Below are 57,671 nucleotides of genomic sequence, written 5' to 3' on the forward strand. Positions count from 1 at the left end.
CTTTTGGGCGAGGTCCAGCGGATTAGGGTACATTCCGGCTTGACGCCGGAAAATCCTTTGGAATGGTTCCCATGGGCTGATGTCAGCATGGAACCCTCTGATTAATCCTTGTAATCCATCGATCAATCCCATGATAAATATTCCATTCGCAAAACCCTCTATAGGCGAAGGTGAAATCGCCGCAGTCATCGAAGTCTTAAAATCCGGCTGGGTCAGCCAAGGTCCGAAGGTCGCGGAATTCGAGCGTGCTTTTGCTGGATATGTCGGGGCGGAACATGCCTGTGCCGTATCCAATTGCACCGCAGCTTTGCACCTAGCTTTGCTAGCGTTGGGCGTAGGCGTGGACGACGAGGTTATTACCGTCAGTCATTCCTTTATCGCCACGGCCAACGCCATCCGTTATTGCAGTGCCAAACCCATTTTTGTGGATATAGACCCCGAGACCTATAACCTAGATGCGGCACGACTGGAATCGGCGATTTCCAACCGGACCAAGGCCATACTCTGTGTACATCAATTGGGTATGCCCTGCGACCTGCCGAGGATCGTCAAAATCGCGGCCCGTTATGGTCTACGGGTAGTCGAGGATGCCGCCTGCGGTATCGGCAGCGAAATCCGCATCAATGGTCGCTGGGATAAAATCGGCCAGCCCCATGGAGATATCGCTTGCTTTTCATTCCATCCGCGCAAGGTCATTACCACTGGTGAGGGTGGTATGTTGACCACCCGAGACCCAGAGTTGGATAATAATTTACGTAGGCTTAGGCAGCATTATATGAGCGTGCCGGATACCGCCCGCCATCAATCCACCCAGGTGATTTTCGAGGATTATCAAAAACTCGGCTTTAATTATCGCATGACCGATATCCAAGCTGCCATTGGCTTGGAACAATTGAAGCGTCTGCCGGACTTGGTGGGGCGCCGCCGTGAATTGGCCTCGCGCTACCGCGCCCTGCTTTCGGATATTCCAGGGGTAATACCGCCCATGGAACCCGAATGGGCACGCAGTACTTGGCAAAGTTATTCGGTCCGGTTGCCGGAAGGAAAGGACCAGCGCCGGGTCATGCAATATATGCTGGATATGGGGGTTTCCACCCGCCGTGGTGTCATGTGCGCCCACCGTGAATCCGCCCATCCACCCGGTACCTGGACCTGTGGCACGGCGTATCGGGGTCATATATGCGGACCGGGTCGCTGTCCTTCATTGTGGCACAGCGAGGCTGCCCAGGATCATACTATTATCTTACCATTATTTCCTCTACTAACCTTCGAGCAACAAAATCAAGTGGTAGCGGCTTTGGAAAGCGCCTTGGTGCATCGGTAACTAAGGCATACCATGAATGCCATCGGGGGAGGAATACTCGGACTATTGGTAGTACTGGTGGTGTTCGCACCGCGCCGCTGGGCCGCTTTGAGTTTGATGGCCGGAGTGCTATATCTGACCCAAGGGCAATCCATCGACCTGGGCGTACATATCTATCCGATGCGCCTACTGGGCCTAGTTGGATTTCTTCGGGCAATGGGGCGTGGGGAATTTTCCTGGTCCAGGTTCAATCGCCTAGATAAATCCGTGATCCTGGCTTATAGCTATATCACCCTGATATTCGTCACACGCTCTGGCTTGGGCTATGGTACGGGGTCTGGTATCACCCAAGTCAGCCTGATGGATAAACTCGGCTGTTGGATCGATACCCTGTTTTTTTATATCAGTTGCCGAGGATTATTGGTCGATCAAAGCGACTTCATAGCGCTGTTGAAGAATCTGGTTTTTATCACGGCTCCGTATTTGGTTTTGGTTTCAATCGAGCGTATCACCAGTCATAATCCGCTGGTCATCGTGGGCGCATATCCCGACCTTTGGATCGACGGCCAGCGCTTAAGGTGCCGGGGTAGTTTCACCCATCCTTCGCTTTTAGGCACGCTCGGGGCCAGTTTCCTCCCTTTATATATCGGTCTGGCATTGACCGGAAACCACCGTTTCCATGCCTTAGCTGGAATCGGCCTATGCCTGGGTATCGTATTCCTGGCGGGATCAGGCGGCCCCGTGAATTTTGTCATGTTGACCCTGCTTGCTTGGTCGCTATGGACCGTCCGCGGAAATATGGCCCTGGTCAGACGGATGATCGTTATCGTATTGATATTGCTTTCCTTGGTCATGAATTCCCCGATTTGGTATTTGCCCAGCCGATTGAGTTCGATTACCGGCGGCGATGGCTGGCATCGCTCCTATTTGATGGATGTAGCTTTTCGGAATATCGACCAATGGTGGTTGATCGGTATGCCTTTGGAGGGAACCCGGGATTGGTTTCCCTATTTGGTCAAAGGAGCGGTGGATATGACCAATCAATTCCTAGCCCATGGGATAGATGCCGGTTTATTGGCCATGCTGCTGTATATTGCCATGTTGGCCAAAGCGTTCAAAGGTTTGGGCGGTACCATGGCTTCAATCCGCCGGAACACGCGGACGCCGGGAGATTCCGAACTTTTGCTTTGGGGCTTGGGCGCGATGCTGGCTGGACATATCGCCAATTGGATTGGCATTACCTACTTCGATCAAATCTATATGGTATTTTTGATGCAGCTCGCAATCATTTCAAGCCTATCCCAGAAATATATGATGGGACTGGAATCCACCCAGACCATGGACATCAATGATGTATCTATGCACTCCGCAGCGAAGGGCATCGTATATAGCCGATATATCAATAATCCCAGCCATCTAAAATAGATTAGAGCATTTTCACCTTCCCTGTAGGCTGGGCATGACTACATGCCCAGCCTACGCCGGATATTCACTAAACTGAAAATGCTCTGAAATACCCACTAGGAGAATATTCATGGATGCACCCAAGGTAAGCTTCGTTGTACCCTGTTATCAATTGGCGGGCTATCTCAATGAATGCGTACAGTCAATACTTTCCCAGACCTTCACCGACTTCGAGTTACTCATCATGGATGATTGCTCCCCGGATCATACGGAGGAAATAGCAAAATCATTGATCGACTCCAGGATAAGATACATCCGCAATGAATCCAATCTTGGAGTACTTAGAAATTACAACAAAGGAATAACCCTAAGCAAAGGAGAATATATTTGGCTAATCTCCGCAGATGATTATTTACGGAGCCGCCATATTTTACAAAGATATATCAATGCTTTAGAAAAAAACCCACATATCGGCTACGCCTTTTGCCCTGGTATCAGTGTCGTCGATGGGCAAGAAACCGGGATCATAGAAGGCTCAGTCTATGGAACCCATGATGAAATCGTTAATGGGCATACTTTCCTGAAGACCATTGGCAAAAGCTGCTCGATCATTGCGGCCTCCGGCATGGTCAGACGGCAATGCTATGAAAACATTGGCTTATTCCCTTTGGACTTCAGCTTGGAAGGTACTAAGATCGATTTGACCTGGGCCGGGGATTGGTATTTATGGGCCGTTTTCGCTTTATTTTACGATGTCGTTTATTTTGCCGAACCCATGGTCTGTTACCGTCAGCACACGCTTAGCTGTACCCAATTGATTAATCAACAAAAGATCGAAAACTGCATATTGGCTGATATCGCGGTGCCATGGTTAATCAAACAAAAAGCGGAAACGGCCAGGATTCCTGGGGTGCATAAAATCTGCCTAGATGCCATCAGCATGGAATATTCCAGACATATCTTTGGGAAACAATATCGCTCCGGTACTTGGTCTATCACGCTAGAGCGATTCGAGCAATCCGTGTCGCGTAATACCGCCATCGAAGCGGAACGGCTATGGATTAAATCCCGGACCTACGCCTGGGTCGGCGACCGCTATTACCATCGTGGCGATAACGTATCGACTAGGAGATTTTATTGGGCCAGTCTGAAGCACGATGCCATGATGCCCAAGGTCTACCTGAAACTTGCACTGATGGCTTTGGGCAAACCCGGCAATGCCATGAGAAATATGCTGAAACGCTCGGTTTATAAACTACAGGCCTGGACCCGCTCGCTAGGCTCGCCGCTACGTCACCTATGCCGGTAGCAGGCTTCGATTATCATCGTAGACTTGAGTATTGAGCCAGTATTTTTATGAATCCTAGCTATACCCAAAAATACACTTTGGTCGTCGCCGTGAACGACGACAAAATCCTCGCCGAAAACCTCGCCAAATCGCCGTGCTATTCCGTACTCTCAGTCCGGCTCCTGCGGAATTGCCCATCGGCCTCGACCGCGTTCAACCAAGCTTTGGGCGGTATCGATAGCCGGTATTGCATCTTGGCCCATCAAGACGCTTATCTGCCCACGCCCTGGCTGGCCCGGATGGATGCGCTTATCGATAGGATCGAAGCTGCCGACGGAGCGGATTGGGCGGTGCTGGGCGTGGCCGGCACCAATTCCGGCGGCAGGGTGGTGGGAAAATTATGGTCGGAAGGTATTGCGGCGGAAATAGATAAGGGCGGCGATATCGAGGCGGTGGTTTCTTTGGACGAAGTGCTGTTGGTAATCAATATGGATTCTGGAATCCGGTTCGACGCCGGCCTTCCTGGTTTCCATCTATATGGCACCGATATTGTCCAAACCGCGCTCAAAATCGGCCAGAAATGCTATGCTGTCAGAAATCCGATCATCCATAACGACAGGCCCAAATATTTCCTCGACCGTGGTTTCAAAAAAGCGTTTGGGTATATGGTAGATAAATGGCATGAAGCCCTACCCATCCCGACCACGGTCGCGGTTTTGGAACGGAAATCCTGGTCGATCCATTGGCGGAACCTGCGCCAACTCAAATCCTATATTGTCAAAGGCCAGCGTGGAAAATCCGATCCACAAGCCCTGGCGGCTAGCCTCAAATATGAAAACGGCATCATAGCGACCCAAGCGCCATTTATAACTGGGGAATCCATCGCCGCTGTTTCCTCCGGTGTGATGAAATGAATAATGCCCCACTGGTATCGGTTGTTATCCCCACTTATAACAGGGAAAAATGGATATCGAACGCGCTTGATAGCGTTTTATTACAATCCTATGTCGGTTATGAAATCATCGTAGTCGATGATGGCTCGACCGACGCCACCCGGCGGATCGTCGCGCAATATGGCGCTCAAGTCCGCTATCTATATCAGGATAACGCCGGGGTAAGCGCGGCACGGAACAAAGGTATTTTGGAAGCCCGTGGGGAATGGGTCGCCTTCCTGGATTCCGACGATGAGTGGTTGCCGGAAAAGCTGGAGCGGCAATTGAATCTCATCGACCGCCACCCGGAATTAACCATGGTGGCTTCCAATGTCGAGATCGACGACGGCATCCATAAGCTGCGTTATTTCGATATTAGGGGAAAATCATTCAATAGCGGTCCCGAGCATATCATCCACCAACCGCTATCCGCTTTTTGTGAAATCAATTTCTTCCCCTCGTCGCTGCTGGTGAAAAGGGCGGCTTTATTACAAGCCGGCCTGTTCGACGAAAATCTCAGGCTATATGAAGACCGCGACCTCGGCTGCCGATTGGCCTTATGCGGCACCTTGGGAATCCTGGCCGAACCCTTGGCGAGAATCATCAGCCGGGGTGGCGGCGATATTAGTCTGTCCGCGTCGCAAGAGTGCGACCGGCGGCGGGGTTATCGGGCAGGAATCGCCACCTACGAGAAATTGCTAGGCGAATCCGGTTTGGACCTATCGGCGCGCGCCTTTATACGAAGACGCTTGGCCGGAGAGCGGTTTTATTATGGCGTGGACGTATTCAAGCGCGGCGATAAAAGGCTGGGTTTGGGTTTGATGTGGCGGTCCTGCCGGGATTATCCATCGGCGACCGCCTTAGCCCGGTGTTTGCTTTTCTTTATCCTGGGCCAGGGCGGCTTGGCGTTTATCCAAACACTGAAATATGGCCGGGGCTATATGCGCTCCGAACCGGGGAAACCTTTGGAAACCCCCGCGCCCGAAGGCCACGGCGACCCAACCCGCCACCGCGCCTAAGCCGTTGGGATGGAGCCGCCAACCCGCCCGGCCTCGTCCATCCACACATGCGGCAAACCCAGTTCCGCCAGCCAAGCGCTGCCCGCCAGGCCCATCAGCATGGCGATGGTGCAGGCGCTGCCCGCGATCAGGCATTGCGGCGCGGCCACGCTGACCGCGATCAAGCCCTGGACGGGCCAGCCGGTGCGGGGGTCGAGGATATGGCCGTAACGGCGGCCCCCGGCCACGATGGCGCGTTCGTAGTCGCCGCTGCTGGCGAGCGCCCCCAGGCCGACCTCCAGTTCCGCCAACACCGCGTCCTTGTCCCTGGGATGCTGCACCCCGATCCGCCAGGGACTGCCATCGGGATGCGGCCCGACCACCCGGATATCACCGCCGAAATCGACCAGGCCATGGCCGACGCCCTGTTCCAGGCACAGCGTGGCGGCGCGGTCGGCGGCGTATTCCTTGCCGATGCCGCCGAAGTCCAATTGCATCCCGGCCACGCCGAAACCGAGGCGCGGACGTTCCCACGTCAGTTTGTCCCAACCGATCCGGGGCAGGAGCGCGTCGATGGCGGCTTGTTCCGGCAAGCGTCCCGCTTGGAAATCCCAGGCCAGCCGCAAGGGGCCGGAGGTGATATCGAACAAGCCGCCGCTTTCCCGGTGGCAAGTCTCGGCGTAATCCAATAGGGCGGCGGTTTCCGCGTCCACTTCGAGGCTGCCGCCTTGCGCGGCCACCCGGTTGATGGCCGAAAGCAAACTGTCCGGGCGGTAGCGCGAATAACGCGCCTCGATACCCAGGGCGTCGGCGCGGACGAGTTCCGCCACCCGCCGGGCCGTTTCCGGGCGTTCGGCGTAGAGGTGCAATCGGCAGGGCGAACCCATGGCGCGGAATGGGAAGCGGAACAACCGCAAGCCTTCAGCCACCATGGACGCCATCGGCCTCCAAGCCGGGGAAGGCGGCGCGGGCTTCCCGCAGATAGCCAAGCGCCGCCAGGAAATCGAAATTCCGCATCGCCTCGCCAAAGGCCGGGGCGCATTCCCCGAGCAAACCGTCAAGTAAAGGACCGTTCTTCTCCCAGATCATATAAGCCTGGATATCGCCCCCGGCCAGGAACCCTATCAAGGGCACCAGGACCGGGCGGATTTGCTGTCCATCCAGGGAAGGCCGGGCGGCGGGCGGGTGGGCCGGCGGAACCGGGACCGGGGTTATGGCGGTGCCGGGTTCCAGCCGGGACGTGGTCCAGAACAGGCTGCCCCGGCCCGGTGTGCTGTGGACCCCGATCCCGCCGCCCATGAGTTCGGCCCATTGGCCGGCTATCGCCAAACCCAGCCCGGCCCCGCCATGGCGACGGGTCCGGGAGTTGTCGGCCTGCTCGAAGATATCGAAGATCGCCGCTTGCCGTTCGGCCTCGATGCCGATGCCCTGGTCCTCGACCTCGATCCGCAACAAGGGATCGCGCCCGGACCCGGCCTCCGCCCGCGCCCGCACCTGGATGCGGCCCTGTTCGGAGAACTTGACGGCGTTGCCCACCAGAATATCCAACACCTGGCCGAGCCGGGCCGGGTCGCCGCGCAGCCAGGCCGGAAGGGCGGGATCGAGCGTCCACTCCAGGGCCAGGCCCTTGGCGGCGGCGCGTTCGCGCCAGGGAACCAGGGTGGCTTCCAGCCAATCGGCGGGGGCGAAATCGACGCTGTCCAGTTCGATCCGGCCCGCCTCCAGGTCGGACATGGCGATGATATCGTCGATGACGCCCAGCAATTGCCGCCCGGCCGCCGCGATCTTCCCGGCCCGCTCGCGCCAGCCCGGTTCCCCGGTTTGGCGGGCCAGCAAGTCGGACAAGCCCAGGATGGCGTTCATCGGCGTGCGCAATTCGTGGTTGATATTGGCGAGGAAGCGGCTCTTGGCGCGGTGGGCGGATTCGGCCCGGACCAAGGCGTCGCGCAGATCGCGGGTGCGCTCCTCCACCCGCCGTTCCAACTCGGCGTTGATGGCCCTGAGTTCCCGTTCCCGCGCCTTGAGCGTGAGGTGCAGGCCGACCCTGGCGCGGACCACGTCGCGGTTGATGGGCTTGTGGATGAAATCCACCGCCCCGGCGGCGAGGGCGCGGGATTCGCTCTCGGCGTCGTTCTTGGCGGTCACGAAGATCACCGGCACCTCCTGCCCATGCGGGTCGCGCCGCAACCGGTCGCAGACGGCGTAACCATCCATGCCCGGCATCATCACGTCCAACAGGATCAAATCGGGCGGGGCCGCCGCCACCAGGGCCAGGCCCTCCGGCCCGGAGAAGGCGCATTGGATCTCGCAGGTATCGGACAGGCATTCGCCCAGGATTTCCACGTTCTGCGGAAGATCGTCGATGACGAGGACCAAGGGTGGCGTGGACATGGCGATAGATTCCTAGATATCACGTTAAGGGGATTTTCCGGGGAAATGGGCGGCGGCGAAGGCGTCGAGGCCGTCCAGGGCGGCCTTGAACCTCAGTTTGCGGGCCGCCTCGCCGACCGGCTGGAACGCCGCCGCCAGTCCGGTGCCCGCCAGTTCGGCCTCGACCGCCGCCGCGGTGCGCTTGGCGGCGAAGCGGTTGTTGGCGAGGGCGTGTCGCAATTCGGCCAGCAAGGCCCGCAGCCGGGCGCGGTCGGCGGGGTCCAGCATCCTGGCCGGGGTGGCGGCGGGGACGGTGGGTGCGATCCAGCGCAGCAAGCGGGTCAGCAGTTTAAGCGGTTCGATAGGCTTGGCGATATGATCGACCATCCCGGCGGCGAGGCAGGCTTCGCGGTGCTGGGCCATCGCCGCCGCGGTCAGGGCAAGGATGGGCGGCGGGGTCCGGCCTTGCGCCCCGGCCTGGGCCAGGATCGAGCGGGTGGCCTCGAAGCCGTCCATCTCCGGCATCTGCAAATCCATCAACACGGCGGCGCAGGTTTCCCGCCCCATCCATTCCACCGCCTCCCGCCCGCCCCGGACGCAGACGGCTTCCAAACCCACGCGGCGCAGCAAGGCTTCGGCCAAGACGCGGTTGGCCTCCTCGTCGTCCACCACCAGGACCCGCGCCCCCCGCATCGGCGCGGCCAGGGCGACGAGGTCGGACGCCGGGACCGGGCGGCGCGGTTCCCACTCCAGCGCCCCGGACGGCGGCCCGTCCAACCGTTCCAGCACGACGCTGAAGGCGAAGGCGCTGCCGCGGCCTGGTGCGCTCTGCACCGTGATCCCGCCGCCCATCAGTTCCACCAGCCGCTTGCTGATCGAGAGTCCCAACCCGGTACCGCCATAGCGCCGGGTGATCGAGCCATCGGCCTGGGCGAAGGAGGTGAACAACCGCTCCACCTGTTCCGGGGCGATGCCGATGCCGGTGTCGCGCACCGTGGCCCGCAGTTCCACCGTGGCCGGGTCCGGGTCCGGGTCCGCCACCGCCAATTCCAGGGCGATCCCGCCCCGCTCGGTGAACTTGACCGCGTTGCCCACCAGGTTGATCAAGACCTGCCGCAGCCGCAAGGCGTCGCCGAGCAGGTAGCGCGGCACCCGTGGATCGATGGCGACCCGCCATTCGATGCCCTTTTCTTCCATGTGGCCGATGAACAAATCGGCCACCCCCCCGACCAGATCGGCCACCTCGAACGGCGCCCGCTCGATCTCCAAGCGTCCGGCCTCGATCTTGGAATAATCCAGGATATCGTTGAGCAAGCGTAGCAAGGCCTGGGCCGAAGTCCGCACCTGGGTCAGGTAGTCGTGCTGGCGCGGCCCGAGTTCGGTGTCGAGGACCAGGTCGGTCAACCCCAGGATGGCGTTCATGGGCGTGCGGATTTCGTGGCTCATATTGGCGAGGAATTCGCCCTTGGCCTGGTTGGCGGCCTCGGCTTCGCGCTTGGCGGCGCGCAGGCCGTCCTCCAGGCGGCGCTGCGGGGTGATGTCGCGGTTGACGCCGATCATGCGGAAAGGGCGGCCCGCGCGGTCGCATTCGACCACCGCCGAGGAATGGATATGGCGGACGCGCCCGCTGGGCGGCAGGGTGCGGAAGACCAGGCTCGACACCAGGCTGCCTTCCCGCCGGGCACGGGCCACCGCGGCATCGATCCCGCCGATATCTTCCGGGTGTATGCGCGACCTCCAGAAATCCTGGCTCAACGGGCCGTCCGACGCTTCGTACCAAGCCCTGAGGCGCTCGTCCCATTCCAGGGTGTCGTCGTCGAGGTTCCAGGTCCAGATGCCGACCTCGGCGGCGTCGGTGGCGAGCTTGAGCCGCCGCAGGGCCGCTTCTATCTCCGCCTCCGCCTCCTTACGGGCCGAGATATCGGCCAGGACGGCGATGACATAGGCCACCCCGCCGATCTCGACCGGACTCAGGCCGACCTCGACCGGCACTTCGATCCCGGCCAGGGTCAGGACGCTCACCTCCCGGCCCAGGTCCATGGGCCAGGTCCGGGCCTGGCGCATGAAGTCGGCGCGGTGGCGGACATGGGCCTCGCGCCGGTCCGGCACGATGAAATCCTCGACCGACCGCCCGGCCAGGTCTTGCGGGGTACCGCCCAGCAGTTCCCCGGCCTTGCGGTTGGCGTCCTGGATCAGGCCGCCGCCATCGACCACCAGTACCGCGACCGGGCTGCCCTCCAGGATTTGCCGCGCCCGCGCCTCGCTGGCGCGGAGGTCGCGGGTGCGGGCCTCGACCTTGCGTTCCAACTCGGCGTTGAGTTCGCGCAGCCGCGCCTCGGCATCCAGCCGCGCCGTCACGTCCAGGACCACGCCGATGACGGTGGCCCGGCCACCGGCTTCGAGCGGGCGGCCATGGATTTCCAGGTCCACCGGCGAACCGTCGCGGCGCAGGGCGCGGAACACCGCCTGGGTCGGCTCGGGGCGCCGGGCTAGGGCGGCGACCCGCGGGCGGTCCCGCGGGACCACGAACCGGGCGCAGGACTTCCCGGCCAGTTCGCCGGGCCGGTCGAAGCCCAGCATCTCCGCCAAGGCCGCGTTGGCATAGGCGATCTGGCCGTCATGGGCGATGAAGATGCCGACCAGGGATTGTTCGACCAGGGCGCGGAATTGGGTCTCGGAACGCGCCAGCTCGGCGGAACGCTGCCGGACCAGGGCTTCGAGCCGGGTGCGGTGGGCTTCCAGGGCGATGCGGGCCTCGATCAGCTCGGTCACGTCCTGGTTGGTGCCGATGACGCGGACCGGGGAACCGTCGGCGGCATGCTCGACCTCGGCGATGGCGTGGACCCAGCGCTCCGCGCCGTCGGCATGGCGCACGATCTTGAATTCGTTCTCGAAGGGCCGGCCCTGTTCGAGCGCGGCATGCAACATCCCGGCCATCGCCTCCCGGTGTCCGGGATGGATCAGGGCCAGCCAATGCGCCAGGTCCATGGGGTAATCGTCCGGGATGCCGTAAATCTGGTAAATCCCGGCGGAGCCGCGCCAGTGCCGGGCGGCGACATCGGTCTCGAAATAGCCCAGCCGGGCCAGCGCCTGGGCCTGGCCCAACCGGATATCGCGTTCGCGCAGTTGCCTCTGCCCGGCCTCCAGGGCCACGCGCTGGGCGATGCTATGGGTTTGATCGACCACCAGCACGGCGAAACGGGGCTGGGGCGCGGCCACGTCCGGCAGCAGCGAGCAATGCACATCGCCGATGAAGTTCTCGCCCAGGGCGGTGCGCAATTCCACCTCGGCGATGATGCCCTCGCCGCCGTCGCGGACCTGCTCCAGCAGGAGGCGCAGCCGGTTCTGCTCGTGCGGCAGGAAGAAGCGCGGGAAATAATAGCTGTGCAGGCGGCGGCGGTTCAGGCCGAAGCGCCGCACCGCCTGCTCGTTGCATTCCAGGATGACCCCCATCCTATCGACCACCAGGCCCGGCAAGGGCAAGGCCGAGAACAGGCTGGCGAAGCGCGATACGGCGTTCTCGGCGCGGGCCTGGGATTCGCGCAGTTCCTCGTTCTGGAGTTCCAGTTCGGCCTGGTAGACCTTCACTTCCTCGACCAGCTTGGCGAGGCTCAATTCGCCGCGCTCCACCGAGGCCAGGGCGGTGTCGAAATCGCCCCGCCGCGATCCCTGCGGTGGCCCGTCGCCGGGCGGGCCGGATTCAGCGCTCATCGGCGTGCTCCTCCATCCAGGCCGTGATATTGATATGGCTGACCACCGCACCGCCGCCGGGATGGCCGACCGGGGCGGCGTACATCAGGAACCAGCGCCGTTCACTGGGCGAATGGCAGGGATAACGGAGGGAGAAATGGCGGATTTCCCCGGCCAAGACCCGCTCGATCCCCACGCGGGCGGCGCGGGCGGCATGGGCGTCCGGTCCCGGTCCGGGGGGGCGGACCCCAAGGTAATGACTACCCGGCCCGGTGCGCACCAATCCATGGTCGCCATTAGTTTCGGCGAAATCGCGCCAAGCCTTGTTGACCAAAGTAATGTTTCCGGCGGAATCCAGCACGGCGATATATTCCGGCAGGGAATCGAGGATGGCCTGTAGGCGTTGGGCGTCCTTGAGGGTGGTGATCTCGAACAGGGTCAGCACCGCCCCGCCGATATTGCGGGGCCGATCCAGATAGGGCAAGAGCCTCAGCAGATACCAGCGGCCATCGTGGGTCCGCACCTCGCGCTGGGTGGGCAGGGCGGCATCGACGGCGCGGCGGAGATCGGCGGCGAATTCAGGGTAGTCCATGCTATGGGCGAAATCATCGATAGGCCGACCCAGGTCGCCATCGCGGACGCGGAAGATGGTCCCGGCCTCCGGCGTGAAGCGGGTCAGCCGCAGCCCGGTATCGACGAACACCGTGGGGATCAGCGCGGCCCGCATCATATTGTCAAGGTCGGCGTTGAGCCGGTGGAGGATATCGATCTTCTCCTGGTTTTCCGAGTTGACGGTGTAAAGCTCCTCGTTGACCGATTGCAATTCCTCGTTGGTGCTTTGCAATTCCTCGTTGGAGGCCATCAGTTCCTCGTTGGTGGCCTGCAATTCCTCGTTGGCGGTCTCCAGTTCCTCGATGGTGGCCTGCAAGCTGTCGCGGATGGCCGCGAGTTCGCGTTCCAGGTGCAGGATGCGCTCGTTGGAGATGGCGGCGATATCGACCGCCTGCTCGGGACGCCCCGGTTCCGGACCGCACGGCGGCTCGAAGGCCAGGAGGAAATGCCGGTCCTGCTCGAACTCCCCAGGGATCGGCGTCGCCACCAGGCGCACCCGGATCTCCTGCCCGCCGCCGGGCCGCACCGACAACACCTCCGAGCGCAGGCTCCGGTTTTCCTTGGCGGCCTTGTGGATCAAGGCCAGGCCGACCGGGGCCAGCTTGTCCACCAGGAGCTTGGAAATGTCCAGGCTGGCTTGGCCCTGGGGGATTTGCAGATAGCGGTGGGCGTCGCCATAGACGTGGACCAATTCGCGTCCGGCGCTCACCAAGAGGGCGGGCGGGGCGTATTGGCGCAGCAATTCGGCCCGGGCGCTTTCGATCAGGCCGGCCTCGGAATTCCAGGACGGTTCGCGGCGCGGGAACCCGGCCTTACGGCGGGCCTCGGCGGAGGGGACGGGATGCCTGAGGTCCAGGGGCAGGGCCAGCGGCCGCGCCAACCGGAACAACTTGTGCTTGGCGCTGGCCACGGTGAAATCGCGTTGGCGGCCGCCCAGGGATTCGCTGGACCCGAGCAGGAGGTGGCCGTCCTCCGCCAAGGCGTATTGCAAGCGCAGCAAAGCCTTTTCCTGGGCCGGCAGGTCGAAATAGATCAAGGTATTGCGGCAAGTAACCAGGTCCATGCGGGTGAACGGCGGGTCGGCCAGCAGGTTGTGGCGGGCGAACACGATATGCTGGCGCAACTCGGCCTTGACCACGAACTGGTTGCCCTTGCGGGTGAAAAAGCGTTCCAGCCGCTCGGGCGGGAGTTCGTGGGCGATGGCCTCGGCATAGACCCCGGCCCCGGCGATATCGATGTATTGCTGTTCCACGTCGGTGGCGAAAATCTTCAATTGCGGCCAATGCCTGAGGGCGTCGAAGGTTTCCGCGAACAGGATGGCGAGGGTGTAGGCCTCCTCCCCGGTGGCGCAACCGGCCACCCACACCCGGATCGATGACCGCGCCCGCCCGGACCCGGCCAAGAACGCGACCACGACCTGCTGCACCAGATGGAAAGTCTCGGGGTCGCGGAAGAAACGGGTGACCGGGATCAGGATATCGCGCTTCAAGGTGTGGATTTCGCCGCGGTCGCTTTCCAGCAACCGCAGATACCCCTCCAGATCGCCGACATTGCGGACCTGCATCCGGCGCTCGATGCGGCGCTGCACGGTGGCGGGCTTGTATTCGCCGAAATCGATCCCGACCTCTTTCTTCAACCCATGCAGGATGCCCTCCAGGGGATTGCCGCCGCCGACCGCGGCCGGTTTGGCGGGCCGCGCCTGGGAATCGGCCCGGTTGTGGACATGGCCGACGATGCGGAGCGCCAAAGCCTCGGGCGGCATGACCTCGTCCACCAGGCCGGTGGCGATGACACTGCGCGGCATCCCATCGAACTTGGCGGTCTCCGGCGCCTGGGCCAGGAGGAAACCGCCGGCGGCGTTGAGCGCCACCGCGCCGCGGGTGCCGTCCGAGCCGGTGCCCGACAGGACCGCCCCGACGGCCCGGCACCCGGCCTCCCGCGCCAGGGAGGTGAAGAACACATCGATAGGGAGGCTGGGTCCGTGCGGGCTTTTGGGGACCAAGCCCAGTTTGCCGGCGGCGATGGTCATGGTCTTGCCCGGCGGGATGAGATAGACATGGTCGGCCACTATCGCCATGCCGTTCTCCGCCATCAGGACCGGCATGGCGGTATGGCGGGCCAGGAGGTTGTCCATCATGCTCTTGTGGTCGGGCGAAAGATGCTGGATCACCACGAAAGCCGCGCCCGAATCGCTGGGCAAGGGATCGAAGAAGCGTTCCAAGGCGTCGAGCCCGCCCGCCGAAGCGCCCAGCGCCACCACATAGCCATCGAAACCGGAGGTTCCGGGACCGGGCGGCAGGGATGCGAGGGCATGGGGTTCCGGGTCGGGTTGGAGATCGTCGTTGGGGTCTTGCGCCATGGCGGGAGGAACCTCGTGGGGAAACGGATGGCTTTGTGAGCGTTTTTAGCGATTATGCCCGCTTTGCCCATGTGCGCAGCCCGTAAATCCACGGTGAGGACGGGAACAATCGCAAGCATGGCCCCGTTCCCGGCCTGGAACTAGAATGTGCGGTCCCATCCAGCGATTTCGATAGGTGAACCGTGCCCAGTTTCCAGCATCCGGCCCAAAGGGGCTCCGCCTTCTTCTATATCATGGTTTTGCTCGGAGTGGCTGTGGCCGCTTTCCTGGCGGGCCGTTATAGCGCCGATGGCGCCTTGGCCCAGGAGAACAAGAAGCTCCGGGCATCGGTGCGGCTGCTGCGCGGCGATAAACTGGGGATCGGCGTCGCCCAGGAAACAGCCCCCGACGCACCGGGACCGGCGGTCGCCGCGCCCTCGTCCGCGGTCCTGGCGGACACCGCCCCGCCCCCTACCGAAGTGGCGATCCCGACCCCCGTGGAGGCCGCGCCGCCCGCCCCGGAAGTTCCCGCCGTGGTAACCCCGCCCGCCCCGGAAGCCGCGGCCACCGCGACCGCGCCCGAAACCCCCATCCCGCCGCCCAAACCCCGCAAGACCGCCAAATCCTGGATTTCCGACCTGGGCGACGGCGTGCAGGGTACCGCGACCTATTGGCACTGCAACAACGCCAAGCTGGTGGCGGACGGGATGGAATACTACGCCTATGGCTCCATCCCGGCGGCGAGCCTGAAGAAGCCGGGCGACGCCTATTCGGTGAAGAACGGCAAGGCCATCGTCGTCAGCGGTTGTTGGAGTCCCAAACTGGACAAGGCCATCCTCTACCGCAAGAGCGATGGCCGGCGCTGGGAACCCGGTTTCAAGTTGGACGATGGGTCTTGGAGCTTGGAAATGGAATAGGCCCGCCGCGCCCCGCGCCATAACCCAGGCACAACCCCCACAGGCCGCACCGAATCCGCCACGGCCCACGGGGAAGGCCGCCGGGATGGGATAAGATAAGGCCAGTTTTCCCACCGGAACCCGCCCCATGTCCGCCGCCGATCCGGCTTTTCCCGGCCCCGAATCCGACCCCGCCGAACTCGCCACCCTCCGCGCCCTGGTCGAAGGCACGGCCCAGGCTATCGGCGAGGATTTCTTCCGCGCCCTGGTCGGCAACCTGGCGCGGGCCACGGGCGCGGCGGGCGCTTTCGTGGCCGAATTCGCCGCCGACCGGACCCAGGTCCGCTCCCTGGCGTTCTGGATGGACGGCGCGTTCCTCGATACCCAGTCCTGGGCACTGGCCGACACCCCTTGCGAGATCGTGCTGAGCGGCCAGCTTTGCCATTACCCGGCGGGGGTGTCCCGGCGTTTCCCCAAGGAGGAAGGCGTCGAAAGCTATCTCGGCGTCCCCTTGCGCGACGCCGACGGCGCGGTCCTCGGCCATTTGGCGGTCTTCGACCGCCGGGAAATGCCCCCGGAACCCCGGCTGCTCTACACCTTCCAAATCTTCGCCGCCCGCGCCGCCGCCGAACTGGCCCGGCTCGGGGTCGTGCGCCGCCTCGAAGCCAGCGAACAACGCTTCCGCGACCTATACGAGGAAGCCCCCATCGCCTATGTCCACGAGGATTTGGAATCGCGCTTCGTCAGCGCCAACCGGGCGGCGCAACGCATCCTGGGCCTGAAACCGGAGGAAGTGCCCGGTTTCGTCGGCCTGTCCCTGGTCCCGGACCATCCCGAAGCCCAGCGCCGGGCGGAAGCGGCTTTCGCCGCCCTCGGGCGTGGCACCGACACCGGCGGCGTGATCTTGGAACTCCGGCGCAAGGACGATGGCAGGCCGGTCTGGATCGAATGGTGGTCGCGGCCCGAGCCGGAAGGCCGCTACACCCGCACCATGTTCCTCGATATCACCGACCGGGTGCTGATGGAACGGGAACAAGCCCGGTTGCAAGCCCAGAACCGCTATCTCCGGGAAGAACTCCAGGCCGCCCACGGCTTCGAGGATATCGTCGGGCAAAGCCCCGCCATCCGCGCCCTGCTCGCCCATATCCGCAAGGTGGCGGGCACCGACACCTCGGTCTTGATCCAGGGCGAATCCGGTACCGGCAAGGAACTGGTGGCCCGCGCCATCCACGCCGCCAGCCCGCGCCGCGACAAACCCCTGGTCAAGCTCAATTGCGCGGCCTTGCCCACCGGCCTGGTGGAAAGCGAGTTGTTCGGCCATGAGAAGGGCGCATTCACCGGGGCCGTCGCCCGCCGGGTCGGACGCTTCGAACTGGCCGACGGCGGCACCTTGTTCCTGGACGAAGTCGGGGAATTGCCGTTGGATGTGCAGGCCAAGTTGTTGCGGGTGTTGCAGGAACGGGAATTCGACCGGGTCGGCGGTCAATCGCCGGTCAAGGTCGATGTGCGGGTGATCGCCGCCACCAATCGCGATTTGGCGCGGGCCGTCGCCGACAAGACTTTCCGCGACGACCTGTACTACCGGCTCAACGTGTTCCCGGTGGCGACCCCGCCGCTGCGGGAACGGGCCGGGGATATTCCCTGGCTGGTCCAATTCATGATCGACAAATTCGCGCCGCGCTTGGGACGGCGCATCGATGGCATCGGGGCCGCGTCCCTAGGCCGCCTTCAAACCTATCCCTGGCCGGGCAATATCCGCGAGCTGGAAAACGTGATCGAGCGGGCCATCATCCTGGCCGACGGTCCCATGCTGGAGATCGGCCCGGACTTGCTGCCCGGTGCCGTCGCGCCCGCGCCCGTCACGGACCCTTCCCTGGAGGCGGTCGAGCGCGAACATATCGCCGCCGTGTTGCGGGACACGGATGGCGTCATCGAAGGGCCGGGCGGGGCGGCGAAGGTGTTGGGCCTGCATCCCAGCACCCTGCGCTATCGCATGAAAAAGCTGGGCTTGCGCTAGCGTTTTAACGCCGATCCTGAGCCAGGGCGGGCTGCGGCCAGAACGGTCGCGGCCCGCCCCGTCCGGTCCGAATCTCCGCTTGTAAAAATATTTTTTTTCTCATAACGTGCCGTTTCCATGATGAGCGAATGTAAGCCAGCGTCCCCCGCCTTGAGCGCCCAGGAAAGCCGTCCCCCGCTTTCCAAGGATACCCCCCACCCCGAACGACACCGATGAAGCGGGCCAAACCCCGCCCCGGACCACGCCGTTCACGATGGGTCCGCGCAACCACGAAAACAATTATCCGGCCCGGCAGCCCATACCCCTATGACCGCCCCAGACCCCGGCGATAAGAAAACCATATTGGTGGTCGAGGACAGCAAGATGTTCTCCCGCATCCTCACCAATAGCATCGAGTCCGAACCCGCCTTCCGGGTGGTGGTGGCCGAAACCCAGGCTCAAATGATCGGACTGCTGGAATCGGGCCGCTATGAATTCTTCGCCAGCCTATTGGATTTGAACCTGCCGGACGCCCCGGACGGCGAGGTCATCGACCAAGCCTTGGCCTACGCCATTCCCTCCATTGTTTTCACCGGCAAATTCGACGACGACCTACGCGACCGCTTGCTTTCCAAAGGTATCGTGGATTATGTGGTGAAGGAGGGACCGGCCAATGTCGATTATGTCGTCACCCTGCTCAAACAGCTATTGCGTAATACCCAGCTCAAGGTGTTGGTAGTCGATGATTCCAAGACCGCCCGCTTGCACCTCGCCCGCTTGTTGAATATCTACCGCTTCAATGTGCTGGAGGCCGAAAACGGCGAACAGGCTTTGAACGTGCTGGACGATAACAAGGATATTTGCTTGATGATCACCGATTTCAACATGCCCAAGATGGACGGCTTCGACCTGACCAAACGGGTGCGGAACCTCTATAGCAAGCAGGATATGGCGATCATCGGCATGTCCACCTATGGCAATAACCTGTTGTCGGCCAAGTTCTTGAAGATCGGCGGCAGCGACTTCATCAACAAGCCGTTCCTGGAGGAGGAATTCTTTTGCCGGGTGAATCAAAACCTGGATTTGCTGGAATATATCAAGAACCTGAAATTCATCGCCAGCCGCGATTTCCTGACCGGCTTGTATAACCGCCAGCATTTCTTCGATGTGGGCGAGAAATTGTTCAGCCGCGCCTATCGCATGCAGAAAGCCACGGTGGTGGCGCTGACCGATATCGATTATTTCAAGAAGATCAACGATACCTACGGCCACGATATCGGCGATTTGGTTTTGAAAAAGGTGGGCGCGATGCTGAAAGCCAGTTTCCGCGCCACCGACCTGGTGGCCCGCTACGGCGGCGAGGAATTCTGTTTCCTCCTGCCCAATATCGAGCCGGGCCAGGCGCAGGGGATTTTCGAGGCGATACGCCGCAAGATCGAATCGGAACTCCTGGTATTGCCCGGCGGGGAAATCTTGCAGATCACCACCAGCATCGGGGTCTGTTCCAGCCTGGAGCCGAGTTTGGAGGAAGCCCTGAGCAAGGCCGATAAAATGCTTTACCAAGCCAAGCGGAATGGCAGGAACCAAGTCATGTTGATTTGAAAGGTCTATTATGCAGCTGATATCCGATGATAAGAATATGGCCCCCGCCTTGGTGATTTGCACGGTGGGAATATTGTTACTGGCTTTCGCGGGGGTGGGCCTGGTATTGCCGGTGGCGGCCAATCCCTTGGGGTTCGCCGCTGTGGCGGGGGTCGGCTTGGCGCTCGGCTGTGGGATCGCCTACGCCCTGGGGCGCGGCATCGACCGCCGCCTGGACCGGATGCGCCGGTTCAACGCCCAGTTGTTGACCACCACCGAGAGCGCCGGCCAGGGCGATTTCGGCCAGCGTCTCGAAACCGGGACCGGCCCCGCCGCCGCCGCCTTCAATGCCTTCCTGGACCGGCTCGGCGACACCATGCAGCGCATATCCCGCGGTGGCCGCGAGGTCAGCCAGGCCGCGCAGCGCCTCAAGCAATCCTCCGCCGTCATCGCCGAAAGCACCAACGATGTCGAATGCCGCTTGTCACTGACCGCGACCTTCTCGGAAAACATCGCCGCCAACGCCACCCATATGGCGACCGCCATCGAGGAAGCCTCGACCAATGTCGGCTCGGTCAGCGCCTCGGTCTACCAGCTCAGCACCAATATCAACACCGTCGCCGCCAGCGCCGAGGAAGCCTCGACCAATATGGTGGGCATCAACCACAGTTTCGACCGCATCGCCCAGGATATCGACACCGTGGCCAATTCCTCGGAACGGATGTCGGTATCGATGGCGGAAATCGCCAAGAACGCCCAGAACGCCATGCGCATCTCGGCGGACGCCACCGCCGGCGCCCATGAAACCCTCACCGCCATGAACCTCCTGAGCGAGACCGCCAAGAAGATCGGCCGGGTGGTGAAGCTGATCGACAGCATCGCCGGGCAAACCAACATGCTCGCGCTCAACGCCACCATCGAAGCCGCCAGCGCCGGAGAGGCGGGCAAGGGTTTCGCGGTGGTGGCCGGGGAAATCAAGGACTTAGCCCAGCAGACCGCCGAGGCCAACAACGAGATCGCCGACCAGATCGAGCAAATCCAGAACTACGCCGCCCAGGCTTTGCAGCATACCCAGGCGGTCAACACCGTGATCCACAAGGTGGCGGAGATCAACCAGGCCATCGACGGCTCGGTGGAACAGCAAAGTTCCTCGGCCCAGGCCATCACCCGCGCCGTGGACGGCATCGCCAACGCCAGCAAGGAATCGGTCTTGAACCTGCAAGAGGCCACCAAGGGCTTGAAGGAAATCACCCGCTCGGCGGCGGAGGCGTCCTTGGCCTCGCGCGATTCGGCCAAAGCCCTGGAAGAGGCCGCGACCGGCGTCAAGCAGGCGGCCAACGCCAGCGGCCAGGTATCGAGCAGCATCGAGAAGATCAACACCAACCTGCAAGCCATCCGTTCGAGCCTGACCAAGATCATGCAGGAAGTCGCGGCCGGCCACCGCCACGCCGACGAGGTGTCGGCCCTGGCCGACCGTTTGGCGCAGTGCATCAATGGTTTCGCGGCCCCGGCGCGGGAATATGAGGGAGCCGCCTTGTTCGACACCCAGCCGGCGGATCATTCCTTGTTGCCGCCCCACCCGGAATCCCGCCAAATCGCCCCCGCCGATCCCGGCTATTTCTCCGCCCCCGGCGACGATCAACCCTTGATCGTCTGGGATTTATCGATCTACAGCGTGGGTATCCGGGAGATCGACCGCCAGCACGGCATCCTGGTGCAGTTGATCAACCGCCTCGATCAAGGGCTCAAGCGCAAAATCAGCAAATCCACCCTGGAAGATATCGCCAATTACCTGACCGATTACACCATCTTCCACTTCAGCTTCGAGGAAAAGCTGATGGCCGACCATCACTATCCGGGTCTGGCCGCACATAAGGTGGTGCATCAGAATTTCGTGAACAAGGTCAAGCATTATCAAAACCAGCTCAAAACCCAGGATGCCGCCTTGGTCGCCACGGAAATCCTGGAGTTCCTGAAAAACTGGCTGCTGGACCATATCCAGAAGACCGACCGGCAATATAGCGCGGTCTTGAACGCCAAAGGGGTATTTTGATTCCGCCCTACCATTCCCGCGCCCGGCCTGGGCATTCCGCGACATGGGACGTCACCAAAAGCGCTTTCACGGGGACCGTGGGAGCGCTGGCGGAGCGCGGTGAACAAGGTTATTCCAGGAAGTTTCCGTGCAAGACAACGAGGAATTGATCCACGCCTTCGTCGAGGAAGCCCGCGAGCATTTGCCGCTGATCGAAGCCAATTTGCTGCGCTTGGAACAGCAGCCGGACGACCCGGCCTTGCTCAACGGCCTGTTCCGCAGCGTGCATACCATCAAGGGCGGGGCCGGGTTCTTCGGCCTGAAGAACATCGGCGAACTCACCCACAGCATGGAAAGCCTGTTGAGCCTGGCCCGCGCCCGGAAACTGCTGCTAGCGCGGCCGCATATCGATATCCTGCTCAATTGCCAAGACCTGCTGGCGCGGATGATCGCCGACCCGGCCCGCAGCAACGATATCGATGTCGGCGCGGAGTGCCGGGAACTCGACCACCTGATCGCCACCCCCAAGACCGCGCGCCCGGCCCCGCCCCGCCCGGAACCAGTCCCACCCCCCGCCGCGCTCCAACCGCCGCTCGCGGCCTTCCTCGCCGAGGCCCGCGACTATGTGCCGCAAATCGAATCCTGCCTGACCGCCCTGTCCACCAACCCGGATAACGGTCCCCAGCGCGATATCCTGCTCTACAGCGTGCAAGCCCTGCGCGAGGGGGCCACCTCCTTGGAACTCGCCAAACTGGCGGCCCTGGCCGAACAGATGGAAGAAGTGTTGGGCTTGGTCCGGCTGGGACAATTGCCGCTGGACCGTTCCGCCTTGCAAGCCCTGGGCGCGGCCTGCGACCAACTGGCACCGCTGCTGGCGCGGCCTGGGGCCGATATCGATATCGGGCCGGTCTGCCGGGGCTTGTTGGCCCTGGGCCAGGGCGAATCCGGCCCGGCGGTCCCGCCTGGTCCCCCGCCCGCGCCCATCCAGGCCGCGCCGATGGCCACAGAGCCGCCATCCCCGCCCCAACTGGAAGCCGATGAGACCATCCGCGTCCACGTCAAACGGCTCAACAAGCTGATCGATCTGGCCGGGGAACTGGTCCTGGTCCGCAACCAAATGTCGCGGCTGTGCGAAGCCATGATTCCCCAGGTGACCGGCCTCAAAGCCACCCTCCACAACCTGAACCGGATCACCACCGAGATGCAGGAAGAAATCATGGGCACCCGGATGCAGCCCATCGGGGTGATTTTCAATAAATTCCCGCGTTTGATCCGGCAATTGGAAAAGGATTTGGGCAAGCGCCTGGAATTGGTCACCGAAGGGGCCGATGTGGAATTGGACAAAACCATTATCGAATCTCTGTCCGATCCCGCGACCCATATTATCCGCAATATGGCCGACCACGGTATCGAATCCCCCGAGGAGCGCCTGCAAAAGGGCAAGCCGGCCATTGGCACCCTGGTCCAGAAAGCCTTCCATGAAAGCGGCCATGTGGTGATCCAATTCAGCGACGACGGGGCGGGGATCGACCCGGAATTCATCGCCGCCCAGGCGTTGCAAAAGCAGATCGTCACGGCGGAAACCCTGGCCCGGATGGGGATCAAGGACAAGATGAACCTGATATTCACCCCCGGCTTTTCGACCGCGCCGACCTTATCTGCGGTCTCGGGCCGGGGTATCGGCATGGATGTGGTGAAAACCAATATCGAGCAGATCGGCGGCACGGTCGATATCCATTCCGAACCGGGCAAATGGACCAGCCTGACCCTGACCCTGCCACTGACCATGGCGATTATCTCGGCCTTGATCGTCCGCGCCCGCGCTTGCCGTTTCGCCTTTCCTCAGGGCCATTTGGAGGAAATGGTGTTGTTGCAGCCGGAAAACTACGCCAAGCGGGTCGGCCAAGCCCACGGCCAGCGCATGTTATCCCTGCGCGGCGATGTCTTGCCCTTGATTTCCCTGGCCCGGAGTCTGGGGATGGACGATACCGGAGAAAACAGGGTATCCCCACCGGAAAAACCGCTGCATATTCTGATTATCAAAGCCGATGGCCACCGGATCGCGGTCATCGTCGATCAAATCCTGGGCAGCGAGGAAATTGTGGTCAAGCCAATGCCCGAATATTTCCGCCATCTCAAGAATTTCTCGGGCACCAGTATCCTGGGCGATGGCGCAATCGCCATGATTATCGATGTGCAAGGTTATATCCAACGCAGCCGCTTGGCTTATAGCGAAGTTTTGAAAACCATCGACAGCCGCCCGGAACATAAAATCGACCAGGAACCGCAATCCCTATTGATCTTCGACAACTATACCGAGGAGCGTTTCGCCCTAGCCTTGTCCTGGATACAGCGTATCGATACCATCGAACTGGGCCGCATACAAAACAGCGCCGGCCACGAATATATCGAATACCATGGCGAACAAATGCGCCTGCTCCGTTTGGAACACTGCCTGCCCGTCCAAGCGCCTAGTGGTATCAGAGAAACCGCCTATATCATCATCCCCAAGCAAACCAAGGTGCCGGTAGCCCTGCTGATCGACCGGGTGATCGATAGCAAGAATATCGTGGTCAAGCTGGAAAATACTGGACTCAAGCTTCCTGGGGTCTTGGGCTCGATGATCCTGGACGGCAGGATTACCCTGATCCTGGATTTGCACGCGATCCTCAAATCCGGCCTGCCCGAGAGCGTCGAAACCGTGGACATCAACCCGGAACGGGCCAACAGCAAGCATATCCTGCTGGTCGAAGATACCCCTTTTTTCATGCGGGTCACCCGGGAATTCATCGTGGCTTCTGGCTATCAGGTCACCACGGCTCAAAATGGCCGCGAGGGTTTGGAGTTATTGAATCAACAGGATTTCGATCTGGTCCTCAGCGATATAGAGATGCCGGTGATGGATGGCCGAGATATGCTCAAGAATATCCGCGCCAATCCGCGCTGGCGGGATTTGCCGGTCATCGCCCTGACCACGCTGAGCGATGCCCAGACCATACAGGAAGGCAAGAAATCCGGCTTCAACGAATGGCTGGTAAAATTGGATAAGGAATTGGTGTTGAAAACCTTGGCGCATTATCTCTAGGACGGGCGCAAACCATGCGGCAATTCATCAGTTTCTATCTGGGCGGCGAGCATTATGCCATCGATATACTATTGTCCAAGGAGATCGGGCGTTTGCATGAAATCAGCCCGGTGCCGGAAGCCCAGGAATATCTATTGGGCATCATGAATCTGCGCGGGCAAATCCTGACCGTGGTCGATCCACGATTCTTTTTGGGCCAGACCCCGAATCCGGCTCCACAGGATAGGGTATTGATTATCCTCAAAACCAAGGCGGAATTAAACCGGCTGGGCAAGCTGGGCCAGCACGCCATGGAAACCGGAATATCCATCAAAGACCCGCTGGCGATCCTGGTCGATAGGATGGGGGAAACCTTGAATATCGAGGACGGGGATATCCTGCCGCCATTACCCAACATGAATAGCGGCAACCGGGAATTTATTTCCGGCCTGATCCAGCAGGATAATCGGTATATTATCATTTTGGCCTTGGAACAGTTGATTAAGCGGCTATAACCCGGCTCCCAAGTCCCGCTTGGGTATGCTTGTCGCAAGTTCCGCCCACCCTCCGGCTTGGAACGGAGCGAATCCCACGGCATGGTTTTTAATCTATGAATGACCCCGTGAAAATCCTGGTGGTCGATGATAGCGCGACCTACCGGCAAATCCTGCTGGCGGTGATCGCCAATATTCCCGATGCCGAATGCGTGGGCATGGCGGCTTCGGGTACCATCGCCCTGGCCAAGATACCGATACTGAAACCCGATTTATTACTATTGGACGTGGTGATGCCCGGTATGGACGGCGTGGAAACCCTACAACGCGTCCGGCAGCTTTTCCCCGATATTCAGGCCATCATGGTCAGTGCCTTCGATATGGACCATGCCAAAGCCACCCTCCGCGCCTTGAATCTCGGTGCCCTGCATTTCGTGGCGAAACCGATAGGGGGGAATTCTGAGGAGAATACCGCCGAGTTGGCTCGGTATCTCAGCCCCTTGGTGCAGTGGGTACAAACCCGGAAATATGCCGGTCTTAGCCGCCAGGGGCTGCCCCATCCAGCGCCACCGCCCATGGCTAAAAAACCCCAAGCCATACCCTCCCCGCCGACCCAGAAAATCCCCATCGATTTGATCGTGATCGGCGTTTCCACTGGCGGTCCCAAGGCTTTGGAATGCTTATTGCCCCAATTGCCGGCCCGCTTGCCCTGCCCGGTATTGGTGGTGCAGCACCTCCCCGCATTATTCACCCAATCGATGGCGGCCAAACTGGATATGGAATCGCCTTTGCGGGTCGCCGAAGCCAAGGGTGGTGAATTGCTCGGGCCGGGTATCATCTATATCGCCCCCGGCGGCAAACACCTGGTGGTGAAACGGTTTCCCGGCGGCGGATATAGTTTGGCGGTAAACCAAGACCCGCCGGTCAATAATTGCCGCCCGGCGGTCGATGTGCTGTTCGCTTCGGTGGCCGAGGTGTTCAAAGGCAACGTGCTGGCCGTGGTGATGACCGGCATGGGACGCGACGGCACCGAAGGCGTGCGGGCGCTCAAGCGCGGGGTCGGCCTGTGTCGGTGCTGGGTCCAGGACGAAGCTTCTTCCGTGGTCTGGGGAATGCCGGGCAGTGTATTCGACGCCGGTTTGGCCGACGAGGTGGTGCCCTTGGAAGAACTGGCGGCCCGGATCGTGCGATTGGCGCTATAACCCACCACGGATATGATGGCGATACCCCCGATCACTCCCCTGGAATTCCAACAGATCAGTGTTTTGCTGCGCGATCAGTGTGGTTTGTATTTGCAGGAGGACCAGGCTTATCTGGTCGAGACCCGGCTGCGCGATTTCGTGCAAAACCTGGGTTTGGCGGGGTACGGCGAATTATATTTGCGCCTGCGTTATGAACCGGAGCGCTTGTTACCCATGGTCATCAATTTGATGACCACCAACGAAACCTTTTGGTTTCGCGATGAATCCTGCTGGAATGCGGTGGAAAAAGCCATTTTGCCGATGCTATTGCAAAAGCTGGAACGCGGGAGCGGTAGGGTCAAGATTTGGATCGCGGGTTGTTCGACCGGACAGGAAGCCTATTCCCTGGCGATGTTGATCGACGAGATTTGCCTGAAGCGCGGAAAACCGGAATTGGCCCGCGCTTTCGATATCCAGGCCATGGATATTTCCCTGGCGGCTTTGGACGTGGCGCGGTCGGGGCGCTATAACGACTTCGATATCCGGCGCGGCTTGTCGGAAACCCGGCGCGGACGCTATTTCGAACGGCAGGCGGATAACCGTTGGCTATTGCAGCCTAATATCCGCTTGCGGGTGCGCTTCGATGCCATCAATTTGGCCCGCGATTTCTCATGGCTCGGCAAATTCGACCTGATCTTCTGCCGCAACGTGACGATTTATTTCACCCCGCCGGTCCGCGAACGGATTTTGACGCAGATGGCCGCGATGCTGGAACCGGGCGGGGCGCTGCTGTTGGGCGCGACCGAATCGGTTTGGGGCGGGCGGGGGAATTTCAGGACGGTCGAATTCGAGGGCTGTATCTTTATCTCGAAACCGGGTTGAACCCGGTGCGTGGGGGGCGGGTCCGTCCGCCCGATTGGTCTCATCCGGGCGGATGCGTCCGCCCCTACCCAGTTTGTCACCATGGATACTTTGGAGCAGATCGCAACGACCACCCTCGGCCACTACGACCGCAACGCCGAGGCTTTTTTCGAGGGCACCCGCGACCACGATGTCAGCCAGAACATCGCCGCCTTGTTGCGCCATATCCGGGGCGGACCGCCGTTCACCGTGCTGGATTTCGGTTGCGGGCCGGGCCGCGACCTCAAGGCGTTCGCGGCGCTGGGACACCGGGCCATCGGCCTGGACGGCGCGGCCCGGTTCGTGGCGATGGCGCGGGATCACAGCGGCTGCGAGGTCTGGCAACAGGATTTCCTGCGGCTGGATTTACCCGCCGGGTATTTCGACGGGATATTCGCCAACGCCACGCTGTTCCATGTGCCGAGTCGGGCATTGCCCAGGGTATTGGGCGAATTGCGGGCGGCGCTCAAGCCGGAAGGGGTGTTGTTCGCCTCCAATCCCAGGGGCCGGAACGAGGAGGGCTGGCAAGGGGCGCGCTACGGCACCTACCACGATATCGAAGCTTGGCGGGGCTATCTGCTGGCGGCGGGTTTCGTGGAACTGGAGCATTATTACCGGCCCGAGGGGCTGCCCCGCGAGCAACAGCCTTGGCTCGCCACGGTGTGGCGGCGGGCTTGAAGCGCGGATTTAAGCTTCCTCCTTGGGATCGCCCTGCTCGCGGAAGCGGTCCAGGCCATGGGCTGCTTCCGCCCGCGCCAGGATGAAGCCGCGTAGTTCGGCGGCGAAGTTTTTTCGCTCCAGCATGGCTTTGATCTCGGCCTCGCTTTTTCCGACCAGACCGGCGGCACCGCCGAGCTTGAGCGCGGTGACATGGGCGAAGTATTGGATATCCGTCCTATCGACATGTCCGGTGGCGGCTTTTTGTTCCGGCGAAAGGTATTTGTTCGAGAAGTCCTTTTGGACGGTCTTGCCGGTCGCCGCCTTGTCGATTTCGTGCATCGCCCTCACCGCCCCGCCGGGAGAAACCGGATTGGCGGTTTCCAAGGCTTGCGCCAGGGTCAAGGACGCTTGCGGGCCGGGCAGGTGGGCCAAGCCCTTGCCTTCGGCGGCGGTTCGCAAAAGTTCGGGCATCATGACCAAGGCGCGGTCGCTCCTGCCGCCTTCCACCCCCACCATCACCGCCACCGCCGCCGCCAAGCCGCGACTTTCCGGCGGCCCCCCCGCGGCGTCCCCGCGCAGGATGTTGGCCGCCTGCCGCGCCATTTGTGTATCGGCAATCCCTTTTCCCTGTAGGGCCCGGACCTCCTTGACGAACTCGGGATAGCTTTTGCCCTCGTCCAGCGCGTCCCGGAACACCACCGCGCCGGGGCGTCCCAGGGCGGCGCGGGTGGCGTTCTGGGTGACGCGCATCGCCGCGGGATCGTCCTTGGCCGGTAGCAGCGCCAGGCTGCTACCCGGTTTGGGCGGGTGCGAGGGCCGGTCCGCGCCGTAATAGGGCGCGTGGGGTTTGGCACCGCGCTGGCGCAGGGCCAAGGCCAGCGCTTGGCCGGAGCCGTCGAATCCCGCCGTGGCGCTCGCGAGCGGGGCGCTTTTGGTCGGCTTGGGCGATTCCGGCTCGGCGTGGATGGGCTTTTCCCGGCGTTTGATCTCGTCGAAGGCCGCTTGCACCTCGGGCCGGTCCAGCAAGTCCTCGGCGATGCCTTGGATCATCTTCCGCAACTCGCCCAGGTTGAGTTCCACCCAGTTCTGGATGACGTCCTCGGTCGGATTGACCACGGCCCGGACGCCGATATTGCGGCCGCTCTTCACCAATTCGAGTTTGCTCAGCCTGTGCTTGATCCGCCAGCCCAGCAGTTTGGCGCGTAGGAGAAGACTTTTGATGCCGCCCTTGCCAGCCATGGCGAGGATTTGTGGCCGGATCGCCTCCACCGCCTTTTTCAGCCGTTCCCGCTTCTCCTGTTCCTTGTCTTTATCCTGGCCCTTCCTGTCCTTCCGCTTTTTGCGCCAAGCGTCGAACTTCTGCTTCCAGCCCTTGAGCTTGGCCCCCAGTTGCTTGAACTTGCCCTTGAGCCAGCGGCCCGCCCGCCGGGCGAGGTTTTTGACGCGGTCCAGGATTTTCTTGGCGATGGCTTTGATCTTGTCGCCGACCTTGGCGGCGGGACCGCGCAGTTTCTTCAATAGCCAATTGGAGACGAAATCGACGACCGCGACAGCGGCGGCGGCGAGCAGGGCGGCGAAGCGCGGCGCGCCCCCGCCAGTCTTGACCGCCTTGAGGAATTCGACGAATTGGGACACGGCGGCGAGGATGCGCCGGGCCGAACCCCAGGCGGCTTGGATGCCTTCCACCACCACCATCACCGCGCCCGCCGCCGGGACGATCATCGCCACCAATTTTTCCACCAGGAGCCCGATCAGGGCCGAGGGGATGGCCTGCTTCAAGCCTTGCCAGACCATGGCGGCAATGGCCTTGAGGGCCAGCCCGCCTTGCTTGAGGACGCCCCAGACCGCCGCGCCCATCCCCAGCACGGCGTCGAGCTTGTCGTTGAACCATTGCTTGACCGCGCCGGACAGCGCCGACCACAGGTGGTGCTGGATACCGTCCTTGACGGCGGCGGCCAGCTTGCCGAGCCAGGCATCGGGATTCTGGGCGATGTCCTTGACGATGGCGGCGAAGGCACCGAGGGTATCGGCCACCGCTTGGGCGGATTTGATCGCGCCCAGCGCCGCCGCCTTGGCGGCATCCAGGGCTGCCAGCAAGGCGTGTTGGTAGCCCGCCAGCAGTGATTCCAGCCCTTGGCCCAGGCGGTCCAGCAGCTTTTGCACCCCACGCTTGAGACTGTCCGCCAGTTGGTTGACCCGGTCTTCCGCCGCCTTGACCTTGCTTTCGATATAGGCCCGCCATTTCGCCCGCAGCGTGGGGAAGGCGGCGAGCAGGGCGTCGCCGATGGCAATCAAGGCGGCACCGATGGCGCGGATGAGGGCGACTACGGCGGCGCGGGCTTTTTCGATGACGGCGACGGCGAGTTGCTTGGCCCGGTCGATGGCGGCGCGGACCAGCCGCTTGGCAGCGTCGAAGATCGCCATCAGCCCTTGTTTGAGCCGGTCGAAGAAGGCGGTGGCCTTATCCGCCAGCCAGCCGAACACGCCCTTGAGTTCGCCCTCGGCTTCCCGCTTCTTGGCACCGGCCTGGGATTCGGCGTCGCGGCGGTGGCGGAGGGCTTGGCGCTCGCCCGCTTCGATATGGGCGCTGGCTTGTACGTCGGCTTGTTTTTGCTCCTGGCCGATCCTGGCCTCGCCTTGGGCGAGTTCGGCCTGGGTCTTGGCGCCGGCCTGGGCGACTTCGCGCTGTTGGTCCGCGGTCCAATCGGCGCGGGCCTGGGCGACTTCGGCACGGACCTGGCGGCGGGCCTCGTTTTGTTGGTCGGCGTGGTCTTCTTGTAGTTGGTCGAGTTGCTGGCGGGTCTGTGCCTGTTGTTCGGCGACCTGTGCGCGATGCCCGGCCTGTTTGGCCGCGACCTGGGCCTGGGCTTGGCCGAGGGCGGCGCGGACGGCGTTGCCTTGTTTGGCCTCGGCGATGATGGCGAGGGTTTCCGCGGCGTCTTCCGACGGGCTTCCGGCCCCGCCCGCTGGGAGGGCGGGGGCTTTGGCTTGCAAGGTTTCCTTGGGACGGCGCACGCGGATATCGTCCTCGCCCGCCGGGACGGCGACCTCGGCCCGACCCTGGGCAGTTTGGGCCGCGACGCTGCCCGCCAGCTTGTCTTTTTGGTCGGCGATCTGGGCCGGGTCGGCGTCGCCCGCGAGGTGCAATCGAGGCGACGGTCCCGCCGTGACTTCGAGGCCGGGGTCGGTGGTGGGCAGGGCCAGGATCGAGGCTTGCACCCGTTGGGCGTCGGCGGCGCTGAGCGCGCCATCGGCGGTGGGGGCGAGGCGCGGGGCGGGAAGGTTTTGGATCGGGGTGGGCGGCGGTTCGGGTAGGGGCTGGGGTTTGGGGACTGGTTGGGCGCTGGGCGAGGGGCTGCGCGGGGTCTTGGCGGTTGCGTTCCCGGTCGCTAGGGGCTGGACCGCCGAACCGCCGCCGTCGCCGCCGACTTCGATTTCCGGCATGGATGCTTGCAGGCGGGTGCCTTCCGCCTGGACGTCCTGGTCCACGGCGCTGCCGACCCCGCCCAGCGCCTTGACCGCCGCCCCCACCGGGAGTTGGGCGGCGGCCCCGAGACCGTCTTCCGGGGTCATGGCGGCGGTGTCGGGCGTTGCCGGGGCCGGTTCGGGGGCAGCGCCGCCCCCGCCCCCGCCGCCACCACCGGGCGCGGATTCGCCGCCGCCCACGTCTTCGCCGACGGCGGCGAGGCTGGCGGCTTTTTCATCCGCGCTGAGTTCAACGCTTTCCGGTTCGCCTTCCAGGGGCTTTTGGGCTGCGGTTTCCGCTGGGGTTTCGGCCTGCGCTGCTTCCTGCGCTGGGTCGCGCTGGGCTTCGCTGTGTTCGCGCTCGGCTTGTTCGAGGCGCTGGGCTTGTTGCGCGGGCTGGCTTGCCGCGTCGGTTGGCGGAGGCGCTATCGTTTCCGGCGTGGCTTCGGTGTCCTCCGGGGTGGGGTTTCCGGTCGGTGGCCCGGCGGCGTCGAGTCGGTCCTGGGTCTTGGCTGCTTCGGGCGTGGCGGGTGGTTCTTCGGCCAAGGACTGGACGCTGGGGGATGGCACGGCTGCTCCAGCTACGGCGGGCGCGGCGGTTTCCGGCTTGACCTCGGATTTGGCCGCGATGGCGGTGGTGGGTGGGGCGGATTTGCCCGGCTGGGCGGTCTGCCTGGCCGCGGAGCGGGCCTGGGTGGCGAGGGCAAGGAAAGGCTGCGTCCCCCGCGCTTGGCCGGGCGGAGAAACCTGGACGGTTGCCGGCGCGGGCGGGACGGTGGCACGGAAATCGCTGGCTCCGCGCCCTGCGGCCCGGATCGTCCCGGAGACGGGAAAGGGGAACGGCGGTTCGGGTTTGGTGCTCGCGGCGGTGCCGCCCACGGACTCCGGCCAACGCGGGGGCAGGGTATCGCGCCGGGGTTGCGCTTGGCTTTCCAGGCCGGGCTGGGCGGTGGGGCGGGGTTCTTGGACAGGCGGAATGGCGGTCGCGGCCCCGGCATGGAATGGCGGGAATCCCCCGGTTCGACGGGTAGGATCGATCCCCTGGTTGTCGAGGAAGGCAATGCCATAGGCGGGCGGTGCCCCGGCGGTCCCGGCGCTATCGCGGTGGCGGGCCGGGGAATCCGCCCGATGTCGCTGGGATGGGGGGGCCGGGTCTTTCATGGGCTTGTAGGACCGTTCAGTACACCGGCTCCAGCGTGTCCTTTTCGTCCGCGAACGGCGGTTTGATGTAGTCCTCCGGGACACCGGATTCAAGCGCCTTCTTCAAATCGGCCACATGCTCCCGGTGTTCTTGCAGTTGATATTCCCAACCCAGGATCAATTGGCGGCCTTTGCTTGGGGCGAGCGTGCTGCGGGCGACTTTGGAACCCGGCGCGACCAGGGCCGGATGCTCGCCCAGGTCTTTGGAGACGGCGTTGCGCCGCTGGGTCAGTTGCTTCAGGGCATCGTTCAGATGGGAGAATGCCGGGTCCTGGTCCAGGTCGGCGAGATAAGCCGCGCTCGCGGCGGGGTAGTCGTGGGGTTGGCCCACGAAGGCTTTGGCCAGTTCGGCGTGCAGCTTGTCGCGGTGCTTGAGCCAAACCCCGCGGGCGCTCTTCCAGGCGGGGATGGCCAGTTCGTTGTGGATGCGGTTCTTTTCCTTGTTGAGGTCGAGATAGCGCAACTGGAATTGGGAGATACCAGCCTTGGGGTCATCGGCCAATAGCTTTTTGCCCACCACCTTCTTTTCGTAAAAGCTTTGCAGGTTTGGCTTCAAGGCGGAATCCTTAGCCTTGAGGTGGTCGGGCAGGTCTTCCAGGCGGAACGGCAGGTCCACGCCCATACTGAACATCCCGGCGGCGACGGTGGCGAGCAATTGCCGGTTGGCGTCCGGCTCCGAGGTCTTGGGATCGGGCGGTTCCCAGTCCTTGCGCAGGGCGGCGAGTTTGGCGTCGGTGACTTCGTGGAAATTGCCGTTGTGGATGATGTAGGTGGGCAAGCCCGCGCCCGTGACGATCAGGCCGACATGGACCGGCAACACGATCAGGCTGAATTTCAGCTTCAGCTTTTCCTTGAGCAGGGACAGCATATACACCCAGCGCAGGGCGTAGACCCCGCAGTCCTGGATCAACTGGCCGGTGAGGGCGCGGGGGTAGGGGCGCTTGAGATAGTTGTCCTCCTCCCGCTTGACGAAATCCTCGATGTTATAGGGCGTAGAAATGGTGAAGGCGTCGGCGTAGCCTTCCAACAGCCGGATGACGGCCCGGTAGGCGTCGGCATCGGCCTTGAGCGGCCCGGCTTTGGCGGCTTTGGCCTCGCCCGCCTGGGGTTCGGCCTTGGCGAGATATTGGGCTTCCAGGAAACCCCGCCAATCGTCGATGTTCTCCAGTCTGAGGGCGTGCTTGCCCATGGCGGCGCGGTTTTCCTGGGTATACAAGCGCCGGAGGAAGCCGATCTGGTTCTTGCGGACCGCGAAAATCCTGGCCACCGGCAGATATTTTTCCACCCCGCCGATTTGGTCTTTGTCGAAGAAATCGATGGCGACGCCGCGCTTGCCCCCGGTCTTGCCCCGGTCGAAATAATCCCGGTGTTCGCCCCCCTTGTCGGTGAAGGCGCTGCGGGTGGCTTCCAGGCTGAGTCCGCCCAAATGACGGTCGCCCACCACGGCATCGAAGGCGGGTTTGAGCTTGCCGTCCAGGACGGATTCGAGCCGTTGCAAGGCGGCTTCGCCGTCCTTGGCGGCGTCGGCCTCGAAACGGGCCACGGCGTCTTCCATCAGCGTATGGACGGCGCGGAACAACGGCACCGCCAGTTCCCGTAATTGGTGGATGAGGGCGGAGAAATAGCTGGCGAGCGTATCGCTTTCGGTGAGACCGTAAGGGTCGCTGGCATCGGTGAGCTTGCCAAGTTCGCGGCTTTGCTTGACCTTGTCGAAATCGAGGCGCTCCGCTTCCCGGCGGATCTGCCAAAAAGCGGCCAGCAGTTGATCGATACTGGCCGTGGCGGCCTCCGCTTTGCTGAAATCCGCCTGCTCGATGGCGCGATAGGCGAGCCGTTGCCACAGCCGCTTGTCGGCCCCGAATTTGGAAATAGGCGGTTCGCTCCGGCCGCCGCCGCGGAAAAAAGTGCGCAGGCGCAAGGCTTCCCGGTCCAGTCCCATTTCGAGGATGCGGACCAGCAAGTCGTTAACGAAATTTTCGGAGCGCTCGTAAGGTGCCCCGGAAGGCGGCGGATCGGCCATCACCAGGGGCACCCATTTCTGGACGGCGGCCAAGTCCTTCGCTTCGGTGGCTTCGCAGAGCCGCAGCAGGTTCCGTATATAGGGCAGGCCGGAACTGGGGATGTACCACTCGGACAGGCTGTCCAGGGCTTCGATGACTTCCTGGTAGAACTTGGCCGGTTCCTTGGCCTTGGCCTTGGGGGGCTCCCGGCCTTTCAACTGCGCCACGGGGAGATACGGCGGGGGCGGGTCGTGCTGGACGCGGGCCTGCGCGGTGCCGGGTCCGCCGGACGCGGCCCGCGCCGCCGCCGCGCCCATGGCGTCGGCTTCCCGCTCCAATGCCGGTTCGGTGTTGAGGGGACGCCGGGCTTTCAGGCGCGGTGCCTCCGGCTGTACCCGGCCCTGCTTTTGCTGGACCACATGCCAAGCCTCGTGCGGCAGATGCCGTTCCTGGCCCGGCCCCAGGAAAATATCGCTGCCCTGGGCATAGGCCAGCGCCCCCAAACCGGCGGGTTTGGGCGAGTCGTAATGCACCCGCACATCGTCCATGACCAACCCGGACAGTTGTTCGACCCCGGCTTTGAGCGGGGCCGGCAATCCCGGTGGCCGGTCGAGCAGGTCGATGCCATAGCCCGGATGCGGGGTGGCCGCGCCCTGGGCGTCGGGGTCGGCACGGACGGTGTCGGGGGTGCGGTCATGGTCTTTCATCTTGCGCCTGCCTTTGTTTTCAGGGTTAGCCGCCCTTTCTTTCCTTCGCGTATTCCCGCCGGATGCCTTGCTGCACCTCGCCCAGGCTGATGGTTCCGCTGTCGCGGCGCAGGGCTTCCAGGGCGGCGTAACGGATGGCGTTCATGATGGCGCTGCCGGATAGCTCGTGTTCGCGGGCGATTTGGTCGAGGTCGATATCCCGGTCCAGCGCCGCCCGGACCGGGAAGCCCTGCCGCCAGAGCTTCATCCGTTCCTCGGGGCGGGGCAGGGGGAAATAGATCACCGACTCGAAACGGCGCGAGAACGCCTCGTCCAGGTTGTCGCGGAAGTTGGAGGCGAGGATGGCGACCCCGTCGAAGGTTTCCAGGCGCTGCAACAGGAAGGCGGTTTCCTGGTTGGCGTAGCGGTCGTGGGCGTCCTTGGTCTCGCCGCGCTTGCCGAACAAGGCGTCGGCTTCGTCGAAGAACAAAATCCAGCCCTTGTGTTCGGCTTGGTCGAACACCTTGGCGAGGTTTTTTTCGGTTTCGCCGATGTATTTGGAGACCACGGCGGCGAGGTCGATCTTGTAGACGGGATGGCCGGTGGATTGGCCGAGCAGGCAGGCGGTCATGGTTTTGCCGGTGCCGGGCGGGCCATAGAACAGGCTGCGGAAGCCCGGCCTGAGCTTGGCCGCCATGCCCCAGTCGTCCAGCAAGGTGCGGCCATGGCGCAGCCAGGTGTCGATTTCCTCCACCTGTTTGCGGGTGCCGGGGTGCAGCACCAAATCGTCCCAATCCAGCCGGGTCTGGATCAACCGGGCCGGGAAGTCCGCGCCGAAACCGGGTTGATGCGGCTGGCCGGTGGTGAACAAAGCGAGATAATCCGCCGCCAGCCGGAGCGGGGCTTTCAGCAAGGGTTCGCCGGGGCCGGGATCGAGCCTGAAAATATGATGGGCGGAGAAGAAATGTTCCGGGCCGAACAATTCCAGCAGGGCGAACCGCCCGGCCAAGTCCTCCGCCAACAGGAACAGCGCGGTTTCCACCGTCGGCAGGAAATCTCCCGCCGCCCCGTGGATGCCGCCGAATTCGGTGAAGCGGCGGTCGAAGCGCTGGTTTTTCAGGAAAAAGATATCCAAGAGCTGGGGCCGGACCGGCACCGCCAGGGCCAGGGCCAACACCACCCGCTCGGCGAAACCCAGCCGGTAATGGCGGAGGAAACCGGCATAGGGCGAGTCCGAACCGTCCAGGTCGGGCGGGACGCAATCGGTCACGGCGGCGGGGGCCGGTTCCTGGCGGAAGAAGCGCTTGAAGCGGGTATCCAGCAGCCCGGCCAGCCAGGCCATTTCCCGTTCCAGGTCGCGGGCGTTGGCGGCGAGGGCGTCCATCACCATTCCACCCGCAACGGCAGCGGCATCCAAGGCAATTTCACCCAGGCAAAGCCCCAGGGGAAGCGCTCCAACACCAGATCGTAGGTTTCCCGCTCCACCCGCAGCAGCCAAGCGCCGTCGCGCACCGACAGGGCACCGGCCCGCAGCAGGAAGCTTCCCCGGAAGCCTTGGATCGACATATGGTTGAGGATCGGCGCTTGGTCGATGACCGCCGCGAGCAGGTGTTCGCCTTCGGCGGTTTCGGCTTCGGTCAACGCGGTTTCCGGCTCGAACACGGTTTCCAGGTCCAGGCCGCACAGGAGTTTGTTCAAGGGGAGGAGATATTCGGGCGGTTCGGTCAGGCCGCTGGCGAGATAGTGCAGCAGGATCACGCCGCGCTGGCGGGCGGCTGCGTCGCGGAAATCCGCTTCCCGCAACAAGCCGAGCCGATCGAACAAGCTTTTCAGGAAGGGCCAGAGGATCACCAGCCCGGCGTTGTCCAGATAGATCGCCCCGGTCTCGCTGAAACCGGCGGCGGATTCATCCACCAGTCCCGCAGAGGGGCCGGGCGGGCTTGGCGCGGAATGGCGGGCGTCCGGGCCGCCGGGCGGGTCGTCCGCCGGTCGGGGTTGGCGGGAGGGCGGTTCCCGCGGCGGCATAGCGGCGTCTCCCGGCGGGACCGGGTGTCCGGCATGGTTTGCCGGTCGGTCCAGGGATTCCCGGATTTCCCCGTCCATCACTCCCATCGTCGGTTCCACCCGCCCGGATGCTGGCATGGCGCTGGCGGGCAGCTCGGGCCGGACCCGCGCCGGGGCGTTTCCGGTATGAAGCGGTGGAGCCGCGTCGCCCGGTTCCGCCTGGAAATTCCTAGAGGACAGCCCGGTGCTTGGTTCCACAGCAACCGGAGCTTGCGGCGCATCGGCTCCCCAATGGAATTGGGAAACCCGCGGCGATCCGGCCAAGCCGCATTCCTCGGCCAGCGCCGCCGCGACCACCCGCACCGCGCCGGGCGCATCGGTGGACATTTCGACGCAAGCCCGGACCAAGGCCGGATAGGGCATGGCCTGTCGCTGGGCGAGGCGCAGCAACACGCCCCGGCTGAAATCCAGCCGGTCGGCAACGGGCGGCTCGGATAGCACGACGGCGGGCAGCAGGCTTTGCCAGACCTGGCTTCTGAAGGTGGTGGGCGCGGCGGTCGGCAGGTGTAACAAAACCGTGGCCAGCGGCGGAAGGAAACCGCCCAGGGCCGGAGCCGCCAACACCGCCAGGGCGATCAAGGGCCGGTCCTCGAACTGGGCGGCGAGGCGGCGCAGAGCGTTCCGGTCCTGCGCCAATTCCGGCAACCGCCGCGCCAATAGCGCCGGAGCCTCGCGCAATAGCAGGTCCAAGGCGGCCTGGGGCTGGCCGGGCCGGGCCAGATCGGCCCACCAGGGCAGATAGCCTTGCCGCACGAAATGGGTGAACAGTTCCAGCGCCGAGGCCAACCGGGGTGGCGGGTCGCCGGTCGCTTGGCGTTGCAGATGCCCGGCCAGGGCGAGGCGCAGTGCCGCGCCCAGCCGGTCCGGCAAGTCTTGTTCCAGCCGCCCGGCGGCGAGGACTCCCAGGTCCAGTTCCAGCCGGTCGATGCGGTGCAAAAACTCGGGAGCGCCGAGCGCGTCGAAATGCCGTTCCAACCAGGGGCCGAGCCGCTGGAAGAGGGCGCTGGCCCGCTGCTGCAAGGGCCAGGCCTCGTCCAGGTTAGCGACGGTCAGTTCGACCGTCTGCCGCAGGATGGCGTGGCGTTGCCGGCCCATATCCGCCTAAGCCCCGGCCAGCAGGGCGGCGACGCCACGGACGAACACCGTGTCCAGCCCGGTCTGAGCCTTCACCGCCCGGATCGACAGCGTGGCGGCGGGGTCCAGGTCCAGCGGGCAATCCCATTCCGGCGGCGGCGATCCGCCGGTCAAGACCCAATCGACTTCCACCCGCAATTGATCCACGCCCTTGCCCGCTTTATGGAAATACACCGGCAGTCCCAGCACTTCCTGGGTATCGGCGCGGCGGAAGTAATAGAACACCCCGGCCTGGCCGTTCAACACCTGGTAGGTCGCGCCTTGTTGCAGGCCCGTCGCCGCCGCGCCGTCCTTGCGGACCAAGCGCAGGGGGAAGTCGGCATCCTGGCCGGGCCGGACCAGGACCGCCGTGGCCTGGACCAATTGCAGCCGCGAGGGCACCGGGGGCTGGCCGGGCTGGGCGGTATGCGCTTTGAGGGCGGCGACCACCACCAAGGTATCTTCCTTCAGGCCGGCCAGGGGCAGGGCCAAATTCCCGCCGTTGCCGGGCAGGGCCGCGCCGGTCGCCACCGCGTCCGGGGTCGGATTCGGGGGCAGGGCGATACTCGGGGTGGCGAGGCCGGGGATGGGGAAGGCGGCGGTGCCGCCGTCGCGGACGAATTCGCCATCGCGCAGCGGACGGGTCAGCAATTGATAGTTGGCCGAGGTTTGCGTGGCTTTGAGCGCCACCGCCGCCCCGCTCCCATAATCGACCCAGGCCGGGGTGGCGGCCACGGCCAGGGCCGGGTTGGCCCGGACCTTCAAGGGCAGAATGGCGTCCAGCAAGGCTTTCTGGGTTTTTTGTTGATCGCCGGGCTTGAAGGTTTTGAGGGCGAAGACGCGGATATCGGTGTCTTCCTGCATCGTCTGGGTCCGCAAGGCGATGGTATGCGAATCGCCGCGCACCGGGGTTGCACCCGAGATGAATCTCAGCCCGAGCGGAGCCTGGGTGGCGGGGTCTACCACGATGTCGTCCGCCCCTTGGGGATTGGGCAGGAGCCGCACCAAGCGGTAATCCACTCCGGCCTGGCTGGCCTGCACCTCGACCTGGACCGTGCCGCCATAGTCCACGATGCGGGCATCCTGCGGTCCCTGGGCGGTGCCTATGAGCAAGTCGGCATCGACGATGCCTGCGGCGAGGCTCCGGTCCAGGCCGACGCTGATCGGAAACAAGGTGCCATCCTCGTTGGGTTTGGCCGCCGGATTGAACAGCTTCAGGGCCAGGGTTTTGGTCGCCCTCACCCAAAAACCGCCGGACGCGCCGACGGGCGGCGTCAGCCTTAGCCCAGGTTCCTTGCCATCCGCCGCGATGGGCGGGGCGAAGGGCTGACCGTTGGCTTGGAGCAATTCATAGCGGGTATCGAGCCGGCTGTCCGCCACCAGGACGCTGCCATCGGCTTCCGCGACCGCCGCCCAGGTCCAGGTGTGGGTCTTGCTGGCGCGGAGGGCGAAACGGATATCGTCGATGATGGTCGGCGTCGGCAGGTTCAAATCGCCGCCATCGCCATAGTCCTGGATAGTGGGCGAAAAGGGCTGGCCGTCCGGGCCAAGCAATTGGTAAAGGACGCCGGGTTGGCTGGCGAGCAGGCTGATCTGGCCGCGCTGGCCCCAGGCCACGGTGTCGGTGTAGCGCACCGGCAAATCCGCCAGGGGATAGCTCCGGCCCAGACCCAGCCAGTCGGCCACCCGGTTGCGGGCGTCGCGCAGTTCGAAGCCCAGCCGGAGCGCCGCTTCGGGGTCCGGCCCGGTTAGGCCACTCCGCGCCTGTTGCTGGCTGTCCAGCCAAACCCGGCGGGCCGCCTCGAACCCCGTGAATTCTTCTGGTCCCAGCCAGACGGCGTAGGCCGTGAGATGGGCCGGGGTTTCTTCGCGCAGGGTTTGCTCGGTGAAGCGGCGGAAACCGGGATCGGCCCAAGGGCCGTCCGGCCCGCCGGGAAACACCGCGCTGAGTTGCAGCGAATAGGGATCGGCGGCACGGGCATCGGCCAGCAGCGGCCACTCCCGTTGGCCGAGATCGCCCGCGACCGGGCGCAGCAGCAGATGTTCGATCACATGGCAATGCTGCCCAGGATCGGCCGGGTCCAGCCCGAGTTTGAGCCGCAAGCGCCGTTCCAGGCCGGAACCGGGTTCTGAGTCGGGATTCCAGGGCGCGGACAGGTCGTGGCCGGTGCCACGGTCGGCGCTGAGGGCGGGATAACCACGCAGCCAAGCACGCTTGGCCTGGGCCAGCGCCTCGGACCCGTCCCATTGCCGCCGGAATTCGCCGGGGTCGGCGAAGCGCTCGGCGTAGCGGGCCAGCAAATGGTCGAGCAGGCGGTGACGGCGGGCCGGGTCGGCGGGAACGGGAGCCGCCGCCGGGGGATCGAGCAGGAATCCAGGCGCGGCACTGGGGCTTTCAACCGCCAGCCCCAGGTAGTCGAGCCGCCGCTCCTGGGCGGCGACCCGCCAAATATCATCCAACCGGAGGCTGGGATCATCGATATCGGCGGCGAAATAAGTCCGGGATTCGTCGCCGTCGAAGCCAAGCAGGTCGCGCAGATGGGCGAGTTGGGCGAATTGGTTGGCCAGGAGCTGATCGAAAAACAAGAGATAGGCTTGTAACTGGGCGAGTTGCGCCCGTCGCCGGGTATCGGCCTCCGGCGGCAGGCCCAGTTCGCCCAGGCCGTAGATTTCCGGGAACTGGTGTTGGGCCGAATCATAGCGCTCTACCCGCCGGTCGCGGCCCGGTGGCGGGATCAGGTCCAAGGCCTCGGGCCGCGCCGGACGGTAGGTCAGCCCGGCCTGGGCCGCGATATGCCGCCCGGTGGCCGCGGCCCGGTCGAAGCCCACTTCGATCTGTCCGCGTTCCAGGCGTATATCCAGCTGCGCCAGATCGAGTCCGGGGGTTTTGCCGGGTTCCAGCTTCAGCCACCAGGCTTCCCAGCTTGCGCCGTCGCCCAGGGCCAGATGCTTGACCATGCGGACCCCCGCCACGTCCATCAACGCCCGCACGAAGTCGGAAACCCGGAGGGCGGTTTTGCGTTCCAGCGCCGCCAACGCGGCGGCGTCGATGAAGCCTTGTGCCAACGGCGGTCCTTCCATGATCTGGTCGATCCCCAGGCCTTGCGTCCTGCCTTCAGCCAGGGTTTGGAACGGCACCGGCGGCGAGAGCGTGGCGGCGAGCGCGTCGAGGACCGCCGCGTACAGCCGTTCCGGGTCGGCGGCGGGGTCGATTTCAAGGCTGGCCCGGACCTGGATTTTTTGCTCTTCCATCACCTCGAAGGCGACGAAATCCATGCCCAAGGGCCGATGGGCATGCAGGCGGGTGGCAACGGCCTGGACCAGCTCGGCGCTGGGCACGTCCAGCGCCTTGGATTTTTCCAGCAGCACCCGGTACAGCCCGCGCAGGCCCAGCGCTTCCGCGCCGGGTCCGGGCCGCAGCCGTATCCCGCCCCGCCGGGCCGGGTCCGGGACGGGGCCGTCCTCGGCATCGAAATAAGCCGGGGGTTCGGGCGTGTCGATGGCTTCGATCCAGGCGTTCCTGACGCCGCGCACGTCCAACGCCAGCTTGCGGAAATCAGCCAGGGCGACCGGGCGGCAGGAGAGGATGCGGGCCGGGCCGGGCAGGCTGGCATAAGGGTCTTGGCCGCCCTGGGCCAGCAGGTCTTGCAGGGGGAAGCCGCAGCGGTAGTCCAGTTCGGTCAGGGAGTAGCAGTATTGTTCGAGGATGGTGATGCCGGGGTCGTGGGCGTTGAAGTCGGTCCATTGGGAACCGGCCAGCCGTTCCAACTGGCGCAGCCCTTCGCGGCGCAGGGCGGCGTAATCGTTAAGGGACGGTTCTGGCGCTGGTGTGGGGTCGGTCGGATTCATGGCCTGCCTGCGACTTGCCTGGGATGGGATGGTGGTAGCGGCCAGGGTGTGGACCCCGGCCTCCGCGAGCGGGCATGGATTACGGGCTCACCGCCGCGACCCGCGCCGCGAGGCGCTCGATTTGCTGCGCCTGCGCCTTCAAGGCCGCGAACAGGAAACCGGCGTAATCGAGAAAGCTGACGAACTTGCCGGTCTCGTCGAGGATTTCGCCGGGCGATTGTTCGGAAATGACGCCGAGGCGGACCTTGGCGTCGATGCCGGGTGATTTGAAGCGGTAGCGGTAGATCGGGGTCGCCAGCAGCTTGGCGTGCAGGGCTTGGTAATCCGGTTCGGTCAGCGCCTCGACATCTTGTTTGTGTTCGATGGAACTGTTGTTGACGAAGGTGCCGTTGACCTCGAAGCGGTCCCACACCGACACCCGCCGTCCCAGGCCGGCCGATTTGTTGCCGATGATCATCAGGGTTTTGTGGGCGGCGGTGTCGTTGGAAATCTCGGAGACATTGGTCACGCCGTCCGGCAAGCCGCTCCAAGTCCGGGTGAAATAGAGCGGGTTGGAACTGGCCAGCAGCTTGGTGGTGCCGGTGGTGGTATCGACAGTGGAAGCCCAGCCGGCCCCGCTGTTGCCCCAGAAGCCCACTTCGTTGTCGCCGGCCATGCCGATGAAGGCGCGGTCGCTGTTGGGGGTGGATTGGAACAACCAGAGTCCGGCGGTGGCGCCGTTCGGTCCCTGCCGCAGCCGGATGCGGTCGGCCACGTCGAGCTTGAAGGCGGGGACGGTGGTGCCGATGCCGACATTGCCGCCGCCCGCCGGATTGGCGTCGATGGTCATGATGTAGTTGCCTTCGACCGTATCGGCGAAATAGAAACGGCGGTCGCTGTGCATGCCGAAGAGCAAGCCGCCGCCCGGATGGGTGATGGCGGAATGCGCGGCCTGGCTCAGGCGGATGGCCTCGAACCAACCGCCCCAGGTATTGGTGGTGGCGAGGATATCGAGTTTGGCACCGGGGCTGTTGGTGCCGATGCCGACCCCGCCCGAGGGCATCAGCGCGATATGGTCGTCGGGATCGTTGGCGGTCCCGAGTTCCAGGGTGCAGGCTTCCCCGCTGCGCGGGTAATAGCGCAGCCAAGCCGCATCCCCGGTGCCCCCGCCGGGATTTTTCGGGAACAGGACGCCGTTGGCTTCGCTGTTGCCCGAACTGGGGATGAATGCGCCATTGACGCTGACCCCGCCCGCGCCGCTGATCTTGAGGCATTCGGTCGGGGGATTGCTCCCGTTGGCCGCGAACAGGATGCGCAGGTTGTCGTTGGCTTCGTCGCCGAAAACGATGATGGCGTCCTTGCGGTTGGGGCCTTCGTCCTTCAGGCCGACGAACAAGCTGTCGCCGTCCCAGGTGTGAAGGATGCCGTAGCTGTTCTTGAGCCCCCATAGGCCGGTAGCCCCGAATTCGATGTGCTGGCCGAACAACATGGGATTGCCATAGCCCGCGCCCTCGGCCCCGGTCTTGGTGACGATATGCAAGGGCGTGGCGGGTTGCAGGGTGCCGATGCCGATGTTGCCGCTGGCCTGGTCGATGAACAGGCGGCTGCGGCCCTGGCCGTCGCTGATCGAGAACCCGGCGCGGGCGCTGGCCGGGAGGTTGGAATCGGCGAACGGGTTCATTTGCAGGGTCCAGGCCGGGCCGGGATCGGAGAAGCCGCCGTAGAAATTGATCAGCCGTTGCGGGGTGTTGGCGTCGCCCGCCGCCGCGATGGACAAGGGATCGCCGGCCGGTTTGGCGATGCCGTCGTCCTTCTGGTTGAGCATGGCGTCGAGGAGGTCGGCGAAATTGCCCTCGGTGGGGATTTGGTTCTTGCGGAAGAAGGCTTTCAGGGCGAGGCGGTCTTTGGTTTTGATATCCACGGGCATGGCGGCTCTCCGAATGGGGCGGCGGTCAGTTGACGATAAAGTCCAGTTCGATCTTCATGTAGCCGATGCCGGTGAAATCGGCGTCCACGAAACCGGCCTCGGCGATCAGGTCGATCTCGTGCTGGCGGTCGGCCACCAGCACGGCGTCGGGCCGGTCGGCGCGGACCCGGTAGCCGCCACCCTCGTCCGCCACCCGCCGGAAGCCCAGGCCGTCCTCGTCCTTGAACAGCTTGAGTTCGGCCACGTAGTCCACATAGGGCCGCCGTTCCAGGAAGTCGATGATGGCATTGGCGTAGATGCCGCCGCCGATGGTCACGTCGCTCCCCTCGGCGTAGGCCCAGGGCGACAGGAAGCGGTTGAGTTCCTCATTCAACAGGGGCCGGTAATAACCGGGATCGCGGCCCGCCAGGAAGCGCACGGCGAAACGGGTCCGCACCGGCACGTAATGGGCGTTCTTCACCCGCAGGTCCGCCAGCGGCGGCATCCGTTCGCGCAGGAAGGCGGCGATTTCGGCGAGTTGCCCGGCGGTGGCCTTGGGCGCGAACGGGTCGAAGGGGAACCGACCCTGGATATTGGGCACTACCACCACCTCGACCCGGCCCAGTCCGGTGGGGTCGGTGGCGGCGGCGGGGATGCATTTGGCCTTGTAGATGGCGGGGAAGCGTTCCAGCACCAAGCGCTCGTAATCCCACAGCGCCACGGCCCGTTGCTTGTGGCGTAGGCGTTCGCTGACGCGGAGGTCGAACGCGGCCCCGGCCTCATCCGCCGCGCCGCCGAACGAGGAATAGGGCTGCTCGATGGCGGCGATGCCCGGCACCGGGGTGGCGGGTTTGCGGAGGGTGTGGGGCGGGAGCGGCTGGGCCGCGCCTTCCGGGGCGTCGGCGCGGGTGGCGGCGACGGCCTGGGCCAGGATGTCGATGCTGTCGCACAGGCCGTCGGCGGCGCGGGCGACGGCGGCGCGGAGCCAATAAAGCTCCGGCGGTAGCAAGGTGCCGGGCACGGCCGGAGGCAGGCGGAATTGGACGATGCCCGGTTGCAGCAAGCCGGAGGTGCCATCGGCCAGGAGACCACCGCCCAGATCGTGCCATTGATTGCCGGACAGATAGCTCCAGGCCACCGGCGGCGGTTCCAGATCGGGATCGGCGCTGCCCTCGGCCAGTTGGAATAACACGCTGATATCCTGGGGCGCGGCCAGTCCTTCCAAGCCGATATAAAGCTCGCCCTCGAAACCGTAGGACGGCAGGAAGCGGTATAAGCCGGTGTCGGGTTCGGGCTGGATTTCGCTATGGCCGAACACCTGCCAATGGTAGAGACGCTCCGCGCCCAGGCCATAGGCCAAAGGATCGGCGGGGTCCAGGGCGATCTCCACCGAGCTTTGGTAATCCACGCTGAAAGACTTGAGCTTGGGGGTATAAGGCGGATTGATTTGGTAATCGGCGGCATTGGGCGTGCCCTCGCCCGCGATGGCGAGGGCCAGGGCGACCGCCTTGGCGGCGGCAACCGTGGCGTAGTTGCCGTGCTGGAAATCCGGGCTGTTCAGTTCCAACCGGAAATAGCGCGGCCAAGAAGCCGGGCCGTCCGGGCCGGGCGCGGCGTAGTCGCCTGCCAGGCGGGCCGGGACGTTGCACGGGCCGAGCTTGCGCGGGGTATGGGCGTCCTTGGCGTCGAACAAAGCCACCTTGTCTAGCAGCGGGACGGCGAGGCGGTGGTCCACCAAGCTGAGACTGGCGGTGAAGGCGGTATTGGCCGGGGCCGAGGTCCAGGCGGGATAGTTCTGGTAATGCCCGCCCAGGTCGGCGGCGGGCAGCTTCATCCAGGGCAGGTTGAGGCTCAGGTTGTCGAGGCGCTTGCCCGCCAGTTCGGGATGGGTGAACAACAAGGCCGACCCCGCCGCCGGGGACAAGCCGAAAGGCTCGAAGGGCCGGCCCGCCACCAACGCGCCCTCGTCGTTGGCCAGGAGCAAATCGGCAAGGCCCACGACGCCGACCTTGAGCGATACCCGTTCCAGCGCGAGGGCTTGGAACAAGACATAAGGCGCGGCCATCCCGCCGTCCTGCCGCGGTAGCAGCCTGAGCAGCGGCCAGGGACTCGCCCCGTCCACCGGGGCGGCCAGCGCCGGGGCGGAGGCTTTGAACCCTAGGGTCAGGCGCAAGGCTTTATACAGTTTCCCGGTGGTGGGCAGGGGGTAGTCGATGCTTTCGCATTGTAGGGTGTCCGGTGCCACCCAATCCTTACCGCCGCTGATCCCGACTTGGAACGGCGGGGGATCGGGTTGCGGACGCCCCTCCTGCGTCAGCAAGGCGGCGATATCCTTGGCGTTGTAGTTATCGGGCTGGAACACCAAGGTCAATACCACGCTGCGTTCGCCCTGGCTGAGGCGGAGCAAGGGCGAGGCCAGCGCCCAGCCCAGCGGCGGGGCCGGGTCCGTAGCGGGAATCCCGCGCCTTTGCCCGAAAGTGCGCCACCGCGGCGTACCGGCCCCGTCCGCGCTCCGCACCCAGGTGGCATCCGCCGCCGCGTGCAGGCCCAGCCATTCCTCGCGCTGGGCCACGGGGGGACGGCCTTCGCGGTTGCGCCAAGCCAGTTCCAGGCCGGCAATGGCGTCTTGAGCTTCCACCGGTGTCAAAGGCGGTGCTTGCTCGCTCAACAACAGCGCCGCGAGCTTGGCGAACACCTGCGAGCCTTCGCCGCTTTGCGGCCAAACCCTGGCCAATAGGTCCGGCAATTCGGCCACGGGCCGGACGCGCTCGCCCGTCGCCAGCCGCGCCATGGCTTCCAAGGCCGCTTTCTGCGCTTGGCGTAGACCCGCCGGGTCCAGGCCGTCCCGGACCCGTTCCCGCCAGAGGGCGTCCAACTGGGCACGGCGGTCGGCGTAGACCTTGCGGGTATAGGCCGCGGCCAGAATGGCGTAGACGCGCTCCCATTCGGCGGGCGATGGCTTTTGTTTGGGATCGGCCCGCCGCGCCGGTCGCCGGACCCGCGCCAGAAGGTCGAAATCTTCCAAGGGACAGTGGAAATAGGCTTCCACTTGCTCCAAGGCGGCGGCAAAACGGTCCAGGTCGGTGGTACCGGCCTCGGGTTCGAACAGGCCCTTGACCGGGGTGAAATCCAAACCGGCCAGCGCCTTTTGGAAATTCTGGGCGAAGGCGGTGGAAGCCCGGCCATAGGGATTGTCGGGACCGTCATTCAGCAAGCGGTAGCTGGCGTCCCCGCCGCGCCGTTGCGCCGCCGCTTCCAAAAGGCCGTTGACCACGCGCCAATCCGGGTCGATCTCTATCTTTTTCGCCATCATCGCCGCGAATTGTTCCGGGGCGAGGCGGAGCTTGTTGACGATGAAGCTCTGGGCGTCCTGGCTGTCGCGGTGCCAATAAATATCTTCCAGGGACCGCAAACCCTCGGGCAGACTGGCGAAATCGGGGGCTTGGTTGCCCAAGGCCCGCTTGAGGTTGGCCCAGAACTCGGACGAGTCGGGCGGGACGATGGCGAAGGCGGGATTGTTGGTGACGGCCTTGCCGATGCTTTGCAGCGTGGCGTTGATGGCGAGCCAATCGGCCCGCGCGGTTTGGAGGCGGCGGTCCTTGAGACGGACGAGGCTGCGGAATTCCTGGAAATCCAGATAAAACCCACCCTGGGAGCCACCGCCGACGAAGGCCAATAGCCGGTCCAGTTGGTCGAGCAAGGGCGCGTCCGGAACCTGGCCGGTGGCGGGATAGGCGGGCAGGGCGTCGTGGTTGGCCGGGTCGCCATAGACCAGGGCGGCCATGGCCAAGAGCGGGTCGGCTTGGTCGATTTCGCTGGCTTCCCGCGCCTCGCGCAGGCCGATCACCCGCTTGTCCACAAACACCGAGCGCAGGCTTTTCACCCGCGCCCGGTGGACGGTCAAAGCCGTATCGGTGCGGTAGCTCAGGGTCCGGCCCTGCTCGTCCTTGCCCGCTTCGAGCCAGGTACCGGCGGGCAACAGCGCCTGCTCGATCCCCGCCGCGATCCGGGCGATCAAGTGGACATGGTCGGGCCGTCCCGGCCGGGGCGCGAGGCCCAAGACTTGGCGGTAATAGAAATCCAGATGGTCGCGGGTCAGCCGGTTGAGCCGGGCCTGGGCCAGCCCGAGCAAACGCAGGAAGGCCAGCAACAACACCAGATGCGGGCGGCGGTGCGGGCTGGCGGCGTCGTAGGCGTCCGGCTTGGCCAGGAACGCTTCGATGTCGCGCCACAGCGCGGGCAGGTCCGAAGGGTCCAGCCCGGCGGGATTCAGGAAACCCTGCCAATCGCCATCGACGCGGCCATCCAAGCCGCGATAGGCCAGAATCCGGGCGAAGGCGTCGGCGAAGGCCAGCCCATCGGCGGGACCGCGTTCGTCCAGGACGGCGGTTTCCGGGGCGAGGGCGGGCAGGGACCGCCCAGTTTGGCCGGTGCCGTCGCGTTCGAGCGCAAGAGGGGCGGGAAACTGTTCTGGCATGACGCGGCCCAGGGGTTAGCTGCCTTGGAATTTGGCGTTGGTGGTGTTGAACATTCCGCTGCCGCCGCCGTATTGCGGCGTGGCGTCCGGCACCGGCCCGCCGGGCGTGGGTTGTTGGGCCGGACTTTGCACCTCGAATTTGGCGGTGAAGCTGCCGCCCTTGAGCAGCACCGGCTTACCGCCGGTCTGGGTTTTGCGGGCTTTCTGGTTACCGGCCAGGGCGTCGATCTTGAGGGTGCCGGTGCCGGGGATGCTGTATTGCGGGGTCAGATAAGGACAACCCGGCACGGCGAGGTTTTTCTCGTCGCCGTCCACGCAGATTTTTTTGCCGTCCAAGGTGGCGGGACCGGAACCCCGCAGGGTGCCGGGCTGGACCATCACGATGGCCGCGCCGAAATTGGGTAGGAACACCGCGCTATCGCCATCGACCAGGATGAAATCGCTCATGGCCCACCCCGCGCCCCTTCGTCCAGATAGAACGGATACACCAGATTGAAACGCGAGTTGGTGCTGGGCACGCGGTAGACGATCTGGATCGAGACCCAGCCTTCGGTTTCGCCCCGCTCGACCGCCACCGTTTCCACCTGGATGCGCGGCTCGTGGCGCAGCAAGGCGGTCTTGATGGCGGCGGCCAGCGTATTGCCGAGGTCGCGGTCCATCCCGGCGAAGGCGAAACGCCTGAGGTCGCAGCCGAAATCCTCCAGCATCACCCGTTCGCCCTGGGCGGTCGCCAGCAGGATATGAAGGCTTTGCTGGATATCCTCGGTGCCCGAGACCTGCCAGACCTCGCGGCCACCATCGCCGAAGGTCGGCGGGAAATGCCAGCCCCGGCCCAGGAAGGACGGCGCGTCCATGGCCTAGCCGTCCTGGCCCGCGCCGGGGGCCGGGGCGGGGGGTTCCTGGCCGATCTGGGCCGAAGCCTGGGCCTGGATTTTACCGACCAGGGCATAGACCTTGATGAAGGGCAGATTGCCGATACCTTCCAATACGAGGTTGATTTCCGCCGGGGTCAGTTTCAATACGATGTCTTCTTGCGCCATGGGGCCGGGGTCTCCTGGGGAGGTTGTGGGCGCGGGCCTATTTCACATCGACCGCGCTGCCTTGGATTTCCACCTTGCCATCGGCCTGTAGCTTGAGGTCTTTGGCGGTGGCGAGGGTGATGCCGTTCTGGTCGAGGACGATCCGGTTGCCGTGCTGGTCCTCCACCTGGATGGATTTGGCCGCGTCGTCGAGCAGGATTTTGTTGTGGTTGGCGGTCTCGATGGCGAGCTTGGCCTGGCCCCGGTCCTGGTCGTCGAAGGCGATCCGGGTGCCGGATTTGGTGATCCAGCCCTTGAGGTTGTTTTGTTCCGAGACCTGCTCGAAGCCTTCCGGCGGAGTGTGGGCCGAGCCGAACAGGGCACCGATGATGACCGGCAAGCGCGGGTCTTCGTTGAAGAAGCCCAAAACCACCTCGTCGCCCGGTTCGGGGCGGCAGAAAAAGCCCCGGCCCTGGCCCGCGTCGGGAGCGGCCAGCCGCGCCCACAGCGGGGCTTGGCCTTCGCCCAGGGCGGGGACGCGGACCTTGATGCGGAATTCCTGGTCCGGGTCGTCGGCGTAGCCATCGACCACGCCGACATGGAGTCCTCCCACCGGCGGCAACAACCCGGAGGCGCGGCGGGCGGCGACGCCGGGCCGATCGGCGAACCAATCGGCGGCCAATCCCAGTTTCAAATCGGTGATCCAGCCCTGTTCGGTGACGCGGTGCCGCCAGCCGGTCACTTGCGCCTTGCCGTTGAAATGCTTGCCCACGCCTTTGATCTCGATGGCGTCGAGCAGCTTCAGCCCGGCGAAACCCGGCACCGAAATCCGCCCCCGTACCAAGCCCAGGCGGCTGCGGGCCAGGGTGGCGTCGGCCCAGGCCTGAAGTTCCTCCGCGACCACCGGGGCGGGCTGGGTCAGGACGCGGGCCGCGCCGCCCAGGGCGTCCGCCAAGCTTGAAGCATCCAGGTCGCCCGGCGACAGGCTCGCGTCCTGGGCTGGGCTGGCCGTGGTCATGGCTTGGTTCTTGGCGTCCCAGGCGGTGCTGGAGACCTCGCCATACTGGCCTTCGGCCTGGGCTTCCAATGCGAGGGCGAACACCGGGTCGAGGCCGTATTCAAAGGTCCGTACCGGCGTGGCGGGCGGGGCGATCTTGCGCCAGGACACCACGCCGTCCTCGACGCAGACCAGCAGCCCGTTGACATCGGCCCTCGACACCAGGAAATCCCAATCGGTGCAGGCGTATTGGACGATCTCGGGATGGACGGCCTGGGTCGCGGCGATATCGCCCGCCTTCAATCCCGCAGCTTCGAGCATGTTCTTGGCGACGGCGTCGTCGGTTTCCTGGCTGAACACCGCGCTTTTCGGCACCTGGGCCAGTTTGACCGCCGCGTCCTTGAGGGTCACGGTGAGGGTCGAGCCGGTCCGCCCGGCCCCGACCGCCTGCCCCACCACCAGCCCGCCGAACACGGTTTGCTCGGAGCCGGGATCGTTTTCATAGCGCAGTTTGATCGCGATCCGCTTGGCGGGGTCGAAAAAGCCGTCGTCGCTGAGGGCGAATCGCCGTTGCGCGGTGTCGCCGTCCACCAGGACCAGTTCGGCCCAGGGGATGCGGCCCACCTCGCGCAGGATATCGATGGACAGCACCTGCCATGCCGGGTCCATGGTCTGGCCGTCGCTGGTGAGGGTGGCGGTGACGACGCCCATGCGCTAGCGCCCCCCCGCCGTGGGCAAGGGCGGGAACACCAAGTTCATGCCCGGTTGCAGCCGCCGGAACCCGTCCAGGCCGTTGGCCTGCGCCACCCACAGGTAATGGGCCGAGGAGCCATAGACTTCCTTGCATAGCAGCGGCAGGGTATCGCCCGCCCGCACCAAGCGGCTGTGCGAGACATCCGGCGACTTCTTGGCTTCCTTCTTGGCCAGATCGTCGAGGCTCTCGTCCGACACCAGCTTAATATTGAGGGTGGCCCGCAGCGGCGAGCCATCGCGGTCGAACTGGGTGTACTGCACATCGACCGAACCTAAACGGCAGCGGAACTCGAAATCCCCCCATTTCGCCAGCAGATAATTGGGCTCGTGGATATCGCCGTTCATCTCGAAGGCGAGCGCGAGGAAATCCTTGATCCGCTGGGACACCGGGGGTTGCGGCAATAGTTGGGCGAGACCCATCGAACTGACGCCGGTGCCGTCCAGCACCAAGCCCAGGTTCAAATCCGCGGGTTTGCTATAGGCGTAGTTCAAGGGCTTGCCAGAGCTATCCATGCCCTGGTGCTTGCTGTAGAGGATTTCGTATTTCTGGGTGAAGGACTCGGGGTTGAACATGGCCTCGAACCGGCCCAGTGCGGGCGGCTGGCGGGCGCGGTCCTTGAAGGCCAGGATCGTGAGTTTTTCCAGCTTAAACAGATCGCCCAGACCCATGTCAGCGCTCCTCGGCTTGCTTGAGGACTTTCAACACCTGGCGGACGCATGCCTCGACCAGGGCTTCGGTATCGATGGCGGAAGGCCCGGCGGGGTCGGAAGCCGGTTCGGATTTGGCCTTGGCGTCGTCCACCACGGCGCGGATGATGAGTTCGCGGATTTCGATGGGCATGGCGTCAAATCCTCAGGGCCTGCATCCGTTGATAGGCCAGTTCCAGGGTTTCGACCACGACGCTGTTGCTGTCGGCGTCGAGGCTGGACACCGTCCATTTGACCGGATAAGCGTTGATGAACAACCAACTGCCGACCGGCACGCCCGCCTCGTCCAGCAGCGAGACCAGAACGTTGGACGGCGCGAATTTGAACAAGGACATGGCGATATTGAACTCGACCACCAGGGGCGAGCCGACCATGAGGCCGCGTTCCAACACCAGGTTCTCGTACTGCACCCGCTCCGGCAGTTTCTGCGAATAGAGGTTCTGCCCGCCTTCGTTGAGGGCGCGGGTAGCGACCGTGGAGCCGATCCCGGACACCTTCTTGAACCGGAAATCGATGGGATTGGGGATCGCGCCCCCGGCGAAGAAGAACACGCCGAAGCGGAAGCCGAGCGGCGGGGCGGAGTTGGCGAAGGCGGACATGGTCGGGACTCGCGCTCGGGTTAGGGGTGGTACTCGACCTGGAGCCGGGCGGCGACCAGTTCCATGCTGGCGACCGCGACCTCGTTGCCCGCCGCCGAGAACACCGGGGCATCGAGCTTGACCGGCATGGCGGCGGCGGCGGTCCAACGGATAACCGGCTGGCCGGTTTCGTCGCACAGGTCGATGATGACATCGCGCTTGGCCCCGCCCGAACCGGGTTCGCGGTAGCTTTGTTCCAACCAGCGTTGCAGGTAGTCGCCGTTCCGCGCCAAGCCCTTTTTCAGGGTCAGGGCGATGGGCTTGGGCATGCCGGGAATGATCTGGAAACCCATGGCGAAGCTGAAGCCATCGCGGTAGGTCACGGGGTCGTAGCCCATGCCCAGCCCCGACACCTCGGAAAACCCCACGGTCTCGGCCCCACCGGCGTCCAGGATCGTCACCCGGTAGTTGTAGGCGGGCAGCGGGTAGCCGGTTTTGATGCTGGCTGGGCTATCGGGCATGGGTTGGGACTCCAAGGTTCGATTGGGCGTAGGGTGGGGCAGGTACCCATGCCCACCGCCTCGGACCATCGCTGTGGAAATGCGCTAGGCGGCTTCGATCAACACGCCGTCGCCGGTCAGTTGTAGGCTCTCGATGGCCGCGTCGTTAGAATTGGCGACGAAGCCGGGTGCGTCCAACTGGGTCGGGAAGGCATTGACGATCTTCCAGCTGATGACCGCCGCGCCCTGCTCGTCGCACAGGCGCACATAGACATCCTTCTTCTCGACCTGGTTGGTCTGGATGCCGCCGATCCATTGGAACAAGGTGGTGATGCTGTCGCCGCGCACCACGCCCTTCTTCAAAGTCACCTTCACCTCGCCCGATTGGGCCGGCATGATCATCTTGCGCGGCCCGGCGGCCCCGCCCTGGGTCGGGCTTTCCTTGTAGGTGGTGGTGGTGTAGGAGACGTTCAGTCCCGTCACCTCGGAAAAACCCACCGCCTTGCCATTGATCTCGACCTTGTAGTTGTAGGCCGGCAAGGGGTAGGCGTTCTTGATGTCGTTTTTGGTCAGGGCCATGGCGTTTGCCTATCGATGTTGGGGTGGGTCGGGCGTGGAACTTCAGGCTTCCTGCATCTTGTGGTAGAAGCGCAGGATGATGAATTCGGCGGGCCGCACCGCCGCCACGCCGATTTCGACGATCATCCGGCCTTCCAGCACGTCCTGCGCGGTCATGGTCTTGCCCAGCCCGACCTGGACGAAATACGCCTGCTCGGGCTTGGCCCCGGCCAGGGCGCCTTGTTCCCACAAGCCGTAGAGATAGCTGTCGATCATGGCCTTGACCTTGAGCCAGGTGGTGGCATCGTTCGGCTCGAACACCGCGAAGCCGGTGGCTTTGCGGGTGGATTCCTCGATGGTGATGAACAAGCGCCGCACCGGCACATAGCGCCATTCGTTGTCGTTGCCGGCCAGGGTCCGCGCGCCCCAGACCAAGGTGCCCTTGCCGGTGAAATCGCGGATGGCGTTGATGGATTTGCCGCTGTCATCGACGTTGAGCCGGCCCTGGTCGTCGTTGGAAATCTTGGCGACCGGCCCGACGATGGCGGAAACGCTGACATTGGCCGGCGCCTTCCACACCCCGCGCTCGCCATCGACCCTGGCGTAGATACCGGCCAGGGCGGGACTGGGCGGCAAAACCACCCGTTGCCCGGCCAGCGCGGCCTTGGTTTGGTTATAAAGCGCCGTGTTGCTGTTCTTGATGGCGGTCAGGCTTTGCTGGACGGCGGCGAGGGCGGTCGCCGCCAGCGCCGCCAGCTTGGACGAGCCGTCGCCCTTGGCGGCGAGGTCGAAACCGCCGCAGTTCTGGGTCCAGGCTTTCCAAGCGGTGGCGGCATCGGTGCCGGTGGTGTCCTTGCCGGAGGGGAGACTGAGGGTCAGGGTGCCGGATTCGGTGTTGGCGTCGAAGGCGATGGCGCTGGCATTGGCCGCCGCGACGATCTTGAGCTTGGCCGGACCGCCCCTGGAATAGGTCACGACGATGCCGTTATCGGCGCTGGCCCAGCGCTGCGGCCAGGACACCTGAACATCGTCTTCCTGATATTGGTAGTTCAGCACGCTTTGCAGATAGGGATGGTAGGCGGCCCCGTAGGACAGATAGGCGGTGCCGACCCCGTTCCTGAAATCGGCGATATCGGTCCTGATGTCCGGTTTGTCCCTGGGCACGTCGAGGACCGAGAAGCGGTCGCCGAGCTTGCCGCACTGGGCCAGCGCCGCCTGGGCCAGGGCGTAGTAATCGGTTTTGGGCAGGTTCACGGCGTCGAGCAACACGATCAGGGTCGGTTCGTCCTCCTGTTCCAACGCCGCCAAACCCTTCTCGAAATCGGCGCGGGCCGGGGTGGCCCCGTAATTGCCGACCGACACCACGTAGCACGGCCCACCGCCGTTGCGGAAATACAGGCCCATCCCGTAATACAGCAGAAAATTGTTGCTGGCCGCGTCGGTGCGGACCACGTCGATGCCGCCATCGGCGTTGGGGGTGGCTTTGAACTTGGCGGGATTGGCCCGGCCGAACAGGGCTTCGTATTCCAGCAAGTTGGCGACGCGGGCGACACCCGAACCTTGTTCCGTATAGCCGAAAAAGGCAGGCACCGCCGTTGCCACCGGGGCCACGGAGGGCGGCAGGGTGGGAATCTCTTCGACCCAGACGCCGGGGGTAGTATAGGTAGGCATGGTGTTAAACCTTGGTCAATGTGGTGTTGCTCAGGTATTTGACGATTTGAAAAATGGCATCGACAGTCCCCCCGCTGGCGGGGATTCCGGTTTGGAAGTAATTGCGCCAGGAGGGATTGGGTAGGTTTTCAATGACGGTATTCCCTCCAAGCTGTAACCGGATATGGGGCAAGCCCGATTCCCGGCAGGGAACCAACCGTTCGGATACGAACCGCTGGCATTCCGCGCCGGGATATTGGACGGCGAGCGCCTGGGCAACCCGGTCGTCGTCGGCATCGGCCCGCTGCCAGGCGATGAGCGCGGGGTCCGGCGAGGCGATGGCGAATTCCCCGGCCTGGTCGGTGACCACGTAGTACACCCACAGCACCGGCCTGGCGGCAAAGGCCAGGACCACGGCACTCCCACCGACCTGGTTGAAATCACGGCGGATGGTGAGCTTGGCGTAGCAGCCCGCCTGCGGCCCGGCGGGCGGGTCGATGCGGTAATCGCCGCCGTTGGCGGGCAGGGCTGGATCGGTGAACCAAGGCAGGCCGGGGTTATCGAGGCGTAGCGCGAACGCCAGGGCGGCATCGGGCGGGAAGGCGATCTTGGGTTTACCGTCGCCGCCGGTTTCCACATAGATATCGCCGCCGTCGGGCCGGGGCTTGAACAGGCAGCGGTGGTTGCGGAGCAAGGCCACGCTGTCCGCGTCCGCCTCCAGGGCGAAATCCCCGCAACGCTGATCGCTGTAGTAGCCATGGCGCAGGTCGATGCCGAACAGCTTGGCGTGGGCGCTCATGTCAAACCCCGCCGGATGAGTTCGCCGACCGGGGCACCGGGCGGGGCCGCGTCCTGGTCCTGGAAGGTGAGCGTCCGCACCTTGTAGACCACCGAGGGCAGGTAACCGGTCCGCAACAAGCCCCATAATTCGTTTTCCTGCTGGGTGGTCAGGGAGACGAAGTCGAGCGCCAATTCGGCAATGCCCGCATCCAAGCCCGGCGTGTTTTGGTGGTTGAACACCTTGTTGCCCTGGAAAAACCGGACGACCTGCGACAGATATTGCAGCGCCTGTGCATAATCCTTGAACTTCGACACAAACAAGACATAGAGGTTGAGGCTAATATCCGGTTGCACCCGCTGGGCGACCCCTTGCGGCGACAGGCGGACATAAGCATCGCCTTGGCGCAAGGCCGTTTCCTGCTCGATGCGGTACAGCAAAACCGTGATCGCGCCGGTTTTGAACGAGGCCGAATCGGTTTTTTGGTCGCCGTCCGGGAACACCACCTTTGCCTCCGTGCCGGCCCCGGCAGATTCCGGGGACAACGCCAGCAGATGGCTGTCCAGCTGATTCTTCAGTAGCGTAAGCGCATCGCCAATCACCGCCGCATGACCTCCCCAACCCATAACCGTCTAAAAAACCGTAATAACTGAATCATTTTTCAGTCACTAATTATCATTGATGGGTTATTGTTAGCCTACCGGTTTGCCTTGGCAATCTTTTTCGGACATTTTTGTCGAAAATTTGAAAAGAGTCACAAAAAGATATGTCTTATATAAGATTTATTTTCAAATTTATGTCCATTTTATGCGAGACATTGATAAGATGTAGTTCCGGGTATTCCGTCCAACTCCAACTTGCCGGCATGGCTTGGGCGCATCGGGGCGGAGACTTGGGCGGGTCGGGGAGGGTGATTACGCGGGTCCGGCGGGAACGAACGGGCGCATGGAGCCGCCCCTGCGGTCGATCCGGCGGGAGGTAAGCTAGGACGGGTAGCGGCGGAGTTCGCCGGATGGTGGAAAAGCGGGGGGAGTAGGGTCCACCACGCCCCGCGCAGGATTGGCAGGGCGTGGCTTGTGAAGGGGGGTTAGGGATTCACGCCAAGCTGGATATCCACGTCCCGGCTCAGCCAGCCCACCGTGACCGCCCGGAACGCCGCCTCCTCGGCCTCGTCCCAGACCACGCACAGCAGGGCTTCCTCGCGGGTGATGAGTTCGTCCTGTTTAAGCTTGGCCAGGGCGTTGGCGCACTCCAGGGGATCGGCCTTGTTCTTCTCGAAGATTTCCTGGGCGCGTTGGACGCCATGGGCGATTTCCTCGGCGTTGGCGAGTTCGGCGTGCTGGCCGTGGATGTAGAGCGTTCTTTGCATGGGGATCACCGGGGTCGGATGGGGGAATGGGGTCCGCGTCGGCTTATTGCAGTGCCGGGGAAGCCTGGGTCTCGGGCGGCGGCGGATTGGCGCAATGGGAAGCATGGTGCTGGACCATGCGGATCGCGCCCTCCTCCATCATGTAGGTATTGGCGGCCAGGAGCAAACCGCCCTGGATTTCCTCGTAGCACACCACCGTGGCCACCTCGCCATACGTGAACACCCGCGCATGGTGCGGCACGACCGGGCCGGTGGCGGGATTCAGGAGGATGCGCCGCCAGCT

The 57,671-nt window shown here is 63.9% G+C and carries 40 protein-coding genes (2 of these 40 cut by a window edge); 15 read left to right on the forward strand and 25 right to left on the reverse strand.

The genetic code is table 11. The features are described from left to right. The 6 genes from B9N93_RS22815 to B9N93_RS22840 form a co-directional block, all read left to right on the forward strand. On the forward strand, window positions 1–105 hold the end of the coding sequence (locus tag B9N93_RS22815; protein WP_085216685.1) for a flavin reductase. Its footprint begins 1,293 nt before the window's first position; 105 of the gene's 1,398 nt are visible here — the last part of the coding sequence; its start codon lies beyond the left edge, outside the window; it ends in the stop codon at window positions 103–105. Then, entirely contained in the window at window positions 80–1,324 is a 1,245-nt protein-coding gene (locus B9N93_RS22820) for a DegT/DnrJ/EryC1/StrS family aminotransferase (RefSeq protein WP_254899512.1), read from the forward strand. The genes B9N93_RS22815 and B9N93_RS22820 overlap by 26 nt, the downstream gene beginning before the upstream one ends. Window positions 1,325–1,336: 12 nt before the next feature. After that, entirely contained in the window at window positions 1,337–2,728 is a 1,392-nt protein-coding gene (locus B9N93_RS22825; RefSeq protein WP_125469179.1) for a hypothetical protein, read from the forward strand. A gap of 109 nt (window positions 2,729–2,837) precedes the next feature. Continuing rightward, window positions 2,838–4,016 (forward strand): glycosyltransferase family 2 protein, encoded by a 1,179-nt coding sequence (locus tag B9N93_RS22830; protein ID WP_085216688.1) that lies wholly within the window; start codon window positions 2,838–2,840, stop codon window positions 4,014–4,016. A 47-nt stretch (window positions 4,017–4,063) separates the two neighbouring features. Beyond that, window positions 4,064–4,909 carry a glycosyltransferase family protein gene (locus B9N93_RS22835; protein WP_085216689.1) on the forward strand — a complete coding sequence of 282 codons (846 nt, stop codon included), beginning with the start codon at window positions 4,064–4,066 and terminating at the stop codon, window positions 4,907–4,909. Continuing rightward, entirely contained in the window at window positions 4,906–5,946 is a 1,041-nt protein-coding gene (locus B9N93_RS22840) for a glycosyltransferase family 2 protein (RefSeq protein ID WP_085216690.1), read from the forward strand. The genes B9N93_RS22835 and B9N93_RS22840 overlap by 4 nt, the downstream gene beginning before the upstream one ends. Here B9N93_RS22840 and B9N93_RS22845 read toward each other — a convergent pair. From B9N93_RS22845 to B9N93_RS22860, 4 genes are read right to left on the reverse strand one after another with little or no spacing between them, the layout of a single operon-like run. Further along, the gene (locus B9N93_RS22845) at window positions 5,943–6,857 is read right to left on the reverse strand and encodes an FAD:protein FMN transferase (protein ID WP_085216767.1); all 915 of its coding nucleotides are present in this window, start codon (window positions 6,855–6,857) and stop codon (window positions 5,943–5,945) included. The two genes, B9N93_RS22840 and B9N93_RS22845, sit on opposite strands and share 4 nt — an antisense overlap. Further along, window positions 6,847–8,316, reverse strand: coding sequence for an ATP-binding response regulator (locus B9N93_RS22850; RefSeq protein ID WP_085216691.1), 1,470 nt, complete (start codon window positions 8,314–8,316; stop codon window positions 6,847–6,849). The genes B9N93_RS22845 and B9N93_RS22850 overlap by 11 nt, the downstream gene beginning before the upstream one ends. A gap of 24 nt (window positions 8,317–8,340) precedes the next feature. Continuing rightward, window positions 8,341–12,006, reverse strand: a complete 3,666-nt coding sequence (locus B9N93_RS22855) for a PAS domain-containing hybrid sensor histidine kinase/response regulator (RefSeq protein ID WP_085216692.1) — start codon at window positions 12,004–12,006, stop codon at window positions 8,341–8,343. Then, window positions 11,996–14,956, reverse strand: coding sequence for a chemotaxis protein CheB (locus B9N93_RS22860; RefSeq protein ID WP_085216693.1), 2,961 nt, complete (start codon window positions 14,954–14,956; stop codon window positions 11,996–11,998). The genes B9N93_RS22855 and B9N93_RS22860 overlap by 11 nt, the downstream gene beginning before the upstream one ends. Window positions 14,957–15,210: 254 nt before the next feature. Between B9N93_RS22860 and B9N93_RS25815 the strand changes: the two genes are divergently transcribed. From B9N93_RS25815 to B9N93_RS22910, 9 genes are all read left to right on the forward strand, one after another. After that, window positions 15,211–15,852: a hypothetical protein gene (locus B9N93_RS25815; protein WP_176225407.1), complete on the forward strand. Its 642-nt coding sequence runs from the start codon at window positions 15,211–15,213 to the stop codon at window positions 15,850–15,852. A 127-nt stretch (window positions 15,853–15,979) separates the two neighbouring features. Then, window positions 15,980–17,848 carry a sigma-54 interaction domain-containing protein gene (locus B9N93_RS22875; RefSeq protein ID WP_085216696.1) on the forward strand — a complete coding sequence of 623 codons (1,869 nt, stop codon included), beginning with the start codon at window positions 15,980–15,982 and terminating at the stop codon, window positions 17,846–17,848. A gap of 306 nt (window positions 17,849–18,154) precedes the next feature. After that, a complete protein-coding gene (locus tag B9N93_RS22880; protein WP_085216697.1) occupies window positions 18,155–19,429 on the forward strand; it encodes a diguanylate cyclase in 1,275 nt (424 codons plus the stop codon). A gap of 10 nt (window positions 19,430–19,439) precedes the next feature. Next, window positions 19,440–21,461 carry a bacteriohemerythrin gene (locus tag B9N93_RS22885; protein ID WP_085216698.1) on the forward strand — a complete coding sequence of 674 codons (2,022 nt, stop codon included), beginning with the start codon at window positions 19,440–19,442 and terminating at the stop codon, window positions 21,459–21,461. 127 nt (window positions 21,462–21,588) lie between these two features. Beyond that, window positions 21,589–24,525, forward strand: coding sequence for a hybrid sensor histidine kinase/response regulator (locus B9N93_RS22890; protein WP_085216699.1), 2,937 nt, complete (start codon window positions 21,589–21,591; stop codon window positions 24,523–24,525). A 14-nt stretch (window positions 24,526–24,539) separates the two neighbouring features. Next, window positions 24,540–25,019 carry a chemotaxis protein CheW gene (locus tag B9N93_RS22895; RefSeq protein WP_085216700.1) on the forward strand — a complete coding sequence of 160 codons (480 nt, stop codon included), beginning with the start codon at window positions 24,540–24,542 and terminating at the stop codon, window positions 25,017–25,019. Between the two features lie 95 nt (window positions 25,020–25,114). Then, window positions 25,115–26,200, forward strand: a complete 1,086-nt coding sequence (cheB, locus tag B9N93_RS22900; protein WP_085216701.1) for a chemotaxis-specific protein-glutamate methyltransferase CheB — start codon at window positions 25,115–25,117, stop codon at window positions 26,198–26,200. 12 nt (window positions 26,201–26,212) lie between these two features. Beyond that, entirely contained in the window at window positions 26,213–27,061 is an 849-nt protein-coding gene (locus B9N93_RS22905) for a CheR family methyltransferase (RefSeq protein WP_085216702.1), read from the forward strand. 81 nt (window positions 27,062–27,142) lie between these two features. Further along, a complete protein-coding gene (locus B9N93_RS22910; protein ID WP_085216703.1) occupies window positions 27,143–27,757 on the forward strand; it encodes a class I SAM-dependent methyltransferase in 615 nt (204 codons plus the stop codon). Window positions 27,758–27,766: 9 nt separating this feature from the next. On the opposite strand, the gene B9N93_RS22915 is transcribed toward B9N93_RS22910, so the two are convergent. The 21 genes from B9N93_RS22915 to B9N93_RS23010 all read right to left on the reverse strand — a co-directional run. Next, entirely contained in the window at window positions 27,767–32,365 is a 4,599-nt protein-coding gene (locus tag B9N93_RS22915) for a phage tail protein (RefSeq protein ID WP_085216704.1), read from the reverse strand. 16 nt (window positions 32,366–32,381) lie between these two features. Continuing rightward, window positions 32,382–35,111, reverse strand: a complete 2,730-nt coding sequence (locus B9N93_RS22920) for an eCIS core domain-containing protein (protein ID WP_085216705.1) — start codon at window positions 35,109–35,111, stop codon at window positions 32,382–32,384. 25 nt (window positions 35,112–35,136) lie between these two features. After that, on the reverse strand, window positions 35,137–36,474 hold the full coding sequence (locus B9N93_RS22925) for an ATP-binding protein (RefSeq protein WP_085216706.1): 1,338 nt from the start codon (window positions 36,472–36,474) through the stop codon (window positions 35,137–35,139). Beyond that, on the reverse strand, window positions 36,474–38,249 hold the full coding sequence (locus B9N93_RS22930) for a contractile injection system tape measure protein (protein WP_085216707.1): 1,776 nt from the start codon (window positions 38,247–38,249) through the stop codon (window positions 36,474–36,476). The genes B9N93_RS22925 and B9N93_RS22930 overlap by 1 nt, the downstream gene beginning before the upstream one ends. 6 nt (window positions 38,250–38,255) lie before the next feature. Beyond that, entirely contained in the window at window positions 38,256–42,116 is a 3,861-nt protein-coding gene (locus tag B9N93_RS22935; RefSeq protein WP_085216708.1) for a hypothetical protein, read from the reverse strand. Between the two features lie 79 nt (window positions 42,117–42,195). Further along, the gene (locus tag B9N93_RS22940) at window positions 42,196–44,022 is read right to left on the reverse strand and encodes a hypothetical protein (RefSeq protein ID WP_085216709.1); all 1,827 of its coding nucleotides are present in this window, start codon (window positions 44,020–44,022) and stop codon (window positions 42,196–42,198) included. Window positions 44,023–44,047: 25 nt separating this feature from the next. After that, complete coding sequence (locus tag B9N93_RS22945) at window positions 44,048–48,478, reverse strand: baseplate J/gp47 family protein (RefSeq protein ID WP_085216710.1); 4,431 nt, start codon at window positions 48,476–48,478, stop codon at window positions 44,048–44,050. Window positions 48,479–48,493: 15 nt separating this feature from the next. Beyond that, window positions 48,494–48,925 carry a hypothetical protein gene (locus B9N93_RS22950; RefSeq protein ID WP_085216711.1) on the reverse strand — a complete coding sequence of 144 codons (432 nt, stop codon included), beginning with the start codon at window positions 48,923–48,925 and terminating at the stop codon, window positions 48,494–48,496. Next, on the reverse strand, window positions 48,922–49,332 hold the full coding sequence (locus B9N93_RS22955; RefSeq protein WP_085216712.1) for a GPW/gp25 family protein: 411 nt from the start codon (window positions 49,330–49,332) through the stop codon (window positions 48,922–48,924). Before B9N93_RS22955 ends, B9N93_RS22950 begins: the two co-directional genes overlap by 4 nt. Before the next feature lie 3 nt (window positions 49,333–49,335). Continuing rightward, entirely contained in the window at window positions 49,336–49,518 is a 183-nt protein-coding gene (locus B9N93_RS22960; RefSeq protein ID WP_085216713.1) for a hypothetical protein, read from the reverse strand. Window positions 49,519–49,555: 37 nt separating this feature from the next. Next, window positions 49,556–51,205: a type VI secretion system tip protein VgrG gene (vgrG, locus tag B9N93_RS22965; protein ID WP_085216714.1), complete on the reverse strand. Its 1,650-nt coding sequence runs from the start codon at window positions 51,203–51,205 to the stop codon at window positions 49,556–49,558. A 3-nt stretch (window positions 51,206–51,208) separates the two neighbouring features. Continuing rightward, a complete protein-coding gene (locus B9N93_RS22970) occupies window positions 51,209–51,916 on the reverse strand; it encodes a CIS tube protein (protein WP_085216715.1) in 708 nt (235 codons plus the stop codon). 1 nt (window position 51,917) lies between these two features. Next, the gene (locus B9N93_RS25820) at window positions 51,918–52,088 is read right to left on the reverse strand and encodes a DUF5908 family protein (RefSeq protein WP_176225408.1); all 171 of its coding nucleotides are present in this window, start codon (window positions 52,086–52,088) and stop codon (window positions 51,918–51,920) included. Window positions 52,089–52,092: 4 nt separating this feature from the next. Beyond that, on the reverse strand, window positions 52,093–52,554 hold the full coding sequence (locus tag B9N93_RS22975) for a phage tail protein (RefSeq protein WP_085216716.1): 462 nt from the start codon (window positions 52,552–52,554) through the stop codon (window positions 52,093–52,095). A gap of 20 nt (window positions 52,555–52,574) precedes the next feature. After that, entirely contained in the window at window positions 52,575–53,054 is a 480-nt protein-coding gene (locus B9N93_RS22980; RefSeq protein ID WP_085216717.1) for a phage tail protein, read from the reverse strand. 84 nt (window positions 53,055–53,138) lie between these two features. Next, the gene (locus tag B9N93_RS22985) at window positions 53,139–53,612 is read right to left on the reverse strand and encodes a phage tail protein (RefSeq protein WP_085216718.1); all 474 of its coding nucleotides are present in this window, start codon (window positions 53,610–53,612) and stop codon (window positions 53,139–53,141) included. Window positions 53,613–53,654: 42 nt separating this feature from the next. Then, window positions 53,655–55,262, reverse strand: a complete 1,608-nt coding sequence (locus tag B9N93_RS22990) for a phage tail sheath family protein (RefSeq protein WP_085216719.1) — start codon at window positions 55,260–55,262, stop codon at window positions 53,655–53,657. A 4-nt stretch (window positions 55,263–55,266) separates the two neighbouring features. Then, window positions 55,267–56,040, reverse strand: coding sequence for a hypothetical protein (locus B9N93_RS22995; RefSeq protein ID WP_085216720.1), 774 nt, complete (start codon window positions 56,038–56,040; stop codon window positions 55,267–55,269). Further along, entirely contained in the window at window positions 56,037–56,645 is a 609-nt protein-coding gene (locus B9N93_RS23000; RefSeq protein ID WP_085216721.1) for a Pvc16 family protein, read from the reverse strand. Before B9N93_RS23000 ends, B9N93_RS22995 begins: the two co-directional genes overlap by 4 nt. Window positions 56,646–57,106: 461 nt before the next feature. After that, a complete protein-coding gene (locus B9N93_RS23005) occupies window positions 57,107–57,388 on the reverse strand; it encodes a hypothetical protein (protein WP_085216722.1) in 282 nt (93 codons plus the stop codon). A gap of 43 nt (window positions 57,389–57,431) precedes the next feature. Beyond that, window positions 57,432–57,671, reverse strand: the 3' portion of a protein-coding gene (locus tag B9N93_RS23010; RefSeq protein WP_085216723.1) for a YybH family protein. It continues 159 nt past the right edge of the window; the window shows 240 of its 399 coding nt (coding positions 160–399); the start codon falls outside the window, past its right edge — the gene reads right to left on this strand; its stop codon occupies window positions 57,432–57,434.

The organism is Methylomagnum ishizawai (assembly GCF_900155475.1).
Taxonomy (GTDB): domain Bacteria; phylum Pseudomonadota; class Gammaproteobacteria; order Methylococcales; family Methylococcaceae; genus Methylomagnum; species Methylomagnum ishizawai_A.

Bases quoted from the DNA above. Each gene is read 5' to 3' on its own strand.
- B9N93_RS22820 (WP_254899512.1), top strand. From the start codon at position 80: ATGTCAGCATGGAACCCTCTGATTAATCCTTGTAATCCATCGATCAAT.
- B9N93_RS22825 (WP_125469179.1), top strand. From the start codon at position 1,337: ATGAATGCCATCGGGGGAGGAATACTCGGACTATTGGTAGTACTGGTG.
- B9N93_RS22830 (WP_085216688.1), top strand. From the start codon at position 2,838: ATGGATGCACCCAAGGTAAGCTTCGTTGTACCCTGTTATCAATTGGCG.
- B9N93_RS22835 (WP_085216689.1), top strand. From the start codon at position 4,064: ATGAATCCTAGCTATACCCAAAAATACACTTTGGTCGTCGCCGTGAAC.
- B9N93_RS22840 (WP_085216690.1), top strand. From the start codon at position 4,906: ATGAATAATGCCCCACTGGTATCGGTTGTTATCCCCACTTATAACAGG.
- B9N93_RS22845 (WP_085216767.1), bottom strand. From the start codon at position 6,857: ATGGTGGCTGAAGGCTTGCGGTTGTTCCGCTTCCCATTCCGCGCCATG.
- B9N93_RS22850 (WP_085216691.1), bottom strand. From the start codon at position 8,316: ATGTCCACGCCACCCTTGGTCCTCGTCATCGACGATCTTCCGCAGAAC.
- B9N93_RS22855 (WP_085216692.1), bottom strand. From the start codon at position 12,006: ATGAGCGCTGAATCCGGCCCGCCCGGCGACGGGCCACCGCAGGGATCG.
- B9N93_RS22860 (WP_085216693.1), bottom strand. From the start codon at position 14,956: ATGGCGCAAGACCCCAACGACGATCTCCAACCCGACCCGGAACCCCAT.
- B9N93_RS22875 (WP_085216696.1), top strand. From the start codon at position 15,980: ATGTCCGCCGCCGATCCGGCTTTTCCCGGCCCCGAATCCGACCCCGCC.
- B9N93_RS22880 (WP_085216697.1), top strand. From the start codon at position 18,155: ATGACCGCCCCAGACCCCGGCGATAAGAAAACCATATTGGTGGTCGAG.
- B9N93_RS22885 (WP_085216698.1), top strand. From the start codon at position 19,440: ATGCAGCTGATATCCGATGATAAGAATATGGCCCCCGCCTTGGTGATT.
- B9N93_RS22895 (WP_085216700.1), top strand. From the start codon at position 24,540: ATGCGGCAATTCATCAGTTTCTATCTGGGCGGCGAGCATTATGCCATC.
- cheB (WP_085216701.1), top strand. From the start codon at position 25,115: ATGAATGACCCCGTGAAAATCCTGGTGGTCGATGATAGCGCGACCTAC.
- B9N93_RS22905 (WP_085216702.1), top strand. From the start codon at position 26,213: ATGATGGCGATACCCCCGATCACTCCCCTGGAATTCCAACAGATCAGT.
- B9N93_RS22910 (WP_085216703.1), top strand. From the start codon at position 27,143: ATGGATACTTTGGAGCAGATCGCAACGACCACCCTCGGCCACTACGAC.
- B9N93_RS22915 (WP_085216704.1), bottom strand. From the start codon at position 32,365: ATGAAAGACCCGGCCCCCCCATCCCAGCGACATCGGGCGGATTCCCCG.
- B9N93_RS22920 (WP_085216705.1), bottom strand. From the start codon at position 35,111: ATGAAAGACCATGACCGCACCCCCGACACCGTCCGTGCCGACCCCGAC.
- B9N93_RS22925 (WP_085216706.1), bottom strand. From the start codon at position 36,474: ATGGACGCCCTCGCCGCCAACGCCCGCGACCTGGAACGGGAAATGGCC.
- B9N93_RS22930 (WP_085216707.1), bottom strand. From the start codon at position 38,249: ATGGGCCGGCAACGCCACGCCATCCTGCGGCAGACGGTCGAACTGACC.
- B9N93_RS22935 (WP_085216708.1), bottom strand. From the start codon at position 42,116: ATGAATCCGACCGACCCCACACCAGCGCCAGAACCGTCCCTTAACGAT.
- B9N93_RS22940 (WP_085216709.1), bottom strand. From the start codon at position 44,022: ATGCCCGTGGATATCAAAACCAAAGACCGCCTCGCCCTGAAAGCCTTC.
- B9N93_RS22945 (WP_085216710.1), bottom strand. From the start codon at position 48,478: ATGCCAGAACAGTTTCCCGCCCCTCTTGCGCTCGAACGCGACGGCACC.
- B9N93_RS22950 (WP_085216711.1), bottom strand. From the start codon at position 48,925: ATGAGCGATTTCATCCTGGTCGATGGCGATAGCGCGGTGTTCCTACCC.
- B9N93_RS22955 (WP_085216712.1), bottom strand. From the start codon at position 49,332: ATGGACGCGCCGTCCTTCCTGGGCCGGGGCTGGCATTTCCCGCCGACC.
- B9N93_RS22960 (WP_085216713.1), bottom strand. From the start codon at position 49,518: ATGGCGCAAGAAGACATCGTATTGAAACTGACCCCGGCGGAAATCAAC.
- vgrG (WP_085216714.1), bottom strand. From the start codon at position 51,205: ATGGGCGTCGTCACCGCCACCCTCACCAGCGACGGCCAGACCATGGAC.
- B9N93_RS22970 (WP_085216715.1), bottom strand. From the start codon at position 51,916: ATGGGTCTGGGCGATCTGTTTAAGCTGGAAAAACTCACGATCCTGGCC.
- B9N93_RS25820 (WP_176225408.1), bottom strand. From the start codon at position 52,088: ATGCCCATCGAAATCCGCGAACTCATCATCCGCGCCGTGGTGGACGAC.
- B9N93_RS22975 (WP_085216716.1), bottom strand. From the start codon at position 52,554: ATGTCCGCCTTCGCCAACTCCGCCCCGCCGCTCGGCTTCCGCTTCGGC.
- B9N93_RS22980 (WP_085216717.1), bottom strand. From the start codon at position 53,054: ATGCCCGATAGCCCAGCCAGCATCAAAACCGGCTACCCGCTGCCCGCC.
- B9N93_RS22985 (WP_085216718.1), bottom strand. From the start codon at position 53,612: ATGGCCCTGACCAAAAACGACATCAAGAACGCCTACCCCTTGCCGGCC.
- B9N93_RS22990 (WP_085216719.1), bottom strand. From the start codon at position 55,262: ATGCCTACCTATACTACCCCCGGCGTCTGGGTCGAAGAGATTCCCACC.
- B9N93_RS22995 (WP_085216720.1), bottom strand. From the start codon at position 56,040: ATGAGCGCCCACGCCAAGCTGTTCGGCATCGACCTGCGCCATGGCTAC.
- B9N93_RS23000 (WP_085216721.1), bottom strand. From the start codon at position 56,645: ATGGGTTGGGGAGGTCATGCGGCGGTGATTGGCGATGCGCTTACGCTA.
- B9N93_RS23005 (WP_085216722.1), bottom strand. From the start codon at position 57,388: ATGCAAAGAACGCTCTACATCCACGGCCAGCACGCCGAACTCGCCAAC.